Annotated in this window: 45 protein-coding genes (1 of these 45 cut by a window edge); 17 read left to right on the top strand and 28 right to left on the bottom strand. The window is 72.1% G+C overall.

Features of this window, described 5'->3' with window-relative positions; genetic code table 11:
• Positions 1-171 precede the first annotated feature (171 nt).
• Together Psi01_RS27385 and Psi01_RS27390 are read left to right on the top strand one after the other, a co-directional pair.
• The gene (locus Psi01_RS27385; protein WP_204066992.1) at positions 172-1,407 is read left to right on the top strand and encodes an acyl-CoA dehydrogenase family protein; all 1,236 of its coding nucleotides are present in this window, start codon (positions 172-174) and stop codon (positions 1,405-1,407) included.
• Between the two features lie 103 nt (positions 1,408-1,510).
• Positions 1,511-3,031, top strand: a complete 1,521-nt coding sequence (locus Psi01_RS27390; RefSeq protein ID WP_239128055.1) for a 4-hydroxyphenylacetate 3-hydroxylase family protein — start codon at positions 1,511-1,513, stop codon at positions 3,029-3,031.
• A 172-nt stretch (positions 3,032-3,203) separates the two neighbouring features.
• On the opposite strand, the gene cmdF is transcribed toward Psi01_RS27390, so the two are convergent.
• Both cmdF and Psi01_RS27400 read right to left on the bottom strand, forming a co-directional pair.
• Positions 3,204-4,874 (bottom strand): tyrosine 2,3-aminomutase, encoded by a 1,671-nt coding sequence (cmdF, locus tag Psi01_RS27395; RefSeq protein WP_204066994.1) that lies wholly within the window; start codon positions 4,872-4,874, stop codon positions 3,204-3,206.
• A 1-nt stretch (position 4,875) separates the two neighbouring features.
• Positions 4,876-8,136: a non-ribosomal peptide synthetase gene (locus Psi01_RS27400; protein ID WP_239128056.1), complete on the bottom strand. Its 3,261-nt coding sequence runs from the start codon at positions 8,134-8,136 to the stop codon at positions 4,876-4,878.
• A gap of 232 nt (positions 8,137-8,368) precedes the next feature.
• On the opposite strand from Psi01_RS27400, the gene Psi01_RS27405 reads away from it, so the two are divergent.
• From Psi01_RS27405 to asnB, 5 genes are all read left to right on the top strand, one after another.
• Positions 8,369-9,133, top strand: coding sequence for a 2,3-dihydro-2,3-dihydroxybenzoate dehydrogenase (locus Psi01_RS27405; protein WP_204066996.1), 765 nt, complete (start codon positions 8,369-8,371; stop codon positions 9,131-9,133).
• 65 nt (positions 9,134-9,198) lie between these two features.
• Entirely contained in the window at positions 9,199-9,819 is a 621-nt protein-coding gene (locus tag Psi01_RS27410; protein WP_307819275.1) for an isochorismatase family protein, read from the top strand.
• Positions 9,816-11,735, top strand: a complete 1,920-nt coding sequence (locus Psi01_RS27415; protein ID WP_204066998.1) for an anthranilate synthase family protein — start codon at positions 9,816-9,818, stop codon at positions 11,733-11,735. Before Psi01_RS27410 ends, Psi01_RS27415 begins: the two co-directional genes overlap by 4 nt.
• A 56-nt stretch (positions 11,736-11,791) precedes the next feature.
• The gene (locus Psi01_RS27420; RefSeq protein ID WP_239128057.1) at positions 11,792-12,979 is read left to right on the top strand and encodes a 3-hydroxybenzoate 6-monooxygenase; all 1,188 of its coding nucleotides are present in this window, start codon (positions 11,792-11,794) and stop codon (positions 12,977-12,979) included.
• A 64-nt stretch (positions 12,980-13,043) separates the two neighbouring features.
• Positions 13,044-14,891: an asparagine synthase (glutamine-hydrolyzing) gene (asnB, locus tag Psi01_RS27425; protein WP_204066999.1), complete on the top strand. Its 1,848-nt coding sequence runs from the start codon at positions 13,044-13,046 to the stop codon at positions 14,889-14,891.
• 92 nt (positions 14,892-14,983) lie between these two features.
• Here the strand turns inward: asnB and Psi01_RS27430 are convergent, their stop codons facing one another.
• Positions 14,984-16,345: an FAD-binding oxidoreductase gene (locus tag Psi01_RS27430; protein ID WP_204067000.1), complete on the bottom strand. Its 1,362-nt coding sequence runs from the start codon at positions 16,343-16,345 to the stop codon at positions 14,984-14,986.
• 105 nt (positions 16,346-16,450) lie between these two features.
• On the bottom strand, positions 16,451-17,506 hold the full coding sequence (locus tag Psi01_RS27435; protein WP_204067001.1) for an alpha/beta fold hydrolase: 1,056 nt from the start codon (positions 17,504-17,506) through the stop codon (positions 16,451-16,453).
• Positions 17,507-17,788: 282 nt separating this feature from the next.
• On the opposite strand from Psi01_RS27435, the gene Psi01_RS27440 reads away from it, so the two are divergent.
• Both Psi01_RS27440 and Psi01_RS27445 read left to right on the top strand, forming a co-directional pair.
• The gene (locus Psi01_RS27440) at positions 17,789-18,352 is read left to right on the top strand and encodes a hypothetical protein (RefSeq protein ID WP_204067002.1); all 564 of its coding nucleotides are present in this window, start codon (positions 17,789-17,791) and stop codon (positions 18,350-18,352) included.
• A complete protein-coding gene (locus Psi01_RS27445) occupies positions 18,325-18,828 on the top strand; it encodes a hypothetical protein (protein WP_204067003.1) in 504 nt (167 codons plus the stop codon). The genes Psi01_RS27440 and Psi01_RS27445 overlap by 28 nt, the downstream gene beginning before the upstream one ends.
• Before the next feature lie 40 nt (positions 18,829-18,868).
• Here Psi01_RS27445 and Psi01_RS27450 read toward each other — a convergent pair whose 3' ends face one another.
• From Psi01_RS27450 to Psi01_RS27460, 3 genes are all read right to left on the bottom strand, one after another.
• On the bottom strand, positions 18,869-19,594 hold the full coding sequence (locus Psi01_RS27450) for an alpha/beta fold hydrolase (protein WP_204067004.1): 726 nt from the start codon (positions 19,592-19,594) through the stop codon (positions 18,869-18,871).
• A gap of 95 nt (positions 19,595-19,689) precedes the next feature.
• Positions 19,690-20,448: a 4'-phosphopantetheinyl transferase family protein gene (locus Psi01_RS27455; protein WP_204067005.1), complete on the bottom strand. Its 759-nt coding sequence runs from the start codon at positions 20,446-20,448 to the stop codon at positions 19,690-19,692.
• On the bottom strand, positions 20,448-20,753 hold the full coding sequence (locus Psi01_RS27460; RefSeq protein ID WP_204067006.1) for a hypothetical protein: 306 nt from the start codon (positions 20,751-20,753) through the stop codon (positions 20,448-20,450). The genes Psi01_RS27455 and Psi01_RS27460 overlap by 1 nt, the downstream gene beginning before the upstream one ends.
• Positions 20,754-21,049: 296 nt before the next feature.
• Between Psi01_RS27460 and Psi01_RS27465 the strand changes: the two genes are divergently transcribed.
• Complete coding sequence (locus Psi01_RS27465) at positions 21,050-21,397, top strand: hypothetical protein (protein WP_204067007.1); 348 nt, start codon at positions 21,050-21,052, stop codon at positions 21,395-21,397.
• Between the two features lie 128 nt (positions 21,398-21,525).
• Here Psi01_RS27465 and Psi01_RS27470 read toward each other — a convergent pair whose 3' ends face one another.
• Positions 21,526-22,278 carry a TetR/AcrR family transcriptional regulator gene (locus tag Psi01_RS27470; RefSeq protein WP_204067008.1) on the bottom strand — a complete coding sequence of 251 codons (753 nt, stop codon included), beginning with the start codon at positions 22,276-22,278 and terminating at the stop codon, positions 21,526-21,528.
• Positions 22,279-22,400: 122 nt separating this feature from the next.
• Here Psi01_RS27470 and Psi01_RS27475 point away from each other — a divergent pair, with 122 nt between their 5' ends.
• The gene (locus Psi01_RS27475) at positions 22,401-23,075 is read left to right on the top strand and encodes a GNAT family N-acetyltransferase (RefSeq protein WP_239128058.1); all 675 of its coding nucleotides are present in this window, start codon (positions 22,401-22,403) and stop codon (positions 23,073-23,075) included.
• A 69-nt stretch (positions 23,076-23,144) separates the two neighbouring features.
• Positions 23,145-23,657, top strand: a complete 513-nt coding sequence (locus tag Psi01_RS27480; protein WP_204067009.1) for a GNAT family N-acetyltransferase — start codon at positions 23,145-23,147, stop codon at positions 23,655-23,657.
• A 530-nt stretch (positions 23,658-24,187) separates the two neighbouring features.
• On the opposite strand, the gene Psi01_RS27485 is transcribed toward Psi01_RS27480, so the two are convergent.
• Positions 24,188-25,729: an acyl-CoA carboxylase subunit beta gene (locus tag Psi01_RS27485; protein ID WP_239128059.1), complete on the bottom strand. Its 1,542-nt coding sequence runs from the start codon at positions 25,727-25,729 to the stop codon at positions 24,188-24,190.
• A gap of 532 nt (positions 25,730-26,261) precedes the next feature.
• Here Psi01_RS27485 and Psi01_RS27490 point away from each other — a divergent pair.
• Positions 26,262-26,534 (top strand): hypothetical protein, encoded by a 273-nt coding sequence (locus Psi01_RS27490; RefSeq protein ID WP_204067011.1) that lies wholly within the window; start codon positions 26,262-26,264, stop codon positions 26,532-26,534.
• 644 nt (positions 26,535-27,178) lie between these two features.
• On the opposite strand, the gene Psi01_RS27495 is transcribed toward Psi01_RS27490, so the two are convergent.
• From Psi01_RS27495 to Psi01_RS27530, 8 genes are all read right to left on the bottom strand, one after another.
• A complete protein-coding gene (locus Psi01_RS27495) occupies positions 27,179-27,589 on the bottom strand; it encodes a DUF3592 domain-containing protein (RefSeq protein ID WP_204067012.1) in 411 nt (136 codons plus the stop codon).
• A 165-nt stretch (positions 27,590-27,754) separates the two neighbouring features.
• Positions 27,755-28,741 (bottom strand): helix-turn-helix transcriptional regulator, encoded by a 987-nt coding sequence (locus Psi01_RS27500; protein WP_204067013.1) that lies wholly within the window; start codon positions 28,739-28,741, stop codon positions 27,755-27,757.
• Between the two features lie 185 nt (positions 28,742-28,926).
• Positions 28,927-29,949 (bottom strand): hypothetical protein, encoded by a 1,023-nt coding sequence (locus Psi01_RS27505; RefSeq protein WP_204067014.1) that lies wholly within the window; start codon positions 29,947-29,949, stop codon positions 28,927-28,929.
• Between the two features lie 208 nt (positions 29,950-30,157).
• Positions 30,158-30,961: a TIGR03084 family metal-binding protein gene (locus Psi01_RS27510; protein WP_204067015.1), complete on the bottom strand. Its 804-nt coding sequence runs from the start codon at positions 30,959-30,961 to the stop codon at positions 30,158-30,160.
• A gap of 54 nt (positions 30,962-31,015) precedes the next feature.
• Positions 31,016-32,170: a carboxymuconolactone decarboxylase family protein gene (locus Psi01_RS27515; RefSeq protein ID WP_204067016.1), complete on the bottom strand. Its 1,155-nt coding sequence runs from the start codon at positions 32,168-32,170 to the stop codon at positions 31,016-31,018.
• A gap of 79 nt (positions 32,171-32,249) precedes the next feature.
• Positions 32,250-33,902: an FAD-dependent oxidoreductase gene (locus Psi01_RS27520; protein WP_204067017.1), complete on the bottom strand. Its 1,653-nt coding sequence runs from the start codon at positions 33,900-33,902 to the stop codon at positions 32,250-32,252.
• Positions 33,899-34,468, bottom strand: coding sequence for a DUF5987 family protein (locus Psi01_RS27525; RefSeq protein WP_204067018.1), 570 nt, complete (start codon positions 34,466-34,468; stop codon positions 33,899-33,901). Before Psi01_RS27525 ends, Psi01_RS27520 begins: the two co-directional genes overlap by 4 nt.
• Complete coding sequence (locus Psi01_RS27530; RefSeq protein ID WP_204067019.1) at positions 34,374-35,102, bottom strand: SigE family RNA polymerase sigma factor; 729 nt, start codon at positions 35,100-35,102, stop codon at positions 34,374-34,376. The genes Psi01_RS27525 and Psi01_RS27530 overlap by 95 nt, the downstream gene beginning before the upstream one ends.
• A 247-nt stretch (positions 35,103-35,349) precedes the next feature.
• Here Psi01_RS27530 and Psi01_RS27535 point away from each other — a divergent pair, with 247 nt between their 5' ends.
• Positions 35,350-36,204, top strand: a complete 855-nt coding sequence (locus Psi01_RS27535) for a metallophosphoesterase family protein (RefSeq protein WP_239128060.1) — start codon at positions 35,350-35,352, stop codon at positions 36,202-36,204.
• A gap of 274 nt (positions 36,205-36,478) precedes the next feature.
• Positions 36,479-37,249: a helix-turn-helix domain-containing protein gene (locus Psi01_RS27540; protein WP_204067021.1), complete on the top strand. Its 771-nt coding sequence runs from the start codon at positions 36,479-36,481 to the stop codon at positions 37,247-37,249.
• 89 nt (positions 37,250-37,338) lie between these two features.
• Here the strand turns inward: Psi01_RS27540 and Psi01_RS27545 are convergent, their stop codons facing one another.
• The 11 genes from Psi01_RS27545 to Psi01_RS27595 form a co-directional block, all read right to left on the bottom strand.
• Positions 37,339-38,727 carry a cytochrome P450 gene (locus tag Psi01_RS27545; RefSeq protein WP_204067022.1) on the bottom strand — a complete coding sequence of 463 codons (1,389 nt, stop codon included), beginning with the start codon at positions 38,725-38,727 and terminating at the stop codon, positions 37,339-37,341.
• Positions 38,724-39,284 carry a flavin reductase family protein gene (locus Psi01_RS27550; protein ID WP_239128061.1) on the bottom strand — a complete coding sequence of 187 codons (561 nt, stop codon included), beginning with the start codon at positions 39,282-39,284 and terminating at the stop codon, positions 38,724-38,726. Before Psi01_RS27550 ends, Psi01_RS27545 begins: the two co-directional genes overlap by 4 nt.
• A 20-nt stretch (positions 39,285-39,304) precedes the next feature.
• Entirely contained in the window at positions 39,305-39,733 is a 429-nt protein-coding gene (locus tag Psi01_RS27555; protein ID WP_204067023.1) for an acyl-CoA thioesterase, read from the bottom strand.
• Positions 39,734-39,736: 3 nt separating this feature from the next.
• The gene (locus tag Psi01_RS27560) at positions 39,737-45,583 is read right to left on the bottom strand and encodes a type I polyketide synthase (protein ID WP_204067024.1); all 5,847 of its coding nucleotides are present in this window, start codon (positions 45,581-45,583) and stop codon (positions 39,737-39,739) included.
• Positions 45,580-46,551 carry an enediyne biosynthesis protein gene (locus tag Psi01_RS27565; protein ID WP_204067025.1) on the bottom strand — a complete coding sequence of 324 codons (972 nt, stop codon included), beginning with the start codon at positions 46,549-46,551 and terminating at the stop codon, positions 45,580-45,582. The genes Psi01_RS27560 and Psi01_RS27565 overlap by 4 nt, the downstream gene beginning before the upstream one ends.
• Positions 46,552-46,555: 4 nt before the next feature.
• Positions 46,556-48,538 (bottom strand): CRTAC1 family protein, encoded by a 1,983-nt coding sequence (locus Psi01_RS27570; protein WP_204067026.1) that lies wholly within the window; start codon positions 48,536-48,538, stop codon positions 46,556-46,558.
• A complete protein-coding gene (locus Psi01_RS27575) occupies positions 48,535-49,527 on the bottom strand; it encodes a DUF1702 family protein (RefSeq protein ID WP_239128062.1) in 993 nt (330 codons plus the stop codon). The genes Psi01_RS27570 and Psi01_RS27575 overlap by 4 nt, the downstream gene beginning before the upstream one ends.
• A 174-nt stretch (positions 49,528-49,701) precedes the next feature.
• Entirely contained in the window at positions 49,702-50,697 is a 996-nt protein-coding gene (locus tag Psi01_RS27580; RefSeq protein WP_204067027.1) for a DUF1702 family protein, read from the bottom strand.
• 273 nt (positions 50,698-50,970) lie between these two features.
• On the bottom strand, positions 50,971-53,757 hold the full coding sequence (locus Psi01_RS27585; RefSeq protein ID WP_204067028.1) for a helix-turn-helix transcriptional regulator: 2,787 nt from the start codon (positions 53,755-53,757) through the stop codon (positions 50,971-50,973).
• Between the two features lie 88 nt (positions 53,758-53,845).
• Entirely contained in the window at positions 53,846-55,609 is a 1,764-nt protein-coding gene (gene leuA, locus Psi01_RS27590; RefSeq protein ID WP_204067029.1) for a 2-isopropylmalate synthase, read from the bottom strand.
• Positions 55,610-55,641: 32 nt separating this feature from the next.
• Positions 55,642-55,980 (bottom strand): hydroxyisourate hydrolase, encoded by a 339-nt coding sequence (locus Psi01_RS27595; RefSeq protein ID WP_204067030.1) that lies wholly within the window; start codon positions 55,978-55,980, stop codon positions 55,642-55,644.
• A 466-nt stretch (positions 55,981-56,446) separates the two neighbouring features.
• Between Psi01_RS27595 and Psi01_RS27600 the strand changes: the two genes are divergently transcribed.
• Positions 56,447-56,662: a hypothetical protein gene (locus tag Psi01_RS27600; RefSeq protein ID WP_204067031.1), complete on the top strand. Its 216-nt coding sequence runs from the start codon at positions 56,447-56,449 to the stop codon at positions 56,660-56,662.
• A 487-nt stretch (positions 56,663-57,149) separates the two neighbouring features.
• Positions 57,150-57,671 carry the beginning of an AfsR/SARP family transcriptional regulator gene (locus Psi01_RS27605; RefSeq protein ID WP_204067032.1) on the top strand. 2,625 nt of this gene lie beyond the right edge of the window, so 522 of the gene's 3,147 nt are visible here — the first part of the coding sequence; the start codon lies at positions 57,150-57,152; its stop codon lies off the right edge, out of view.

The following is a 57,671-nucleotide window of genomic DNA, read 5'->3' on the forward strand; positions in this document are numbered from 1 at the left end:
TGTGCGGCGGCATAGGCGCAAACCAGGCTTTTGACGGGCAGTAAACTGCAGGCCGTTTTCCGCTTCCTGTCAGCGGGAAAACCGCACACCCGGAGATGCGCCGGAAATCGGTGGATGTGACGCTGGCGGCATGCCCGATTGGTCCACGAAACCGTGAGGACTCGCATAGCGATGGGTGTCGACACCACTGTTTTCGAGCACCGTCTCGCCGGCCCGCCAGAGCCCGGCCTCACCCCCGAGGACGTGGTCGCCAGGGCCGAGGCGATGATTCCCGCGCTGGTCGAGCGTCAGGCCGAGACCGAGCAGCGCACGTACTACGGCGAGGACGTCCACGAACAGTTCTCCGAGGCCGGTTTCTACCGGATCCTGGTGCCCCGCCGGTACGGCGGCTACGAGTTCGGGATCGACACCTTCGTCCGTGTGGCGATCAACCTCACCAGGGGCTGTCCGTCGACGGGGTGGATGTACTGCCTGGGCGCGGCGCACGCGCTGGCGGCCGCCACGATCTTCGGCGAGGCCGCGCAGGAGGAGATCTTCGCCTCCGGCGAGTTCATCTGCCCGGCGACCGTGATGCCCGGCGGGACGGCCGAGCGCACCTCCGACGGGGACTGGCTGATCAACGGCACCTGGGGTTACTGCTCGGGCTCGCCGTACGCCTCGCACTTCATCGGGCACGCGATGGTCACCCCCGACGGGGGCGGCCCGCCCGAGCCCATGATGTTCATCGCCCCGCGCAGCCAGTGGACCCGCCTGGACGACTGGGGCGGGGCGCTGGGGCTGAAGGGCAGCGGGTCGCACAGCGTCCGCGTCGTGAACGGCCGCGTCCCCGACCACTACACCGTCAAGCAGCACATGAGCCAGATCGACGTCACCGGGGGCACCCCGGGACGCGCGCTGCACGGCCCCCAGTACGGCGGCGGGCAGCTCACCTTCATGGTGCTGGAGGACGCGCTGCTCGCGGTCGGCATGGCCAGGGGCGCGCTCGACGCCTACGAGGAGCTGATGCGCACGCGGACGACGCCGTTCCCGCCCATCGTGCCGCGCTTCGAGGACCCGGACTTCCAGCTCAGGTACGGCAAGGCCGCCGGTCTGATCGCCGCGGCCGAGGCCGCGACCCTGGACGTGGCCCGCCAGTGGCACGAGGCGGCCGCCGCCGGCGCCGCCGCCGTCACCCGCGAGCACGAGCTCGGCCTGGCCGGGATCTGCAGCGAGGCGGTCGCCCTGAGCTGGCGCGCGGTCGAGTCCTACCTGTTCCCCACGGCGGGGTCGAGCGCCGTCCGCGGCGGCGAGCGCATCGAGCGCGTCTGGCGGGACATGTCGATGTTCGTCACCCACGCGGGCGTCTCGACGTTCCTCGCCACCATCGCCAAGCGCGACTTGGCCAAGGCCCGGTTCGGGCTCGGGTAGCGGCCCGAGCGGAGGAAGGAAGCGAAGTAGCGCGATGACAGACCTTCATGACGCACCACCCGTCGGGCCCGCCGGACAGGCGGCGGGGCCGGTAACGCGGCCCATGACCGGCGCCGAGTACATCGAGAGCCTGCGGGATGACCGGGCGATCTACCTCTACGGCGACCGGGTCAGGGACGTGACCGCCCACCCGGCCTTCCACAACCCGATCCGGATGACCGCCAGGCTCTACGACGCGCTGCACGACCCCGACCGGCGCGACGCGCTCGTGACGCCCACCGACACCGGGAGCGGGGGCTTCACCCACAGCTTCTTCACCACGCCCCGCAGCGCCGCCGACCTGGTGGCCAACCAGCGCGCGATCGCCGCGTGGGCGCGGATGAGCTACGGCTGGATGGGCCGCAGCCCCGACTACAAGGCCGCCTTCCTCGGCACGCTGGGCGCCAACGCCGAGTTCTACGAGCCGTTCGCCGACAACGCGCGGCGCTGGTACCGGGAGTCGCAGGAGAAGGTCCTGTTCTGGAACCACGCGATCGTGCATCCGCCGGTGGACCGCAACCGGCCGCCGGACGAGGTCGCCGACGTCTTCGTGCACGTGGAGAAGGAGACAGACGCCGGCCTGGTGGTGAGCGGGGCGAAGGTGGTGGCGACGGGCTCGGCGCTGACCCACTACAACTTCATCGCCCACTACGGCCTGCCGATCAAGGACAGGAAGTTCGCCCTGGTGGCCACCGTGCCGATGCACGCCCCGGGGCTGAAGCTGATCTGCCGCCCGTCCTACACCGCCACGGCGACCGTGATGGGCAGCCCGTTCGACTATCCGCTGTCCTCCCGGCTGGACGAGAACGACACGATCCTCGTCCTGGACAAGGTGCTCATCCCCTGGGAGAACGTCTTCATCTACGGCCACCTGGGCAAGGTCCAGCTCTTCACCGGCCGCTCCGGCTTCCCCGAGCGGTTCACCTTCCACGGGTGCACCCGCCTGGCCGTGAAGCTGGAGTTCATCGCGGGCCTGCTGGCCAAGGCGGTGGAGATCACCGGCACCAAGGACTTCCGCGGCGTGCAGAGCCGCATCGGCGAGGTGCTCGCCTGGCGCAACCTGTTCTGGGGGCTGTCGGACGCGGCCGCGCGCAACCCGGTGCCCTGGACGAACGGCGCGGTGCTGCCGAACCCGCAGTACGGCCTGGCCTACCGCTGGTTCATGCAGATCGGCTATCCCCGGGTCAAGGAGATCATCGAGCAGGACATCGCCAGCGGCCTGATCTACGTCAACTCCAGCGCCGAGGACTTCAAGAACCCCGAGGTCCGGCCGTACCTGGACAAGTACCTGCGCGGCTCGGGCGGCATCGACTCGGTCGAGCGGATCAAGGTGATGAAGCTGCTGTGGGACGCGGTGGGCACCGAGTTCGGCGGGCGGCACGAGCTGTATGAGCGCAACTACGCCGGCAACCACGAGAACACGCGCGTGGAGCTGCTGGCGGCGCAGACGGCCAACGGTCAGATGGACGGGTACAAGGCGTTCGTCGAGCAGTGCCTGGGCGAGTACGACCTCGACGGCTGGACGGTGCCGGACCTGTCCTCCTTCGAGGAGCTGCGGCAGACCGGCGGGCTGCGCGACTTCTGACCTGACCCGCCTGTCCGAGAGGGGCGCCGGGAGATTCGTCTCCCGGCGCCCTTCCGTCGTGCTTCCGTCGTGCTTGCGTCGTGCCGGATCCGCCGGGGTGAGAGGCGGCCGCACGGAGCAGGCGCCCCCGGGTCCGGGACCCGGGGGCGCCTGCTCCGTGCTTCGGCGTGGTTCAGCGGAGGGTGACGTCGGCCTGTTCGACGGCGGCCAGGAACTCCCCGCGGGAGATCGCGGCGGCCACCAGCTCGATGTCGTCCGACATGAAGCGGTCCTTGTCCAGGGTCGGCACGAGCGAGCGGATCCGCTCGTAGGTGGCCAGGCCGGCCGGGCTGAGCCGGTCCCTGCGTCCCGACAGGTCCACGGCCTGGGCCGCGGCGAGGAACTCCACCGCGAGGATCCTGCTGTTGTTCTGCAGCACCCGGCGCGCGTTGCGGGCCGCGATCAGTCCCATGCTGACGACGTCCTGGTTGTCGCCGTTGGACGGCACGCTCTGCGTGCTGGCCGGGCCGATCGTCCTGTTCTCCGCCACCAGCGCGGTGGCGGGGTACTGGGCCCCGGCGAAGCCGCTGTTGAGCCCGGGGTCGTCGGCGACGAGGAACTCGGGCAGGCCGTTGCTGAGGTGCCGGTTCAGCAGCCGGTTGGTCCGCCGCTCGGAGAAGACGCCGAGCTGGGTGAGCGCGATCGTCAGGTAGTCCATGACGAACGCGACCGGCTGGCCGTGGAAGTTCGCCCCGTGGAAGACCTCCTTGCCCTCGAAGACGAGCGGGTTGTCGTTGGAGGAGTTGAGCTCGACGCGCAGCGTGGAGGCGGCGTGGTAGACGGTGTCCCTGACGGCGCCGACGACCTGCGGGATGGCCCGCAGCGTGTACGCCTTCTGCAGGTAGACCTCGGTCCGGTGGACGCCGTGCTGCGCGGTCCCGTTGTCGTCCTTGCGCCGGGGGCGCTGCGGCTCCCTGTCGCGCAGCACCGACAGGCGCAGCGGGTCGACGCTGAGCGCCTGGCGCAGCTCGCTGTGGTCCACGGCCAGGCCGCTGCCGTTCAGCAGGGCCCGCATGTTGGCGGCGACGTCGATCTGCCCCTGGTGCGGGCGGGCGATGTCGTGCCCGTCGGCCACGAAGGGGCTGGTGGAGCCCTGCAGGACCTCGCAGATCAGCGCGGTCACGATCTCGGCCTGCCGTACCTGGTCCAGCGCCCGGGTGACGAGCAGGCAGCCGAGCCCGGTCATCGCCGAGGTGCCGTTGATCAGCGCCAGCCCTTCCTTGAAGCGCAGTTGCAGCGGCTCGATGCCGAACTCGCGCAGCACCCGCCCGGTCTCCACGCGCCGGCCGTCGCGCAGCACGTACCCCTCGCCGATCAGCGTCGAGGCCACGTGCGCCAGCGGCGCCAGGTCGCCGCTGGCGCCCAGCGAGCCGATCTCGGGGATGGCCGGCGTGATGCCCAGGTTGAGGTAGAGCGCCAGGCGTTCGAGCAGTTCGGGGCGGACCGCCGAGTACCCCTTGGACAGGGCGTTCAGCCGGGCGGCGAGGACGGCCCTGGCCTCGTCCTCGGCGAAGATCGGGCCGACGCCGGCGCTGTGGCTGCGCACCAGGTTGGTCTGGAGCTGCACCTCGTTCGAGGTGTCCACGAGCATGTAGATCATTTCACCGTAACCGGTGGTCACGCCGTAGACCGGGACGCCGCTCGCGATGATGTCCTCGAACACCCGCCGGTTGGCCGCGACCTTGGCCAGGGCCGCGGGAGCGACGCCACAGGTGACCTCGTTCTCGGCGATCAGCCGTACTGTCGGGACGTCCAGGCTCTCACCATCGAAGTCGACTGACGTTGAGGTCTCAACCAGTGTCACATCACTCACCCGCCGTAGATTGGTTGACTGCATCAGTGGAAAGCGCGTACGCGCGCACCTGGGCGGTCAGGCCGCCCAGGGTGGGGTTGGCGAAGAACTCCCAGAGCGGCACCTCGACGCCGAACCGTTCACGAACGCGTTCGAGCAGACGGGGCACCATCAGCGAGTTCCCGCCGACGGAGAAGAAGGGGTCGCCGTCGCCGTCCGGCTCGGCTCCCAGGACGTCCGACCAGATGGCGGCGACCTCCAGCTCGACCGGCGTGCGCGCGGTGTCGCGCTGCCCGCCGCCGGCCGTCGCCGGCAGAGCGCGCCGGTCGATCTTGCCGCCGACGTTGCGCGGCAGCGTGGCGACCGTCCTGACCGACAGCGGCAGCGTGCTCTTGCCGAACCTGGCGCGTACGGCGGCCCGCAGGTCCGCGGCCCGCACCTGCGCCTCGCCCGCCGGCGTGCGGCGCGGCACGACGTAGGCGACCAGCCGGGTGACCCAGCCGTCCGGGCCGCTCACCGGGACGAGTGCGCACTCGGCCACCGCCTCGTGCCGGCTCAGCGCGGCCTCGATCTCGGCCAGTTCGATGCGGGTGCCATGGAACTTGATCTGGGAGTCGCCGCGGCCGCGGAACTCCAGCAGGCCGTCCCACCGCATGCGGCCGAGGTCGCCCGTGCGGTAGAAGCGGCCGTAGCCGGAGCCGCACGCCTGCAGGTGGTACACCGGCTCGAAGGCCCGGCCGTCCTCGCCGCCGGCGTATCCCAGCGCGACGTACGGGCTCCTGACCACGATGTGGCCGGTGACGCCGGGCGGGCAGGGCCGGTCCCAGGCGTCCAGGACCACGACCTGCCGGCCGGGGATGGAGCCGCCGATCGGCGTCATGCCGTGCACCGGGGCGGTGACGTCGTACCAGGTGGCCAGGATCGTCTCCGTGGCGCCGTACAGATTGGCCAGCCGTACGGCGGGCAGGCTCGCGCGCAGGTCGTTGGCCAGTTCCCCGGGCAGCGGCTCCCCCGCCAGCAGCAGGCAGTCGAGCGTGAGCCGCCCCGCGACGCCCTCGGCTCTGATCACGTCGAGGAGCTTGGCCGCGAAGCTCGGGACGGTCTGCAGCAGGGTGATCCGCTCGTCCGCGAGCCACTGGGCCAGCTTGTCCGGGTTGGCCCTGATGCGTTCGGGCACGGGGCACAACGTCGCACCGCCGACCAGCGCGGCGAACGTCTCGCACAGCGCGGCGTCGTAGCCGGGCGCGGCCCACTGGGCCACCCTGGCGCCCGGCCGCATCCGGAACTCGGTGGCCATCCAGGTGACGAACTGCGCCAGGCTGCCGTGCGACTGGATGATCCCCTTGGGCCTGCCGGTCGAACCCGAGGTGTAGGCGACGTACGCGGGCGCGGTGGTCGTCGGGCTGACGGGAGCGGTGAGAGTGGGCGTATCCAGGGCGGCGGGTGTGTCCAGGGCGGCGGGCGCGTCCGTGGCGGCGGGCGCCTCCAGGGCGCCGACGTCGACCACCGTGCCGCCCAGTTCCTCCTCGTACCACCGGCTGAGATCGTCCCCGGGGCCCTCCACCAGCAGGGCGAGGGGGCGCAGCTCGGCCAGCACGGCCCTGCCCCGCTCCCCCACGTCGCCGGCGCCGAGGCAGGTCAGGCGCGCCCCCGCGCCGAGCACCCCGAGCGCGGCCGTGACCTGGGCCGCTCCCGGCGCCATCCGGACGACCGCGGAGGCTCCCTCGACCTCGCCGAGCGCGCGCAGCGCGGCGCCGACGGCGGCGGCGCGGGCGTCCAGCTCGCGGTAGGTCAGGCGGGCGCCCTGCCAGTCGAGCGCGACCGCCTCCGGCGCCCGCCCGGCCCGGGCGTGCACGAGCTCGGGCGCCGAGGGCAGGAACGGGTCCAGCGCCGCAGTCCGGTCGGCCTCGCGCACCCTGGCGCGCGTCCGCGTGTAGTCCTCCAGCGGAATCTGGTCGGCGGGCAGGTCGGGCGCGCGCAGCGCGATGGCCAGGAACGTGTGCAGCTGGTCGAGCAGGAGCTCAGCCGTCCTCTCCTCGTACAGGCCCTCTCGATAGGTCAGCGAACCGGCCGGCGCGTCGCCCGCCTGCTCGACGGACAGCACGAGATCGGTCCTGGCCGCACAGGTGCGCGGCCGTACGGGGCGCACCTCGGCCGCGCCCAGCACGGGCACGGGTTCGGCCTGCTCCCGGTAGTCGAACATCACGTCGCACAGCGGGATCCTGCGCGGGTCCCGCTCCAGACCCAGCGCCTGCACCAGCCGGTCGAAGGGCAGGCCGCGGCGGTGGTGGACCTCCTTCAGCGTCCGCGCGACCCGGCGCACGGCCTGGCGGAAGGCGATCCCGCCCGAGAGGTCGGCGCTGAGCACCAGATGGTTGCGGTACGGGCCGACGAGCGCGCCGGTCGCGGCGCCGGGGCGCACGTTCACGGCGGTGCCGACCGCCATCCGGTCCTCCCCGGTGTGCCGGCGCAGCAGGCACAGGAACGCGGCCAGCATGACCGTCGCGGGGGTGACGCCCTCCTGGTGCGCCAGCTCCGCCAGCGCGCCTCCCAGGGCGGGCGTCCACTCGAACGGGACGGCCCGGCCGTGGAAGGACGGTCCCGCGGGGCGCGGCCTGTCGGCGGGCGGCGCGGCCGAGGCGGGCGGCGGGGTCAGCGTCCCGGTCCACCAATCGAGCAGGCGGTGCAGCTCGGCGGTGTGCGCCTGGTCGCGCTGCCAGCGGGCGTAGGCGGCGTACTGGATTCCGGCGGGCGGCGGCGCCCCCCGGGCGGCGTAGCGGTCGGAGAGCTCGTCCAGCAGGATCGGAATGGACCACTCGTCCGCGACGGCCTCGTGCAGCCGCAGCACGAGGAGGTGGTCGCCGGGGCCCAGCCGTACCACGAGGAGCCGGGCGAGCGGCCCCTCCCGCGGGTCGAGCGGGGTGCGCGCGAGACCGGCGCAGAGCTCCTCGGCCGATGAGCCGGTGGCGTCGATCTCGGTGAAGGCGTGCGGGTGGCAGCCCGCGGCGATCTCCTGCACGGGCAGCCCGCCGCTCTCCACGAGAGTGGTCCGCAGGATCTCGTGGCGGAGCACGACGCCCTGCCACGCGGCGCGCAGCGCGGCCACATCGAGTTCGCCGGTCGTTCGGTAGGCACGAAACATCGTGTACGCGGGTGAATCCGGGACCAGTTTCTGCAGAAACCACGCCTGGTCCTGCAGCCACGAGGTCGCCGTTCTCTTTACACCGGACTTCCTCACCACGACATCGTCGGCTCGGCCCGTCGCACGCGGCATCTCTTGACGTGCTCCGTTGCCCGCCACTGGCAGGAAACAGCGGCCCGAAGGCAACTTGCTGTCACCGCCCCGCCTTGTTCCGGTCAGCCCGGCGTTCCACTCTGAGCGTGTAAAGGAAAACCTCCGGAATTGAAGGTCCCGGACCCCGGGGAATACGCCGGGGCAAACGGAGAAAGGCAGCGGAATCAATGGACTCAATTGATCGGGCGGAATTCACCGCGGGGAGGCCCTGATGGTGGCCCTGGTCACCGGTGCGGCGGGCGGCATCGGGGCGGCGATCGCACGGAGGCTGGGAGAGGAGGGCACCCCGGTCGCCGCCCTGGACCGCGACGAGGAGCGTCTGCGCGAGGTCGCGGAGAAGCTGACCGCCGACGGGCTGGACGTGACCGCCTTCCCCGTGGACGTCGGCTCCGGCGCCCAGGTGGAGGCGGTGGTGGCGGAGACGGAGCGGCGGCTCGGGCCGATCGGCAAGCTGGTCAACGCCGCCGGCGTGCTGCGCCTGGGCCGGGCCGTGGCGCTGTCGGACGAGGACTGGGCGACGACGTTCTCGGTCAACGTCAACGGCGTCTTCCACCTGTCCAGAGCGGTCGTGGCCAGGATGGTGCCGCGACGCTCTGGGGCGGTCGTCACCGTCGCCTCCAACGCGGCGCTGACCGCCCGCGTGGACATGTCCGCCTACGCCGCCTCCAAGGCCGCGGCGCTGGTCTTCACCAAGACGCTGGGGCTGGAGGTGGCGGGCTACGGGATCCGCTGCAACGTGGTGACCCCGGGTTCGACCGACACCCCGATGCTCTCCTCGCTGTGGAGCGACCACGAACGCGCGCTGCGGGCCTCGATCGAGGGCAGCCCCGGCGTGTACCGCACCGGCATCCCGCTCGGGAAGGTCGCCGAACCGGGCGACATCGCGGAGGCCGTCGCCTTCCTGCTTTCGAGCCGGGCCGATCACATCACCCTTCAGCACCTCACGGTGGACGGCGGCGCCACTCTGGGCGCCTAGCAATTTCCAGCACGAATGAAAGAGGAAACACAATGGCCGGCATTCCCTACATAACGCCATATCCCATGCCGGATGTCGGAGAACTTCCCGAGAACACGGCGCAATGGTCGATCGATCCGGACCGGGCCGTACTCCTGCTCCACGATATGCAGCATTTCTTCCTGCGTGCCTTTCCGCGCGGCGAGGCCCCGGTGACGGACCTCCTCAGGAACGCGCGGGCCCTGCGCGAGCGCTGCGCGGCCCTGGGCGTCCCGGTCGCGTACACCGCGCAGCCGGGCGGGATGACCGAGGAACAGCGGGGGCTGCTCAAGGACTTCTGGGGCCCCGGCATGACCGCCGACGAGGACCAGCGCAGGGTCGTGGAGGAGGTGGCGCCCAGGCCGGGCGACCTGGTGCTCACCAAGTGGCGCTACAGCGCCTTCCACCGCAGTCCGCTGCTGCGGTGGCTGCGCGACAGAGGGCGCGACCAGCTCATCATCGCCGGGGTGTACGCGCACGTGGGCATCCTCATGACGGCCAACGACGCCTTCGCCCAGGACGTCCAGCCGTTCCTGGTGGCCGACGCGATCGCCGACTTCACCGCCGAGGAGCACCGCCTGGCCCTGCGGTACGTGGCCGGCCGGTGCGGCGTGGTCACCACGGCCAAGCAGCTCCTGACCGACCTCCCCGAGGAGGCGGGGAGATGACCGCCGAGCCCCCCTTCAGAAGCGCGGACACGACCGCCGACCGCCTCCTCGACGAGATCCTCTCCCCGCGGCCCCCCGCCTTCGCGCTGCTGCACCGGCCCGGCGCCGGCCGGGAGGGCGTGCTCGACGTCCTGGTGGGCGAGGTCTCCACGGCCGCCACGCTGGCCGAGCTCCCCCTCTCCGACGAGCCGCGCGGCGAGGGGCCCGAGCTGCTGACGCTCATCCCGTTCCGGCAGATCGGCGAGCGGGGCTTCGAGGCGCGCGACGACGGCGCCCCCCTCGTCGCGATGACCGTCACCGGGCACGCCGTCGTGCCGCTCCCCGCCGCACTGGCCCGCATACCCGACCAGCGCATCCAGGCCCGCAACCGGCACGTGGACACCTCCGACGACGACTACGCGCGCATCGTGCGCGCCGTCATCGAGGACGAGATCGGCCGGGGCGAGGGCGCCAACTTCGTCATCAAACGCTCGTTCGTGGCCGACATCACCGACTACACCCCGCGCAGCGCGCTGACGCTCTTCCGCCGGCTCGTCACCCGCGAGTCGGGCACGTACTGGACGTTCATCGTCCACACCGGCGACAGGACGCTCGTCGGCGCCTCACCGGAGCGGCACATCAGCGTCTCGGACGGCGTCGCGGTGATGAACCCGATCAGCGGCACCTATCGCTATCCCCCGTCGGGCCCGACCGTCGGCGCGCTGATGGACTTCCTCGCCGACAAGAAGGAAGCCGACGAGCTGTACATGGTCGTCGACGAAGAGCTCAAGATGATGGCCAGGATCTGCGAGTCGGGAGGCCGCCTGACCGGCCCGTTCCTGCGGGAGATGACCAGGCTCGCGCACACCGAGTACTACATCGAGGGCCGGACCGGCAGGGACGTGCGGGAGATCCTGCACGAGACGCTCTTCGCGCCCACCGTCACCGGCAGCCCGCTGGAGAACGCCTGCCGGGTGATCGGCCGCTACGAGAGGCGGGGCCGGGGCTACTACAGCGGCGTCGCCGCGCTGATCGGCAGGGACGCGGCGGGCGGGCGCACGCTCGACTCCTCGATCCTGATCCGCACCGCCGACATCGACGCCGGCGGCCGGGTGGACATCGGGGTGGGCGCCACCCTGGTCAGGCACTCCGACCCCGAGTCGGAGGTGGCCGAGACCGCGGCCAAGGCGGCCGGGCTGCTCGAAGCGCTGTGCGCCGAGCCGCCCGAGCAGCTCGCCGAGCACCCCGACGTGCGCGGCGCGCTGGAGGGGCGCAACGAGGACATCTCCGGGTTCTGGCGGCGGGAACCGGCCGAGCGGACCTTCTGGACGCCCGACCTGATCGGCCGCCGGGCGCTGGTGGTGGACGCCGAGGACACGTTCACCTCGATGATCGCCCACCAGCTGCGCTCGCTGGGCCTGCAGGTGAGCGTGCGCAGGTTCGACGAGCCGTACGAGCTGGAGCGGCACGACGTGGTGGTGCTCGGCCCCGGCCCCGGCGACCCCGCGGAGCTGACCCATCCCAAGATCGCTCACCTGCGCGGCGCCGTGGACCGGCTGCTGGGATCCGGCGTCCCGTTCCTCGCCGTGTGCCTGAGCCACCAGGTGCTCAGCGGCGCGCTCGGCCTGCCGCTGCGCCGCAGGAAGGTGCCCAACCAGGGCGTGCAGCGGGTGATCGACCTGTTCGGCCGCCGGACCAGGGTGGGCTTCTACAACACCTTCGCCTCGCACGCGGAGTCGGAGGAGTTCGAGCCCGCGGGGCTGCCGGGGCCGGTCTCCGTCAGCCGCGACCCGGAGACGGGCGAGGTGCACGCGCTGCGCGGGCCCGGATTCGCCTCCATGCAGTTCCACCCGGAGTCGGTGCTCACCTCGGACGGGGTCGGCATCCTGCGCGACGCCCTGCTCTCGGTGCTCGACCGGCTGCCGGTCCCCCAGTGAGCCCGGCCCGGAGAACCCGGTCCCGGAAAAACCCAGTGACGGACAGGAAGGAAGAGATGGCGACCATACTCATCGCCGGCGGCGGCATCGGAGGCCTCGCCGCCGCCGTCGCCGCCGCGGGGCGGGGGCACCGGGCGGTGGTCCTGGAGCGCCGCGAGGGGTTCACCGAACTCGGCGCGGGCATCCAGATCGGCCCGAACGGCTTCACCGCCCTGGACCGGCTCGGCGTGGGCCACGAGGTGCGCAGCCTGGCGGTCCACATCGACGAGCTGCGCTTCATGGACGGCACCACCGGCGAGCGGGTGGCGAGCATGCCGCTCACCGGCCGCTACCGGGCCCGCTTCGGCAACCCGTACGCGGTGGTCCAGCGCGTGGACCTGTACGGCCCGCTGCTGGCCGCCTGCCGTACCTCCCCGCTGGTCGAGCTGCGCGACCGCAGCCACGTCGCCGACTACCGCCAGGACGCGGCCGGGGTGACCGCGATCCTCGACGACGGCGGGCGGGTCCGCGGCGACGCGCTGATCGGGGCCGACGGCATCCGCTCGGCGGTGCGCGCCCGGCTCGTCGGCGACGGGGAGCCCCGGGTGTCGGGGCACACCATCTACCGCTCGGTGATCCCGATGGAGCGGGTGCCCGCGGAGCTGCGCTGGAACACCGTGACCCTGTGGGCCGGTCCCGGCTGGCACTTCGTGCACTATCCGATCGGCGGCGGCCGGTACCTCAACCTGGCGGCCACCCGCGACGACGGCGCCACCCGGGTGGTGACCGGCAGGCCCGCGGCGCGCGAGCACGTGCTCGGCGAGTTCCCCGGGCTGGGCGAGACCGCCCGGCGCCTGCTGGAGCTGGGCGAGGACTGGCGGGAGTGGGTGCTGTGCGACCGCGACCCGGTCGGCGACTGGACCGACGGGCGGGTGGTCCTGCTGGGCGACGCCGCCCACCCCATGCTGCAGTACGCGGCGCAGGGCGCCTGCATGGCGCTGGAGGACGCGGTGACGCTCGGCGAGCTGCTGGACTGCGGCGCCGGGGAGTTCCCGCAGCGGTTCGAGAAGTACAACGCGGCCCGGCGCGAACGCACCGGCAGGACGCAGCTGGTCGCCCGCGCGATGGGCGAGCTGCTCTACCACCCGGCCGGGGACGAGGCCCTGGCCAGGAACCGGATGTTGTCGGCCCTGTCCGACGACGACCTGCACGAAAAGGTCTCGTGGCTGCACGGCGCCCGGGACTTCGCCCGGGCCGCGGCCTGAGCCTCGCACCGCCTCGACCCGGGCGCCCGGCCCACCGAACACCTATCGAAAGGAACTGTTGGACATGTGCGGCATCGCTGGATGTGTGAACTACGACGAGGACCTGAGCGGCGCGGGTGACGTGATCTCCGCCATGACCGCCACCCTGGAGTACCGGGGCCCGGACGCCGGCGGGGTGTGGACCTCGCCCCGCGCGGCCCTGGGGCACCGCAGGCTTGCGATCATCGATCTTGAGGGCGGGCGGCAGCCGATGGCCGCCGGGAGTGAGACCCTGCCGGTCATGACCTACAACGGCGAGGTCTACAACTACCGGGAGCTGCGTGAGGAACTGATCGGCCTGGGCCACGAGTTCCGTACGACGAGTGACACCGAGGTCGTGCTGCGCGCCTATCTGGAGTGGGGCGCGGACTTCGCCGAGCGCCTCGACGGCATCTTCGCCCTGGCGATCTGGGACCCGCGCACCGAGGAGCTGCTGCTGGTCCGCGACCGGATGGGCGTCAAGCCGCTGTACTACTATCCGACGCCCGGCGGCCTGCTGTTCGGCTCCGAGCCCAAGACGATCCTCGCCCACCCCCGGGCGGAGGCCGTGATCGACGCGGACGGGCTGCGGGAGATCTTCACCATCGTCAAGACGCCGGGCCACGCGGTCTTCCGCGGCATGTACGAGGTCCGCCCGGCCACCGTCCTGCGCTTCTCCCGCTCGGGGAGCACCGAGACGCGCTACTGGCGGCTGGAGGCGCGCGAGCACCACGACGACCTCGACACGACGGTGGCCACGGTCCGCCGGCTCCTGGAGGAGATCGTGGAGCGGCAGATGGTCGCCGACGTCACCGTCGGCACCCTGCTCTCCGGCGGCCTGGACTCCAGCGCGATCACCGCGCTGGCCGCGCGGGCGATGGCCCGCCGGGGCGCCGACCGGCCGCTGAAGGCCTTCTCGGTGGACTTCAAGGGCCACGAGTCGCGCTTCAAGGCCAACGTGCAGTGGGAGGACCCCGACACCCCCTTCGCCGTCGAGGTCGCCGAGCACGTGGGCGCCGAGCACATCATCGTCGAGCTGGACAACGCCGAGATCCTCGACCCGGAGGTGCGGCGCACGGTGCTGCGGGCCCAGGACCTGCCGGTCTCCACCGGCGACATGGAGTACTCGCTGCTGGTGCTGTGCCGGGCGCTGAAGGAGCGGATGACGGTGGCGCTGTCGGGCGAGGCGGCCGACGAGCTGTTCGGCGGCTACACCTGGTTCCACGACCGGGACGCCGTCGAGTCGGACACCTTCCCCTGGCACTCCCCGTTCAAGAAGGCCGGCGGCATCGGCGCGCTGCAGTCGATCGGCCTGTGGGACCGGCTGGGGCTGGGCGAGTACGTCAAGGACCGCTACGCCGAGGCCCTGGAGGAGGTGCCGCGCCTGCCCGGGGAGAGCGGGCTGGAGGCGCGCATGCGCGAGCTGACCTACCTCAACCTCACCCGCTGGGAGAACTTCCTGCTGGACCGCAAGGACCGCATCAGCATGGCCGCGAGCCTGGAGGTGCGGGTCCCCTTCACCGACCACCGGCTGGTCGAGTACGTCTACAACACGCCCTGGGCGATGAAGACCTTCGACGGCCGCGAGAAGAGCCTGCTGCGCGCCGCCATGCGGGGCGTGCTGCCCGACTCGGTCCTGGACCGCAAGAAGAACCCCTACCCCTCCACCCAGGACGAGAAGTACGAAGCGGCGCTGCGCGAGAAGCTGGAGGCCATCCTGGCCGGCGACAGCCCGGTGCTCAAGCTGGCCTCGGAGCCGGAGATCCGCACGCTGCTCGACGCGCCGGCCGGCTCCTACGCCATGGGCGGCCCGTGGAGCGCCCGCGCCGTCATCGAGCGGCTGATCGAGTTCGACACCTGGGTCACCGCCTACGGCGTGCGCGTGGAGCTGTGAGGGACGGCGGGCCCCGGCCGGACGCGCCGGACGCGGGAAAGGGCGGGAGGACGGTCCCGGTGAGGACCGCTCTCCCGCCCTTTCCCGCGTGCTCAGCGGGCGCCGGGAGGCGCCGGGGGGATGTTGTAGTTGAGGTGGAAGAAGTTGTCCGGGTCGTAGGCCCGCTTCACCTCGCGCAGCCGCGCGTAGTCGCCGGGGGCGTAGGCGCTCTCGGCCCCGGCCGGGTCGTGCAGGAAGTTCAGGAACGCGCGCCCGGCCGCGTACGGCCGCAGCACCCTGTCCACCTGCGGCACCCACGCGTCGAGGATGGCGGTGAAGCGCGCCGTGCGGTGGCCCACGGGACCGGCCTGCGGCCCCGGCCGGCCCATCGCGCCGCCCCAGTGGCGGATCTCCACCGCCGAGACCGGGGAGCCGGGCCGCCCGGCCTCGGTCACCAGGACGTCGATCACCGGGTCGGGCAGCGTGTCGAGCGGGTTAACGTGGGCGGGCCCGGTGCCGCCCATATCGATGCCCCCGAAGGGCGCCACCCTGAACGTCTCCAGCAGCGCCGGGCCGGCCGCCCGCCACAGCGGGTCGAGCAGCTGCCGCGCCCGCTCCGGCTCCCCGGTGAACATGGCCTGGATCGCCAGCACCCGCCTGCCCCGCAGCGAGGCGGGCAGCTGCGGGTCGTAGGGGGCCCTGGTCAGCAGGACGGCGGTGCTCAGCTCGTCGGGCGCGCCGTCGGTCCAGTCGCGATAGCGGGCGAGCACCTCGGCCGCCCGCTCGGCCGCGAAGTAGGCGGCGCCGGCGTAGACCCGGGCCACCGGATAGAGCCGGAACTCCAGCGAGGTCACCACGCCGAAGTTGCCGCCGCCGCCGCGCATCGCCCAGAACAGGTCGGGATGCCGGTCGGCGCCGGCGGTCAGCAGCCGCCCGTCGGCGGTGACGACCTCGGCGTGGAGCACGCTGTCGGCGGCGAAGCCGTACTGCCGCGACAGCCAGCCCACGCCGCCGCCCAGCGTGTAACCCGCCACGCCCACCGTCTGGTGCGAGCCCGCCAGCGGCGCGAGGCCGAACGGCTCCGCGGCGGCGATCACCTGCTCCCAGGTGGCGCCGCACCCGACGTGGGCCACCCTCCGGTCGGGATCGACCAGGACGGTGGCCATCTTCGCGGTCTTCAGCAGCAGGCCCCCGTCGGAGGCGGCGTGCGTGCCGTGGCCGGTGCCCTGGACGGCGAAGGGCAGGCCGTGCTCGCGCGCCGCGGTGACGGCGGCCTGCACGTCCGCGGCCCCCGACGCCATCGCGACGAGCGCCGGGCGCGGGTCGCTGCCGGAATAGGGCGCCTGCCGTTCCCTGTCGTAGGCGGCCTCGCCGGGCAGGTGCACGGGTCCGCCGAACTCGCGGCGCAGACGCTCGGCCGCCTCTGGCCCGGCACCGGGCTCGGGGTACGGTCGTCGCTGGACGTGGCGGCTCATAATCAGGCCCTTTCTCCTGTCAGAGATGTTCCCGCGCCGGGTCTCCTACCCGGCGCGGGATCCTTGGCGTCGTGCGTTTGCGTCGTGCGTGCCGTACGGCCGGCCTCAGGGAGCGCAGCCGGCGAGCTCCGGCGCGGGCGTCGCGGTCCCGGGGCCGAAGAAGAGCTTCGAGCAGGCCACCAGGAAGGCCGGGTTCTCCTCGGGGACGAAGTGCCCGGACTCGGGCGCGACGGCGGTGCGCACGTCGTCGGCGACCTGGCGGAAGGAGTCCGCGACGCCGGGCCCGAAGGAGTACTGCCCGCCGATGCCCAGGACCGGCATGGCCAGCCGCCTGGCGGCGTTGGCCTTGTTGTCGGCCGCGTCCGCGGTCAGGGCCCGGTAGTACTCGTAACCAGCCGTACGGCGGGCCGGGTCGGCGTAGGCCCGGTAGAAGGCCTCACGGTCGACGGCGTCCTTGCGGTAACTGAAGTCGAAGATCATCCCGAGGTAGGTCGGGACCTCGTCGTTGTCCATGATCTTCTCGGGGATCGGCGCGGGCGAGGAGTTGAAGCGGAAGTGCCAGCTCAGGCCGTACAGGTCCTCCAGGCCGAAGCCGGGCAGCGGCGACTCGATCATGGCCAGCCGGGTCACCTCGGACGGGAAGTCGCGGGCGTAGGGGTAGGCGACCAGGACGCCGAGGTCATGGCCGATGATCTTCACCTGCCGGAAGCCCAGCTTGTTGGCGGCCTGGCGGATCCGCTGGGCCGTGGTGACCTTGTCGTAGCCCCCGGCGGGGATGCCGGAGGTGCCCAGGCCGGGCAGGTCCATCGCGATGACGGTGTGGTCGCGGGCCAGCTCCGGCATCACCGGGCGCCACATCTCCCAGGTCTGCGGCCAGCCGTGCAACAGCAGCAGGGCCGGGCCCGAGCCGCCGCGGACGTAGTGGACGGTGCCGCCGTCGACGGCGACCCTGCCGTGGCTGAACCCGGGCGGCGGAGCCGTCGTCCCGTCCGCGACGGCCGTACCGTCGGGGCCCGCCGTACCGGAACCTCGCGAGTCGGCGCTGGCGGTGGTGGTGAGCGAGGCCGTCAGGATGAGGGCCAGCGCGCCGGCGGCCAGGCGCGCGAGTTTCGCGGCCCTCGTCATCCTGGGTGCCCGCTCGGGTGTTGCGTCCAGCGGCATGTGCGGCTTCCTTCCGATCGCCGGGAAATTCACGGTGGTGCGATCGTCAGACTGCTTCCGCTGGATTGCGATCCACATCTTCCTCATTGCGCAATCACACGACGAGGGCCCGCTGACCGGGACGCGCCGCGCAGGTCAGCACGATGGAAGAAAACGCTGCCGGGTCCGTCATGAAAATGGGCCGTGGCCAGAGATTCTGCCGCCGGGCTCCGGGGGGCGGGGCGATCGGATTCCGCGACCGGGGACGGCTTCGCCGACGACCCCGAGGAATGAGGTTCCCCCATGGCGACCGGAGCGGTTTCCCTAGGACAGTCCCCCGGCCGGTTGACCGGGCTCAACACCCGGCACCACCGGCTGGCGCTCAACGTCTATCTTCTGATCGTCGTGGCCCACTGGGCCGAACACCTCGCCCAGGCCGTCCAGGTCTACGTCCTGGGCTGGCCGCTGCCCCAGGCGCGGGGCGTCCTGGGCGTGCCCTTCCCGTGGCTCGTCACCTCCGAGTGGATGCACTACGGCTACGCGCTCCTGATGCTGGTCGGCCTGATCATGCTGCGGCCCGGTTTCACCGGCCGGGCCCGCACCTGGTGGAACATCTCACTCGGCATCCAGATCTGGCACCACCTCGAGCACCTGCTGCTGCTCGTCCAGGCGCTGGCCGGCGCCAACCTGCTGGGGCGCCCGGCCCCGACGAGCCTCATCCAGCTCCTCGTGCCGCGCATGGAGCTGCACCTGTTCTACAACGCGCTCGTCTTCGCGCCCATGGTGGTCGCGATGATCCTGCACCGACGGCCCCGTCCCGCCGAGCGCGCCCTCATGCGGTGCAACTGCGCGGCCGCCCCCGCATGACGGCGGCCGACCACGGGCCCGCCGCACGGCGGTCCCCCGCCTTCGGCGCGGCCCTGACCCTCCTGGCCGCCTTCCTGCTCCTGCTGGCCGTGCCGAACGTCGGCACGGCCGTGCGCGCCGCGCGCGCCGACGGGATCGGGGGCTGGTTCACCCCGGAGCGGCTGGACTGCGTGCAGCACCCCGGGCACGAGTCCTGCGTCTGGACGGGGGACTTCCTGTCCGGCGACGGCACGGTCCGCAGGACGGGCATCGAGATGTACGGCAGCGACCGGTACTCCCACCGGGCCGGAGAGCGGGCCAGGGCCGTGGACATCGACCACCCCAGCCGGGTCTACGGCCCCGGCGGCTCGAACGAGTGGGTGTTCACCGCCCTGATGCTCCTGGCCGGCGTGGGGATCCCGGTGTTCGTGTACGGCCGGCCGCTGCGCCGGTTCCTGGGCTCCGGCACCCGGCAGGAGGCCCGGTCCCGGTCGTGAGACGACGTGTCCGGTCATGAGGCCGGGTCATGAGACCGGGTCATGAGGCCGGGTCGGCGACGTCGGCCAGGAGCGCCGACAGCCTGCCCGGGGCCGAGACCATCGGCCAGTGCCCCGTGTCCAGCGTTCGGAAGTCCCAGCCCGGCACGGCCCGCATGGCCGAGACGTCGGCGGAGACGCTGCCGTCGAAGTGCTCCTTCGAGCAGACGACGTACGTGGCCCGCTGCCGGGCCAGCGGACGGGTCAGCACGGCGGGCTCGGCGATCGTACGCCCGGGGTGGTCCACGAACCGCTCGGTGAGCCACAGGGCCTGCCGGCGGGTCAGGCCCTGTCCGTCGGCGACCACGGTCGCGTCGGGGGCCGGCCAGCGGCCCCGGTTGCCGGCGATGAGCCGCAGTTCCGCGGCGCGCTGGCGCTCGGGGAAGGCGTGCAGCATGGACTTGCCGTCGTGCGGCAGGAACGCCTCGACGAACACCGTGTGCGCCACCCGGTCACGGGCCCGGTCGGCCACCTGGCCGGCCACCAGCCCCGAGTAGCTGTGCCCCACGACGACGACGTCGCGCAGGTCCTCCTTCTCCAGGATCTCCAGGACCTCGGCGACGTGGGTCTCCAGACCGACCTCGGAGACGTCGGCGTCGTCGGCGCCCAGGCCCCGGAGGGTGACGGCGCGCACGAGGTGCCCGCGCCGGCGCAGACGCCGGGCGACCGGCTCCCAGACCCAGGCTCCCATCCAGGGGCCCGGGATCAGAACGAATGTCTTCTTCATCGAAGGTCAACCTCCTCTCCCTGTTCCGGGAGAGGCCCGGCGGGCGCGATCGCTACAGTCAATTCACCAGCGCGCGCCGGGCCTCGTCAACGTCATCAAGCGGCGACCAGCAGCGGCTCGGCGCCGACCAGCCGCATCCCGGCCACGTGGGACTCGGTCACCCTCAGGTTCCGGTTCCCGGTCAGCACGGCGAGCACCCCGACATACCCGTCACCGGGGTCCAGCGCCCGATAGCTCACCTCGGCGGGGGGGACGTCGAGCGGCCAGCTCAGCAGCTCGGGCCGCTCCTCGGGTCCGCTGACCTCCACCCGGTCCGGCGAGATGCGCAACCCGTGGCCGGTGGCCTTCAACGCCGCCTCCTTGCGCACCCACACCCGCGCGAAGGCCTCATATCTCTCCGCCTGCGGCAGGGCCTCAAGGGCGCGGCGCTCGCGTACGGTCAGAGCGCACCGCGCCAGGTCGTCAATGGGGGTCGAGGGGACCAGCTCGACGTCCACGCCCAGCGGTCCCTCGGTGGTCAGCGCCACGGCGACCCGGTCCCCCGAGTGGGAGACCGAGACGTGCAGCCGGGAGCCGGCCGTGCGGATGTGCGGCTTGCCGTGGTGCCTGGTGCAGTCGGAGCACTTGCGCTCGACGACCACGTCCTCGGGACGGATGCCGAGCTGGATCGCGGTCACCGTACGCAGCAGCCACGAGCCGGTCAGGAACCTGCGCCGGTCGGGGTCGCGGCGGAAGCGCGCGGCCCGCTCCAGCTCCGGCTCGCTGAGCACCTCCGACATGTCCTCGACGGTCTGGTGCCGCGGGTCCGCCCACCACACGTGGCATTCACCGGCGCCCAAGATGGGAGCGATCATCACTTCTCCTCCTTCGCTGAGTCCTGTTCGTCGTGCCTTTCGTCGTGCCTGGCGTGCAGGGGGCGGCAGGTCACCAGTTCCCAGTGGCCGACCTCCGGGTTGGCGAGGATCTCGGTCACCTCGGCGCGGACGTCCGCACTCGTCGTGTCACCGTCCGTACGGACCCGGATCACGATGTCCCCGGTGGCCTGGGTGAGGTCCTTGTGCCATCTGCTAGGCAGGAGCGCCATGATCCGGATCCCGTCGATCGGGGAGCTCGGCACCGGCACTCCGCCGGTACGGCGCATCGTCAGCTGGATCAGCATGGTTCAGCGGCCCTGCCCCTCCTGCGCGCCGACGCCCGCGGCGCGCCGCAGACGGGCCGGCCGCCGGTCGTCGGGTCCACCGGGCTGTTCATGTGCCACCTCCTGGAGTGGTCTGCTGCGGTCTTTTCGCACTTCCCACTCTGGGACCCGGCCCGGCCGCGGACCAGCGCCGCGCGAGGCAGGAAACTGCACGTGGACCGCCACATGCTGTCAACCGGAGATCCCGATCACCCGTTCTCCGTGGTCAACGCGTTAGCCTGATACCGGGACGACCCCGGACGGAGGCGTGGACGCACATGAGTGAGACCGACCCGCACATCCACGTCGAGCAGAAGGTGATGCAGGCCGGCGCCACCTACCGCAATGTGATCACCTCGATGGTGGGCCGCGCGCCCGATGCCCCGAGCGTCGTCACCACCGGCTGCGGACTCGAGGTCCCCTACGCGATGACCTCCACCCGCCCGGAGAGCGTCACCTGCCTCGCCTGCCGGGAGCACGCCTGCCAGGAGTACCTGCGCTTCGCCGAACAGGTTCAGCGCCTGAGCCGGATGCCCGGCGCCCCCTTCACCGGCGCCCAGGGGGCCGAGGCCGCGCAGTGGGCCCGGGACGTCGCCGAGAGGTTCTCCACCCGGCACGACGACTGAACCGGCCCCGAGCCGGCCCCTGAACCGGCCCCCCCTGAACCGGCCTCCCTGAACCGGCCCCCTGAACCGGCCCTGAACCAGCCCCCCTGAACCGGCCACCGTGCGGGGCCCTCACCCCACGCCGGTGATCATTTCCGGTCGTGACGCCGGCGGGTGCGGCGCCGGATCAGCGCCTCGACGCCGTCGAGCAGGAGGTCGAGGCCGAAGGTGAAGTCGGCGTCCTCGACCCAGTCCTCGGAGCGGCCGAGCAGTCCGGAGCTCATCATGGCGGACAGGGTCGGATACGCCTGAGGGTCGAGCACCTCGGCGAGGATCTCGCCGTACTCGGCGGCCCCGGCGATCCCGGCCTCGCCCTCCCGGCCGCCGGCACCCGTCGCGTGCACCAGCGTGGCGCTGGTCAGCGCGTAGCCGGTGAGCGCGGTGACGGTGTTGAACTTCTCGCCGTCGTCGAGCGGCGTCTCGCCGAGCGCCTGCAGGGCCCGGTCCAGCCACCTCAGGCGCTGCGGGCCCGCGGGCGGTGTGTCGCCCTGGATCGACAGCAGCCACGGGCGTGCGAGCAGTATGTCGCGGTTGGCCCGGGTCCAGGCGGCGAGATAGTCCCGCCAGGTCAGGCCGCCGGGGTCCGGGGGCGGCGGCACGGCGCTGTCGGCCATCACGATCAGCAGGTCGTCCTTGTTGCCGACGTAGCGGTACAGCGCCATCGGCGCGACGCCCAGCCGCGTGGCGACGGCGCTCATGGAGACGCCCGCCAGCCCCTCGGCGTCGGCGATCTCGATGGCGGCCGCCGTGATCGCGGCGAGGTCCAGGCGCGGCCGCGGCCCCCGGCGCGGTACGGGTTCACGTCCCCACATGCGGGCCACGACGGGCGGGAGTTGCGCCATGGGCCTCCTCTCGATGTCGGAGATGTTATGGCCCAATAACTGTGTACGTCATACACTATAAGTGGTACATAGTTTATGACGTCCGTGATCCCCCGGCACGCCGCCACCCAAGGGAGGCATTGATGGAGATCCGCAGCATGGAGATCCACAGCATGGAGATCCGCAGCTTTGTCGAGACCGACCGCACCGAGCTGCGCGAACTGTTCGCCCGGGCCGGCGAAGGAGCCCCGACCGAATCCCTGTGGGGCCACCGGGATTCCGAGGCGGCCGTCTACCTGGATCCGTACATGGACCTGGAGCCGCACTCGTTGCTGCTGGCCGTGGCCGACGGAGCCCCGGTCGGCTATCTGACGGGATGCCCGGACAGCTCGGAGTTCCCCAGCGAGGCCGACCGAATAGACCGGGCCGTCAAGAAGCACTGGCCGGCCTTCCGGCTGCGGGCCGCGGCCTTCTTCGGCCGCGCCGTGCTCGACATGGCGAGGGCGGGAATCCGGCGGGAGCCCACCGCCGGAGACTTCACCGACACCCGGTGGCCGGCGCACCTGCACATCGCCGTGGTGCCTGCGGCACGCGGAACCGGCGCCGCGGACGCGCTGATGAACCACTGGCTCGACCGGCTCAGGCAGGCCGGCTCTCCCGGATGCCACCTGCAGACCCTGGTTGAGAACACCCGCGCGGTGCGCTTCTTCGAACGCGCGGGCTTCCTCCGCCACGGCCCGACGCCGGTGGTGCCCGGCCTCAGGTACGACGGCCGGCGGCTCCACCAGCAGACGATGGTCTGGAGCCCGCAAGGGTGAACGGACGGGAACGACGAGGGGTCCACTTCCTGTTTTTTCACGCGGGGGTCCGGTGACAGACTGCCGATCATGAGCGCTGAACAGTCCTCTGTCACGATCCGGCCCTACCGAGACGAGGACCGGGACGCCGTCCTCGCGCTGGCCCCGCGCCTGACCGAGGGGGTCGCGACCTGGCGGGACGCCGCTGCCGTCGCCGAGGCCGTGCGCGGCTGGGTCGCCGGGTCCCTGGAGCAGGGCGACGACGACGGTAACGGCGTGCTGGTGGCGGTCCGCGACGGCCGCGTCGCGGGATTCGTCACCATGGCCGCCCGGCGGCACTTCACCGGCCAGATGGACGCCTACATCGGCGAGCTCGTCGTCAGCGCCGGGGCGGAGCGCACGGGCGTCGGACGCGCCCTGGTGGAGGCCGCCGAGTCCTGGGCGCGCGACCGCGGCCTGCGGCGCATCACGCTGGAGACCGGCGCGGCCAACGCCCGCGCCCGGAGCTTCTACCGGGCGCTGGGGTACGCCGAGGAGGAGGTACGGCTGAGCAAGCCGGTGCCGGCCGGCGACGACGCGGCGTCCCGGGCCCAGGAGGAGTGAGTCCTGAGTTCGGTCTGTGGCGGTTGCCCGGCGGGGCTTGGGCGATGGCCGGGGTGAGCGGCTCGGCGTCGGTCTGTCTGCCCAGGCGGGCGCCCTGGTGGAGGCAGGCGGCCGGGCCGGTCGGCGATCCTGACCTATCGTGCGGTCGCAAAGGGTGGCGAGGTCGTCGGTCACCTCGGCCCCAGCCACCCGTCGCCGCGTGCGCCCTGACGTTGCGGGGGCAGGCTCGTCGGTCACATCTCGATCCCAGCCGCCCGTCGCCGCGCGTGCCCTGACGTTGCGGGGGCAGACCCATCTGCTGTGAGGCGCAACCCGGGTGGGCGACAGGCGGCCGGCCGCGGACGTGCCCTGACCTGGCGGGGGCAGACCCATCTGCTGTGAGGCGCAGCCCGGGCGGGCGACAGGCGGCCGGCCGCGGACGTGCACCACGGGTGGGTTCACCCGTCCGGCACGCACCGCCGTACGGCTCTCCGCTTCAGGACTCACCCGTCCGGGTCACGGGGTGTCCCCGGCGGAGCGCGGCAGAGGGGTCAGAGGGGGACGTTGCCGTGCTTGCGCGGCGTCGCCTGCTTGCGCTTGTCGCGGAGCATGGCCAGGCCGCGGGCGACGGCCGAGCGGGTGTCGGCTGGGTCGATCACGTCGTCGACCAGTCCCCGTTCCGCGGCGTAGTTCGGGTGCACGAGCTCCTCGCTGTACTCCTCCACGAGTCGCGCGCGCAGCGCGGCGGGGTCGGCGGCGGCGGCCAGCTCGCGGCGGTGGATGACGTTGACCGCCCCCTCGGCTCCCATGACGGCGATCTCGTTGGTCGGCCACGCCAGTGACAGGTCGGTGCCGATGGAACGGGAGTCCATCACGATGTAGGCGCCGCCGTACGCCTTGCGCACGATGACCTGGATGCGGGGGACGCTCGCCTCGCAGTAGGCGTACAGCAGCTTGGCGCCGTGCCTGATGATCCCGTCGTACTCCTGGTCGGTGCCCGGCAGGAAACCGGGGACGTCGACGAGGGTCACCAGCGGGATGCCGAACGCGTCGCAGAAGCGTACGAATCGTGCGGCCTTCTGCGAGGCGGCCACGTCGAGCACCCCCGCCAGCACCATGGGCTGGTTGCCGACGATGCCGACCACCTCGCCGTCGATCCTGGCCAGCGCGCAGATCACGTTCTGCGCCCAGCCCTCGTGCAGCTCCAGGAAGTCCCCCTCGTCCACCAGTTCGGTGATCACCAGGCGCATGTCGTAGGGCTTGTTCGGCTCGACGGGGACGATCTCGGCCAGCCGGGGGCGCGTGTCCGCCGCCGCGCCGCAGGAGGGCAGCGCGGGCGGGAGCGCGAGGTTGTTGCTCGGCAGCATGGAGACGAGATAGCGGACGTCCTCCAGGCAGCTCTCCTCGTCGTCGTGCACGAACGTGGCCAGACCCGACCGGGTGCCGTGCACCTGCGCGCCGCCGAGCTGGGCGTGGGTCACGCTCTCCCCCGTCACCGCCTCCACGACGTCCGGCCCCGTCAGGTAGAGCTGGGCGGTGTCGTGGACCATGAAGGTGAAGTCCGCCAGGGCCGTGGAGTAGGCCGCCCCTCCGGCGCACGGCCCGAGCACGACGCTGATCTGCGGGATCACCCCGGACGCCTGGACGTTGCGCTGGAAAATCCCGCCGTACCCGTTGAGCGACATCACCCCCTCCTGGATCCGGGCGCCCCCGCTGTCGTTCAGCCCGATGAAGGGGGAGCCGGTGGACAGGGCCAGGTCCATCACCTTCTGGATCTTCAACGCGTGCGCCTCGCCGAGCGAGCCGCCAAAGATGGTGAAGTCCTGGGCGTAGACGAAGACGCGGCGGCCGTCGATCGTGCCCGAACCGGCCACCACCCCGTCGGTGTGCGGGCGCTGTCTCTCCATGCCGAGGCCGTGCGCCTGGTGCCGCCGGAACATGTCGATCTCGACGAAGGAGTCCTCGTCGAGCAGCAGGTCGAGCCGCTCGCGCGCCGTACGTTTGCCCAGGGAGTGCTGGCGGTCGACCGCCTGGCTGCGACCGGCGACGATCCTGTCACGAAGACGGTCCCGCTCCTCGCGAAGCCTGCGCATGGAACGGGACCGCGGCCGATCCGGCACCGGCGCCGGAGGCGGGACCGGCAGGCTGCGGATGTGTTCTCCGGCCGGTGCCGGCACCGGCGCGCGATCGAGTTCCGAGATGCTCATTGACGCTCCTCCCTCGGGGTCGCACCCGCCGGCGTGGCGGCCGGATCCGGGTGCTCACGACGACGGGGCCGATGCGACTCCAATCCTCACCAGTCAATGATCGCGAGCCGTTCCATGTCACCTTGTCGCGTGCTGACCAGGCGACATACCAGGTGACAGGGCCGGCGCCGATCCCCCGGCGCCGGCCGCCGCACTTTCCTGCCACCGTCTCCCGGCACCGGCCGCTGCAGTTTCCTGTCACCGCCCCCCACGCGCGACGCGCATACGCGCCCCCATCCGGGGCAGGCGTGGCAGGAAGCGGAAACCCCCGTGCAGCTTGCTGCCCTCGATATCTCTGGTTCACGCCTCGCCAAAGTCGCAGAGTTGTACTTGCAAGGCGAACACGCCAAGCAAAAACACTCTAGAAAGAGGCATTGAAATGACGAACAACATTGTTTCCAAGAAGATTTCCAAGAACATCGCCGCCTGGGCCCTCGCTCTTGCCGCCAGCGGCGTGGTGTGGAGCTTCGGGAGCGACGCCCTGAACGTGGCCACCGGCACCTCGCCGCAGGCCGTGGTGGTGGCGGACGGCAACACCTGGCCGGGCGTGGCGGACACCGACGGCAACACCTGGCCCGGCGCGCAGGGCACGGACGGCAACACCTGGCCGGGTGTCGCCGGCACCGACGGAAACACCTGGCCCGGCGCCTGAAAATTGATTCCCCCTTGACCGGAATTCATTGGAGAATAAGAAGGGAAAAGCCTCTGGAATAACACCGAACCGACCGGACGACCACCGGTCCGATTAACCGGAAGCACCAGAGCACCATCCGACCACCGGCCGTCAGACCCCCACAGCGCTCGACGTCACATTCCGAGCGGGGTCCGCAGGGAAGAGCCCGGCACCGACGGGACACGGCCACCGAGGCGACAGGCAGCCGGCAGCGCGCCCGCCTCTCCCCCGAGAAGACATCGCGCACCACGCGGCGATATCACGCTGCCCCGAACCGGCCCGGCGACTCGACCGGCCCGGAGCACACGACCACGACACCGGAGGTGACAGGCACGCCTGGAAGAACGCGGACGACCGGAGAGACCGAGAAGACCAGGAGGACTGAAGGACCTGGAAGGACTGCACCGACCGAGAGGACCGGAGAGAAGGAGAGAACCGAGAGCACTGGGACCCCCTGGCAGCCGGCAAGACGGAGAACGGAGAGAGGAGCCGACGACACGACGAGAACCCGTGGTCCCCACGACCGGCAAGGTCGCGGGGACCACGGGTTCTCGTACGTCCATGCCTTCAAGCCCGCAACGGCATGCTCACCGATGCCCTGTCCGTACAGTCGGGAGCCCGCCTCACAACCAGGAGCCGGCCACGGCGACCAGGGAGGCAACCAGGACGACCGCCCCGACGATCATGAACAGCACGCTGCGGAGCACACCCCTGCCGCCCACCCCGTCCAGACGGGCGTGCCGGGGTCGCTCGGGGTCGTAGACCACCATGACCTGCTGGCCCGGACGGACCGGCGACGGGTTGGAGCCCAGATCCGACTCGGTCTCCATCACAAAGCCCTGCACCGTCTGGAACTGCAGGGTGGGGTAGTACACACCGTTGTCGCCGCCGGACCAGCGCAGTCCCACGACGAGGCCCGGCACCCGCACCCCGTGCCGCCGTAACCGCTGCCCGACGACCATCACGCGGACGCCGATCCCGGCGAAGATCGCTCCGAACACGATTCCAAACAATGGCACGGTGTTCACGTCCACCGCTGCCTCCTTCTCAGCCCGCTCGAGGGCAGCCGTCGCAATCCCGTCCGAGGGCCCGCACCGCGCTTCTGCACGGCAGTGCGGTGCGGGCCACGGCATTAGGGTGCCGAGCCGCGATTGCAAACGACTTGGATCTTGCTGGTGGAAGGAGGTCACCGGCGAGGGTCAGATCCAGTTCTCCTCTTTGGCGCGCAGGGCGGCCTGGAAGCGGTTGACGGCGCCGAGTCTGGCCATCAGGTCGGCGACGTAGCGCCGGTAGGTCCGTACTGAGATGTCCAGCTCTCGGGCGGCGATCTCGTCCTTGTCGGCGGTGGCCATCACGTCCAGCACGCGCTGTTCCATCTCCGACAGCGGGGAGGACTCGGCGGGGGGATCGATGAACTCCCGGAAGTCGACGGCGGTCTTCCACACGCCCTCGAAATAGATCACCAGCTGGGAGACCAGGCCCGCCTCCCGGACGAACAGCGCGCCCTTGGAGTTCTCCTTGGGGTCGATCGGCACGACGGCGGCGCTGCGGTCGTAGACCAGCATCCGGTCCATGGGCTGCTCGCTGATGCGCACCTCCGCGCCGAGGCTGACCAGCTCGCGCAGGTAGGACATCATGTGCGGGGCCTCCAGCGCCTGGGGGTGGTACACGCTCTTGAGCGAGATCCCCCGGCGCAGCGAGCGGGTGTCCAGCGGGAGCGCCGACTCGATCATCACCTGGGTGAACGGGCCGCCGGGGTGCAGGCAGAGCGTCTCCTTGTAGGTGAAGAAGGCCAGGTCGTCTAGGCGCTGGCGGACCCGCGCGCCGTTCTCCACCCGCTCGATGTCGAGCACGCTGCCCGCGCGGTCGCCCTCCCGCATGTCCTCCATGTAGCCGGAGATGGCGTCGCGCGCCGTGAAGACCCGGCGGATCTCGGCGTTGAGCTCGTCGAGGCGCTTCTCCACGAGGCGCTCGATGCCGACCCTCGGCTCGGTGGCCACGACCCTGTGCCGGTCGGTTAGGTCGAGCATGGACAATCTGCCCAGGGTCTCGACGGCGGCCTCAACCGTGTCGGGATCCATGCTCAGCGCCTCCGGCACGGAGCCGATCCCCTCGCCCCGATGCCGGAGGAAGTAGCGGTAGACCTCCGAGGCTTCCGGCGATATACCGATGACTGAAAGGTCCATGGCTCACCTCCCGGCCCCGCGCTCGCTCTCATGGGGCCTGCGGGCCGCCACCCGACGCAGGCCCGCCCACTACAAATTATCTAGATCAAGATGATCAGGGCTCACTTCCATCGTGCGCTGTCGGTCAGGGGCCGCAGGCCGGGCAAGCACGCGACTGCCGTACCCCCGCCTGATCGCGATCGCCGTCAGGGGACGGGACACGGCAGGGTCGTGCCCGCCGGGACGGCCCGGTAGCAGGCGGCGCCGGGGCACACGACCTTGACGATCTCCCCGGACCCGGCCGCCTCGACCGCGATCGGCTCGTGCCCGAACCTGCGGGCGGCGATCTCCGACCAGTTGGACGGCCGCAGCCCGCCGGGCTCCTCGATGAGCCGCGGGTCCGCCTCGACCGCCGAGCGCTCCAGATGGGCCGCGTAGTCGGCCTCCCGGTGCCAGACCGCGAAGCGGCGCAGGGACTCGCCCGCCGTGAGCGTGTCCCACGGCTGCGCCTTGACCGCCATCGCCTGGAGGAACGCCGCGCCCACCGCCGCCTTGACCGTACGGCCGGCCGCGACGGCCAGCATGGCCCCGTCCCCGCCGACCATCACCATGGCCACCCGGATGTCCGAGGCGACCAGCACGAACGCCGACACGCGCAGCCCGAGGCCGGAGGCGGCCGCCATGACGCTCACGGGCAGCAGGCGGTCGAGATGGGCGGAGACCCGCAGCAGCGGATGGCGGGGATCGGCCCACCAGCGGGCGACCACGTCATGGGCGAGAAGCTCGGCGACCCCGGCGGAGGCCCCCTGGTCCACGATCCCGCTCACGGTCGGCTCCACCAGGGACTCACGCTCCCCCAGCCACACGACCTCGGCGGGCAGCCGGTACGGCGCCCCGCTCAGCAGGCCGGTACCGGGGACGCCGAGAGGGCCCTCCTGCGGCGGTTCCGGAACGAAGTCGGCCAGGCGCAGCCGCCTGCCGCCCGCGCCGGGGCCTCCGCCGTCCTCCCCGGACAGCCGGTGCAGGTAGTCCAGCGCCACAGCCCGCGCCTGCGCCCTGGTCTGCGCCTCGTAGGCGGAGAACCCGGCGGTGATCGCGGCAGGGCCGGAGGCCGAGGCCTGCGCGTAGGCGAGGTGTACGGCGCCGCCGAGGCAGTCGGCCACTTCCCCCGCCGCTCCCGGCCCGTCCATCACCGACCAGGAACCCGTAAAACGCACAGATGCTGACACATCATCAGTACAGCCGCGCGCCACAAGGCGGGTCAACGCGCCGGAGACCATGCAGCAATCCTCGATAAAGCCCGTTTTCCAGAGCCCGGCGCACGCTCCCCGGACGGCCTCGCGGAGAGCGGCGCGCGCCCGCCGGACAGCGGGCAGCACGAAGCCGCCCGTGGCCCCGGCCTCGTCGGCGGGTGCACGGACGGCTCGCTTCAGGACGCTAGACCGTGGCGCGGGCGAACTGGCCGGGGGCACGGCCCGCTCCGGCCGGGCCGCGGTAGGCCTGGGCGATGTCCAGCCAGCGGTCGGCCTCCTCGCCCACGGCCGTGACCGCGAGGTCGTCCCGGTGCCTGCGCCGGGTCACCAGCAGGCAGAAGTCGACCGCGGGACCGCTGACCCGCTGCTCGGCGTCCTCGGGACCGTAGGCCCACACCTCCCCGGAGGGAGCCGTGATCTCGAAGCGGAACTCCGCCGACGGCGGGGTCAGGCCCCGGGACAGGTAGCCGAAGTCACGGGTGAGGACGGCGAACACCACCAGGTGGCGCAGGCGGTCGGTGCGCTCCAGCTCCACCCCGAGCGCGTCGGCGATGTCCTGCCCGTGGGCGAACTGCTCCATGATCCCGGCGCAGGCCAGCACGATGGGCGGCAGCGGGTTGACCAGCCACGGCACCACCTGGCCCGGCGGGACGGCGGCCAGCCCCCTGACCACGGTCTCGCGCTCGGCCCTCCAGCGGGCGAGCAGCACCTCGGGCGTGTCGTTCTCGTAGTCCTTGAGCGCGGCGTTCACCGCGCCGTCGAAGTCGTGCTGGGCCTCGGCCGTCACGGCCGCGAACCCCTCGGGGTCGATCGCCGCGGTGGCCGCCAGCCGGAAGACGAAGGCGAGGTGGGCGATCTGGTTGGCGATCGTCCACCCGGGCGCGGGCGTGGGCAGGTTCCACTGCTCCGCGTCGAGCCCGGCCACCAGGGCGTCGATCTGGTCACCGTCGGCGGTCAGGTCGTTGAGTACGACCTCCAGCTCGGTCATGTCTGTGTCCTCTCACTCGGAGATCGGGTTCTCATCGGGGCACGGATGGGGTTCTCATCGAGGCACGGAGGAAGTGGGTTCCCGGTCCTGCGGGGCGGCCGACAGCCAGGCGCCCACCCGGCGCGCCGCGGCCAGGCTCGCCCAGGCGGTGAGCTCGACCAGCGCCCGCTGGCCGGGCTCCGCCCGCGACGCCCGCTCACCGGACCCCGGCCGAAGCACCCGCTCCCGGGACTCCGCCCGCAGGAACTCGCCCACCACCTCCCCGTCGACCTGGTAGGAGGCCAGCGCCGTGAGCAGGGCCAGGCGGCCGGCCGGGCGCTGGGCCGGGGGCAGCGCGGAGGCCGCCTCGGCGGCCCAGCCTCGGCCGAGCCCGACCGGCCGGCCGTCCCAGTCCGCCAGCGTGGCGGCGACCAGTTCACGGACCGGGCCGGGCACCGAACGGCGGCCGCCCTCCTCGACGGCGGCGGCGGCCCGGGCGAAGGCGCCCTCCAGGTACGGCGTGCCGCGCGCCCACGACAGGTCGGCGGGAAGCGGCGCGACGGGCAGCAGGGTCCGCGACTCCCCCGTGGCCACGGGCCTGCGCGCCGCCGGCCGCATGAGCAGGCCGAGCAGCCGCATGGCCGGGCCCCGCGCGCCGGGCGGCACATTCGACGGCAGCGGCGAGTCGCCGAGGAAGACGTTGACCATCCGGTTGAGGTAGTGGAAGGTGACCGCGACCGCCGTGAGCTCCCGGACGTGCCCATCGTGCAGCGGCGGCCGTACGGCCGTGTCCCGCGTCCCGGCGGCCCGCGCCCAGGCGGCCGCCCGCGCCGAACCGGACCAGGCCGCGTCCCGGTCGTCCCCCGCAAGCCCGGCCCCGATCACGCCCCGGCCGTCTCCCGCCAGGCCGCGCAGTGTCTCCCGGTGGACGTCCACGCAGTAGGGACAGGCGTTGCCCGCCGAGACCTCGGTGGCCACCGCCTCCTTGACCGCCCGGGGCACCGCGCCGTCGGCCAGCAGTGACTCGCGCAGGAGCGTCCAGCAGGCGGCCAGGACCTCCGGCGCGGGCGAGTGCAGGATCACCGGCGGGGCGAGCATGCCGAAGTCCCGTTCGGCCTGGGCGTAGACGCTCGCGACGAGGCCGCGGGCCGCGCGCGGCCGTACCGGGGACAGGTGGCGGACCTGGGACAGCGAACCTCGCAGCGCCACCCGGCTGAGCATCCGGCCCATGGCCGGCTCCTCTCTCTCGGCGTCTCTCGGCGTCTCTCGGCCTGTCTCGGCCTCTCCCGCGACCACCCGCGCGGCGGCACTACCTGCTCAGCAGGGCCTCCGCCAGGCGGGCCGCTCCCCGGCGCCCGCCGGTCGAGCCGTCGGGCGCGGGCGCGCCGTACACGACCTCGACGCCGCGTTCGCGTGCGGCGCGGACGATGCCGGGGACGGCGCGCTCGGCGAGCGCGGAGATGGTCATCGCGGGGTTGACGGTCAGCGCCCCCGGTACGGCGGAGCCGTCGGTGACGAAGATCCCGGGGTGGCCGCGCAGCTCGTGCCGGTCGTCCAGGGCGGAGGTGTGCGGGTCGTCGCCGATGCGGCAGGAGGCCAGCGGGTGGACGGTGTAGGCGCCGACCAGGTCGTTGGTCCACGGCGTGACCGTGGCCAGGCCGTCGCGTTCGAGGATGTCCTTCACTTCGGCGTCGGCCATCGCCCAGGCGGCCTGGGTGTTGGCGGTCGGCTTGTAGCTGAGCCTGCCGATGCCGAGCATCTGCTGCGAGAGCCGGTCGGCGTTGCCGCGCGCTGGGGGCGGCCCGAAGACGCCCTCGTTGTCGTCCTCGATCATCTGGAAGATGATCAGCCAGGAGCGCCAGCGCCGGAGCATCTCCTTCTTGTCCAGGCCGAACCACATCGGATCGGACCCGGCCGTCATGGCCAGGATGGTGCCCAGGCCCGGCGGGAAGTACAGCTGCTCCAGCGAGTAGCGGGAGTACTCCGGCAGCGAGCCGTCCAGCCGGTCCCAGTTGGCCACGGTCGGGCCCTTGCCGATCTGGTTGGCCGCGTAGGCCAGGCCGTCGCCGCGATCCAGCCCCAGCACCTCGCGCACCCGGTCCTCGTTGAGCACGGCGGTGTTGAGCCGCTCGCCGTTGCCGGAGAAGTAACGGCCCACGGCGTACGGCATCGGCCCGAGCGTCGCCTCGCTGCGCTGCAGGATGACGGGCGTGGCCGCGGCTCCGGCCGCGAGCACGACGATCTTGGCGTCGATCGTCCCGCTCCCGGTCGTCACGCGGTAGTCCTCGCCGTCGACGAGCTGGTAGTGCACGCGGTAGCCGCCGTCGCCGGTCCGCTCGATGTTCTGCACCTCGTGCAGCGGCCTGATCTCGGCCCCGTGCGCGAGGGCCGCCGGGAGATAGTTGAACAGCAGCGACTGCTTGGCCTCGAACCGGCAGCCGGCCATCATCCAGTTGCAGTTGACGCACTTGGCGGTGTCGACGGCGGCGGGCACCGGGTTGGCGGTACGGCCGGCGTGCTTGCACGCCGCGGCCCACAGGCCCCCGGAGTACGACACGTCCTGCCAGCCCTGCTGGGTGATCGGGATCGACTCGGCGACCCGGTCGTACCAGGGGTCCAGGGTGTCGCGGCTGATGGCCGCCGGCCACATGCGCCGGGCGATGCTCCCGCGGCGCTCGAACACGAAGCGCGGTGCGCGCGGCATCGCGGCGAAGTAGACCACGCTGCCGCCGCCCACGCAGTTCCCGCCCAGCACGCTCATGCCGTCGCCCACGACGAAGTCGAAGATGCGCGTGTAGGACGAGCCGAGCTTGAAGTCGTGCTCGAACTCGCCGGTCTCCAGCCACGGCCCGCGTTCGAGCATCACGACCCGGGCGCCGCCCGCCGCCAGGTGGTAGGCGACGATCGCCCCGCCGAAGCCGCTGCCCACCACCAGGACGTCGGTGCTCTCTACGCTGTTCATGCGGGGCTCCCTGTGGGGGTCGTGTCCGGGTGCAGGTCGGCCAGGGGGCGGCCGTAGGAGTAGGCGGGGAACCTCCACAGGCCGTCGGCGTCCGGCATGGCGATGCCCATCGCCGTCAGCCCCGGGTGGCCCGCGGCGAGCGCCTCCGCGGTGTGGGTGTGCGCGGCCGAGTCGTAAGCCATGTTGCAGAACAGGGCGAGGCTGACCCACAGCGCCTTCTCCGGGTGGCCGGGCGCGGTCAGCCACCGCACCAGGGCGGTGCGGTCCTCGAAGGACAGCGCCACGAACGGCGGCACGCTCTCGTCGAGCGCCAGTCCCCGCTCGGCCGCGTGGGCCAGGGCGTGCCGGTTCAGCCCGCCGGCGTAGCCGTCCAGCCCGTCGGTGACCCCGGTGGCGTCCCACTCCAGCAGCTCGATGGCCCCGGCCGCGACGGCGCCGCCGTCCGGGGAGACGCCGGCCACGGCCCTGTCGTCAGGCGACCTCTTCGCCCCCGGGATGATCGTGTCCGCGAACGCCTCGAGCGTCGTCGTCCTGCTCTGCCGGTCGTCTGGGATGTCTGGGCGCATCGGCGTTTCCCACCTCGTTGAGCTCGGGTCCCTCACATGGTCCGGACAGCGGCCCGTCCGGTGCATCTTCTGCGTTGCGACCGTTGCGACCGTTGCGACCGCCGCCACCGCCGCCACCGCTGTCGGCGCCACCGCCACCGCCACCGCCGCCGAGCGCGGAGCGCAGGGCGTTCAGCGCGCGCACGGTCTGGCTGCGCACCGTCGAGGACCCGCTGCCCATGGCCCTGGCGGTCTCCTCGACGCTGCGGTCCTCCCAGTAGCGCAGGACGACCGCGGCCCGCTGCCGGGGTCCCAGGCCGGCCAGCGCCTCCATCAGGACCAGGCGCTCGCCCACCTGGACGTAGGGGTCCCAGGCCGGGACGGAGTCGGGCAGCGGCTCGGTGAGCACCTCGCGCGACCAGCGCAGCGACCTGCGGTCGCTGATGAGCAGCCGCCGCATGACCCGGTGGGCGTAGGCGCCCATCCCGTCGTGCCGGTCGAGCGCGTCCCACCGCCGGTGGATGGCCATGAGCGTGCGCTGGACGAGGTCGTCGGCCTCGTACCAGTCCTCGGAAAGCTGGAATGCGGCACGCCGTAGCGTCGGTCTAATCGTCCGGACGAAATACGCGAACTCCTCGTCGCGCATCTCCTCCATTGCTCACTCCCCACGCACACTGCCTGGATCATCCGTTTTTCATAAACGATGACCCAGAAGTGGATTTTCATGACATATGCCGGTTACCGGCCTCATCAGAATTGGCTTCCGGTCTCTACGGTCACAACCCCTAGCCCCGTCCGGCCTCCCCTTATTCGGGGTGACCTCCCCTTATTCGAGGTGCGCAGACCCCAGATCCGGCCGCCGGCGACGGTTCGGGACCCGGTACCGCGCATACGCTCGCGTGGTGAAGAGTTCCAGGAGCGCGAAAGGGAATCTGCTGGCCATCAGCGACCTCCATGTCGGCTTTCCGGAGAACCGGGCGGCGGTGGAGGGACTGCGTCCCGAGACGGACGAGGACTGGCTGCTGGTGGCCGGGGACGTGGGCGAGCGGATCGCCGACATCGAGTGGGCACTGGCCCTGCTCAGGGAACGCTTCGCCACGGTGGTCTGGACGCCCGGCAACCACGAGCTGTGGACCAGGCCCGACGACCCCGGGCGGCTGCGCGGAGAGGACCGCTATCACCGGCTGATCGGCCTGTGCCGCGGTCTCGGCGTGCTCACGCCCGAGGACCCCTACCCCGTGTGGACGGGGCCGGGCGGCCCGGCGACCGTGGCCCCGCTGTTCGTGCTGTACGACGGCAGCTTCCGGCCGCCGGGCACCACGCGGGCCGAGGCCCTGGCCATGGCCTACGACCAGGGGGTGGTGTTCAAGGACGAGTTCCTGCTGCATCCCCACCCCTACCCGAGCCACGACGCCTGGTGCCACGCCCGGGTGCGGGAGACCGAGCGGCGCCTGGACGCCTGCGACCCGCGGCTGCCGACGGTCCTGGTCAACCACTTTCCGCTGCTGCGCGCGCCCACGCTGGTCCTGCGTCACCAGCTGCTGGCCCTGTGGTGCGGCACCGAGCACACCGCGGACTGGCACCTGCGCTACCGCGCCGCCGCGGTGGTCTACGGCCACCTGCACATCCCGCGGACCACCTGGCACGACGGAGTGCGCTTCGAGGAGGTCTCGCTCGGCTATCCCCGCGAGCGGCGCCCCCACCACCGGCAGGGGCGGCTCCTGCGGCGGGTGCTCCCCGCCCCCGAGGCGGTGTGACCGCGCCGCGCGAGCCGGCCGGACGCCCCCGACACGGGACGTGACCACATAATCACCCAGAAATATTCCCAGACAAATTCGGAACCGCCGTGCAGCACCCGGCACGACTCGCCGCGTGTAGAAGGAGGAAGCCGAAAGGCACCGACAAATGCCAGAGGAATACGCCGGACCAGGGTGGGCGAGGAAGAACAGCAATCCGGAAGAATTCCCGTCGACATACGGATGAATTTATTCGGGATTGCTCGTTTGCCCTCCTCAATGACCCGGAGGACTGATGGACGAAGTAATCGAGCGAGCCGTCCTGCGAGTGATCGAGAGCATGCACGAGAACTTCGGCGAGCAGATCACCGTCGATGACATGGCCCGTACCGCGATGTTCAGCAAGTTCCACTTCTCCCGCGTCTTCCAACGGGTCACCGGGCTGTCCCCGGGGCGTTTCCTGTCGGCGGTACGGCTGCGCGAGGCCAAGCGGCTGCTCGCCTCCACCTCGCTGAGCATCACGAACATCAGCCACCAGGTGGGCTACTCCAGCGTCGGCACCTTCAGCTCCCGCTTCACCTACAGCGTGGGCCTGCCGCCGAGCAAGTACCGCCGGCACATGAGCGTCACGGCCCAGCTCCTGACCGCCGGAGGGCAGCACCCGCCGGGCACGGTGACCACCACCCTGCACGGCGAGATCGTCTCCCCGCTGCCGGACCGGCCGGTCTTCGCCGGGCTGTTCCCCGACCAGATCCTGGAGGGCCGCCCCGTCAGCTACACGCTGCTCGACCGGCCCGGCCCCTACGTGCTGGAGAACGTGCCCGAGGGCCGCTGGCACCTGATCGCCCAGTCCGTGGCCGCGGGCCGGGACAACGCCATCCACTACCCGCCCGGCGGCGACGAGGCGCTGTGCATCGCCCGCCACGGGCCGGTCACCGTCGAGGCGGGCGGCGCGCCGCAGCGCGCCGACGTCCGGCTCAAGCCGATGCGCCCGCTCGACCCGCCGGTGCTGCTGGCGCTGCGCGACCTGCTGGCCGCCCGGGTCCCCCCGGGCACCCCCGTCTGAACATCCCCGTCCGGCCGGACGGCCCGGAACGACGAGCCGCGAGCGGTGACCACGCCACCGCCCGCGGCTCTTCTCTTCCCTCGTCCTGCTCAGGCGAGGCTGACGGTCATCGGCAGCCCTCCCCTGACCCGCAGCGACAGCATCGCCTCGGGGACCGCGGGACGGCCGGGCAGCCCGGTCAGCCGCAGCTCGCGCACGACCATGGCCAGCACGAACGTCGCCTCCATCATCCCCAGGTGGTTGCCGACGCAGAAGCGCGGGCCCGCGCCGAACGGGATGTAGGCGTACCGGGGCCGGCCCGAGGGACGGCCGGGGTCGAACCGCTCCGGGTCGAACCGCTCCGGGTCGTTCCAGAAGGCCGGATGCCGGTGCAGCGTGTACGGGCTGATCATCACATCGGCGCCCGCCGGCACGTGGTAGCCACCCACCTCGTCGTCCCGCTGCGCCACCCGGGTCAGCGCCCACACCGGCGGGTACAGGCGCATGACCTCCTCCACCACCATCGCCGTGTACCTGAGCCGGTGGAGGTCCTCGTAGACCGGCAGCCGGTCGCCCAGCACGCTCACCGCCTCCTCGCGCAGCCGCTCGCGCACCTGCGGGTGCCGGTCGAGCAGGTGGAAGGCCCACGAGAGCGTGCTGGCCGTCGTCTCGTGCCCGGCCAGCAGTACGGTCACCAGCTCCTCGCGCAATCGCCGCCGGGCGGCGCGGGCGCCGCCGGGTAGCCGCCGCGCCGAATCGATCATGCGGGACAGCAGGTCGTCGCCGGGGCGCCCGGCCCGGTCGAGCACGAGGCGGTCGGCGACCCGGTACAGCTCCCGGCGCGCCCGGCGGAAGCGCAGGTGCAGCGGGAGCGGGAGCCACAGCGGCACCATGCTCAGGGACACCATCTCGAACATCGCCTGGTCCTGCACGCCCTCGAAGGAGTGCCCGATCGAGGTGAAGGCCCCGAGGTCGGCGTCGAGCAGGGTACGGCCGAGCACGCCGAGGGTGAGCCCGGTCATCTCCTCGGCCATGTCGACCGGCGCCCCGCCCGCGTGCGCGCGCAGCCGCTCCACCAGCCGGGCCGCCTCCGCGGCGACGGCGGCGTCCTGGTGGGCGAGGCGCTTGTTCTGGAACATCGGCTGGACCGCCCTGCGCTGGCGGCGCCACACCTCGCCCTCGCTGGTCAGCAGCCCGTCGCCGATGACGCGCCGCGCCTCGGCCAGGCCGATGCCCTTGTGGTAGCCGGAGCTGTTGTCGGCCAGCACGTGCTTGGCGTGGTCGGGGTGGTTGAACAGGTAGATGGTCTTGGGCCCGATGGAGATGCGGACCGCGTCGCCGTACCGCGCCGCGGCCGACGACAGCAGCCCGATCCGGTCGGTCACCAGTTGCCTGAACAGGCTCGGCGCCGCCGTACGGGGCGGGCCGGGCGGCACCGCGCGGGTGCCGCCCGGGAGCACCGGCGTGGCCGCCGTGACCCGTGTGCCCGTGATACTCATGCCGTGACCGCGCTCAGCTCCGAGGAGATCCCCTGGAACCGTCCCCGGTAGACCACCAGACCGCCGGCCTCCCGCTGGTAGACCGAGAGCACCCTGCCGATGAAGATCGTGTGGTCGCCCCCGTCGTAGGAGCGCCACACCTGGCATTCGAACCCGGTGACGGCGTCGGCGATGAGCGGCACCGCGGTGAGGTCGCCGGGCAGCCAGTCGACCTCCTCGAACTGCGCCGCGCCGAGCGGCCGGTAGCGGTTGGCGAAGTGCCGGGCCGTCTTCTCCTGGTGCGCCGCCAGCACCGAGACACCGAAGAAGTCCTTGGTGCCCAGGTGCTGGTGCATCACCGCGCCCTTGCCGATGCACACCAGCAGCAGCGGCGGGTCGAGCGAGACCGAGGTGAAGGAGTTGGCGGTCATGGCGTGCGGCACGGAGCCGCCCGTCGTCACCACGGTGACACCGGTGGCGAAGGTCCCGAACGCGTCGCGCAGGGTCCTGGCGTCCGTCGTCTCCAGGCTCCTGACGTCCGTCGTCTCCAGGGATGCGGTTGATGGATGGAGTTGCACGCTGTCCTCCTGATCCGCGCCTACGACGCGTACGGTTCGAGCGCCCTGACCAGCGGTTCGGGAACCCTGGCGGGTGAGGTGCGGGTGTTCGGCCCGCGCATGCAGGCCACCCGCTGCTTGCCGCGGGCGATGAGCGTCTCGCTCCCGTCCGCGTCCAGCCGGACGTAGTCGAAGCTGAACTCGAGCTGGGTCTGCGCGAGCTCGCCCAGGCGCATCCGGATGGACAGTTCGTCGAAGGCCGTGATCTCGGCGAAGAACTCGCACTCGACCTTGAGGGTGAAGAGCTTCAGGTCGTCCTGGAGGTCGGCGAGCACCTCGGGGGCCCGCTCCTTCAGGAACATCTCCCTGCAGCGTCCCTGCCACCGCAGATAGTTGACGTAGTAGACGTTGCCGACGATGTTCGTCTCTTCGAAGCCCACCGTGTGGAGATACTCGAAGTACTTGCTCATGGTCTATGACCGCCCTTCGGTGAGAACCGCCACGACGACGGGGTGCTCGACGCCCCGCACGGACGTGGCCAGCGTCGCGATCCGCAGGTCCTGCGCGCCGAAGACCGTCCACGCGCCGCCTGCGCCCGGGAGCGGGGCGAGCGGGGTGTCCGGCGGCAGGCCGGCCGCCTTCAGGCACTCGGCTGCGGCCAGGACCCGCGCGCCCGCGGTGTCGGGACTCTCGCCCGTCTGCGCGGCGACCCGCCCGGCCAGCGGCGCGTGCGCGCCCAGCAGGTCCCGGTGCTCCTGCTCCGGCCGGATGACGACCGGCGCGACGGCGCATCCCACGGGGCCCGGGGCCGCGACGCACAATGTCATCCCGGGCACGTGGGCGGCCGAGACCTCCGGCCCGCCCTCGATCCGCGGCACGCCGCCGGAACCGGAACCTGCCCCGGCCCCGCCGGAACCGGACCCGGCCCCGACGGGGCCGTACCCGACCTCGACCGCGCGGCCGAGCGCCCGGCCGAGGCCCGCGGCGGTGTGCGCCCGCTCGTCCTGCGGGTCGTCCGGCTGGTGCGGCTCGACGGCGACCGCGATCCGCTGCCCGGTCAGGTCCTCCAGCGTCCGCTCCAGGTAGGGGCCCAGCAGCGGCGCCGTCCAGGGGCCGCGGCCGTCCTTCTTGCGTACGGCCTGCAGGCGCAGGCCCTCCCAGCGTTCGACGACCTCGCCGTCCGGCGTGCGCACGGCGATGTCGTAGACGTAGGTGTCCCCGTCGCGCTCACGCTCGGCGGCGCAGTAGCGCAGCCCGCCGATCGCGGCGAGACCGGGACCGCCGGGATGGATCCGGTCGACCCCGGTGGGCAGCAGCGTGGCGTCCGGCACGCAGACCTGGTTGCCGTGCATCAGCGCGTCGCGCATGCCCGGATCGCCCAGGAGCAGGTCACCGGGGAGGAACGCGGCGAACCAGTCGCCGGTCTCCAGCGCCGCCACCTCGGCGTCGACGTGGCGCGCCGCCGCCCGGTGGTAGCGGCCCAGCCGCTGGAACCGCTTGCCCTGGAAGAGCACCTCGCCGTACATCTCGGTGGCCGGGTCTAGCGGGACCGGGGGCAGTCCCTCGGCCTGCTCGGGCGGCCCGGCGGGCGCCGTCTCGCCGGTCAGGCGCAGCCGGGCCCGGAAGTGGTCCACGTCGAAGCCGGTCTCCGCGCTGCGGATCGTCACCGCCAGCGTGTCGTCGTCGGTGACGGTGGCGGCGACGCGCAGCGTGGTGCTGCCGGCCGGCGGCACGATGATCGGGCGCAGGAACCGCGCCTCCTCGATGACCGGCACGGTGTCCCGCCCGGTGGTCGCCAGGGCGACCTGGGCCATGGCCTCCATGCCGAACACCGCGGGGAACAGCAGGTTGCCGTCCAGGAAGTGGTCGGGGAGATAGAGGTCGGTGCCGGCGTTGACCTCGACCTCCGAGACGAGCTCCACGCCGTGATAGCGCACCAGCGGCTTGCCGACGAAGCGCAGCAGCGGCAGCTCCGGCAGGTCGCGGGCGACGGTGCCGATGCCCTCGGTGCGCCCGCTGATCACCACGACGCCGGGCGTCCCGGGGTCGGCGACCAGGCGTCGCATGATCTCCACGCCCCGCTCCGCGGGGATCGGCGTGATGCCCTGCTCGACCAGCCGGTCCACGACCGACAGCCGCTCGCCCATGCCGACGTCGGACCAGACCGACCACTCCATGCAGATCGCGCGGCAGTCCGGATGCCGCCGGGCCGCCTCGGCCGTGAGGTCGGCCAGCCACTCGTTGGCCGTGGCGTAGTGGGCCTCGCCGTGCAGGCCCGCCCGGCCGATGATGCTGCCGAAGGTCACCAGCAGGCGCAGCCCGCCGGGTCGTACCGCCTCCAGCACGTGGCGCAGGCCGTCGACCTTGGGGGCGAAGGTGCGCCGGAAGGCGTCCATGTCCAGGCTCGCCAGGCCCGCGGGCTCGTTGCGCCCGGCGCCGTGCAGCACCGCGGTCACCGGCCCGAGCTCGCGCTCGACCTCGGCGACGGCGCGGCGCACCTGATCGGCGTCGGTGACGTCGGCCCGCGCGTAGTGCACCCTCAGCCCGGAGTCGGCCATGCGCCGCAGGTTCCCGGCGAGCTCCTGGTCACCGGCCGGATCGGAACGGCCCAGTACGGCCAGCCGCGCGCCGCTGTCGGCGGCCATCGCGATGGCGCACTCGGCGGTGATGCCCTTGCCGCCGCCGGTGACCAGCAGGACGTCCTCGGCGCCCAGCGGCTGCTCGGTGCGCGCGGGCCGTACCGGCATCGCGCGCATCACCGGGACCCGCCGTACGCCGCCGGCGTCGTAGTGGGCCTCGGCGAAGCCGGTGGTGGCCGCGACCTCGGCCGTCACCCAGGCGACCGCCTCGGGTAGCGGCGGTACGTGCACGACGGTGGTGCGCACGCGGGGGTCCTCCAGGTGGAGGGTCTTGGCCAGGCCCGCCGCGCCCCGGCCGTGCTGGACCAGGACGAACCGGGTGCCCGGCCCGCCCGCCATGGCCGCCTTGGCGCCGAGCAGCGCCTGCTCGAGGTGCTCCTGCGCACACTCGGGGGGTAGGCACACCAGAACACCGGAACCGACCTTCCCTGCTTCGAGGGCCTCGCGCAGCGGCTCGGCGATCGGGGACCCGGGCGCCGCGAAGACCTGCCAGCTCCCGCTCTCCTGCGCCGCCGTCCGGGCTGGCAGCGGCCTGACGTCGAGGTCGACGGTGAAGGCCCTGACCCAGTCGGCGGCCGGGGCCACGCCCGCGGCCGCCGGCTCCCGCGGCTCGGTGGCCAGCCGGTCCAGCGCCTCGCCCAGTTCCCGCAGGCTCGCGGTGGCGAGGTTGGTGGGCGCCTGTCCCGCGGGCACGCCCAGCCGCTGGGTCGCCTGGTCGATGATGTGCATCACCGTGACCGAGCTCAGGTGCAGCTCGTCCAGCGGCCGGCTGTCCTCGGTCACCATCTCCAGGGGCAGCTCCGCGCGCTCGGCCGCCAGGTGGCGCAGCAGGTCGATGGTCGACTCCACCTGTGCCTCCTGCGGCCGCGTCCCCTCGGGCTTCGCCGCGGAGACCGGCCCGGCGGCCGGCGCGGGGGAACCGGCCGCCGGGCCGCCGGGCGTGCGGGCCGCCTGCGCGACCTTCACGTCCGGGGCCTGCTCGGCGGGGCTGGCGAAGAAGGCGAACTCCTGGCCGACCTCCAGCGGCCGGACCAGCCGGCCGTGGAACAGTTCGTCGTGCGCGACGGGGACGCCGACGACGTAGGCGGCGCCGGCCACCCGCAGCAGCCCGGCCAGCGACTCGCCGTCGGTGTCCAGGGCGACCGCGGGGACCTGTGTCGCCTCGGCCGCCAGCCCGCTGAGCACCCGCCCGGGGCCGACCTCGACGAGCAGGTCCATGCCCTCGGCCGCCAGCTCCACCGCCTGGGTGAAGAGCACGGGGGCGGTGATCTGCCGGTGCAGCAGCTGCGGGATGTCGGTGCCGGGCGGCAGCGCCGTCCCGGTGACCGTGGAGACCACCCGCCCCGCGATCGGGCCGAACCGCTCCTCGGCCAGCGCCTCGGCCAGCGCCTCGGCGGCCGGGGCCACCAGCGGCGAGTGGAAGGCGTGGGAGACCGGCAGCCTGGTCCAGGTCAGCCCCGCCCGCGCCGCCGCGCGCCCGACCTCCTCCACGGCCTCGACGGGCCCGGCGACGACGGTCTGGGTGGGGCCGTTGTAGCCGGCGATCACCACCGGCAGGTCGCCGATCAGGCCGGTCACGGTCTCGGGCGCCGCGCGGACGCCGGCCATCGTGCCCGACTCGCTGTGCTCGGTCATGGCCCGGCCGCGCTTGGTCGCCACCCGCAGGAGGTCCTCCTCCTCCATGGCGCCGGCCCAGTGCAGCGCCGACAGCTCGCCCAGGCTGTGGCCGACCGCCACGTCGGCGTCGATGCCGAGCAGGGACAGCGCCCGCAGCCCGGCCATGGAGTCGGTGACGATGCGGGGCTGGGCGACCGCGGTGGCCACCATGTCGCCGCCGGTGGGCAGCGCCGCCCTGGCGTAGACCTCCTCGACGTCGGCGAAGCGCCGGCGCAGCGCGCCGCCGCCGGTGCCGCGCCCCGACCCCTGGCCGGGGAACAGGAAGCCGACCCTGGCCCGCCCGGCCGCGTGACCGGCGAAGGCCTTGCCGTCGGGGGTGAACAGGCTCTCCTCCCCCGACTCCAGGGCCGACAGCACCCGCCGCAGCTGCCGCTCGGCGTCCTCGGGGGAGGACACCACGACGGCGGCGCGGTAGGGCAGGTCGCGCAGCTCGCGCTGGAGCGTGGCGGCCAGGTCCGCGAGCTGGGAGTAGGAGATCGCGGGCACGAAGTCGGCCAGCCTGGCCAGCCGTTCGCGCAGCGCCCGCGGCGAGGCCCCGTCGACCAGCAGCAGCTCCGCGTCCTGCAGCGAGGCGGCCAGCGCCCGGGTGCGGGTGGACGGGGGCCGCCGCCGGGAGGCGGTGCTCTCCAGCACGACGTGGGTGTTGATGCCGCCGAAGCCCATGGCGGTGACGCCGGCGCGCAGCGGCGCGTCGGCCGGCCAGGGCTCGGCCTTGCGCAGCACGCGCAGGGCCGCCGGTTCCTCGGTCAGCACCTGGTGCGGCTCGACGCAGCCGATGGTCGGCGGCAGCACCTGCTCGTGCACGGCCATCGCCGCCTTGATCAGCCCGGCCACCCCGGCCGCCGCCTTGGTGTGCCCGATCATCCCCTTGATCGAGCCGACCGCCGCGGGCGCCGCCCCGGGGTCCGCCTCGGCCCGGGCGCCGGACAGCGCCTTGAGCTCGGTGGCGTCGCCCAGGGCCGTGCCGGTGCCGTGGCCCTCGAACAGGGCGACGGTGCCGATGCCGAAGCCCGCCTTGTCGTAGGCCCGCTTCAGCGCGAGCTGGTAGCCGCTGACCTCGGGGCGGGTGATGCCGCCCTTGCCGTCGGAGGAGATGCCCCATCCGGCCACGGTGGCGTAGATCCGGTGCCCGGCCGCCACCGCGTCCTCCTCCCGCATCAGCACGACCATGCCGCAGCCCTCGCCCGGCCAGAAGCCGTTGGAGTGCCGGTCGTAGAGCCGGAAGTCGCTCTTGGCCAGCGCCCCGGTCTTGGCGAAACCGACGATCTCGAAGGGGTCGATGGACAGGTCCACCCCGCCGGCGACGGCGACGTCGAGGTCGCCGTCGCTCAGCGCCTTGCCCGCCGTCACCACCGACAGCAGCGACGAGGAGCAGGCGCCGTCGACGGTGTAGCCGCCCCCGTTGAGGTCGAAGTGGTTGCAGATCCGTCCGGCGATGGTGTTGGACAGGCCGCCGGCGAGGGTGTCCTCGTCGATGGCCGGGAACGGGCTCTTGTAGGCGGCCTCGTAGTCGGACAGGAAGCTCGCCAGCCTGTCGTCGTCCCAGCCCTGTTCCCTGAGCGCGGCGGCGAGCGTGCGCCGGACGTACGGCCAGCGCAGCCGGAGCACGTTCGCCCTGGTGAACTCACCGGTGAGGGTGTTGCCCACGACCACGCCGGTGCGGTCCCTCGGCAGGCCCTCGGCCCCCGGGAAGCCCGCGTCCTCCAGCGCCCGGCCCGCCATGTCGAGCGCGAGCCAGTGGGTCAGGTCGGTCGAGCGGTAGGTGCTCCCGGCGATCCGGTAGGCGATCCGGTCGAACTCGTAGCCCTCGATGACCGCGGCGGTGCGCGCGTAGAAGCGGTCGGGGGTGGCCGGGTCGGGGTCCCAGTAGTCCTCCAGCCTCATGCGGACGTCTGGCAGGCGGCGGAAGGCGCGGCGGCCGGCGACCGCGTTCTCCCACAGCTCCCGGGGCGAGGCCGCGTCCGGGTAGCGGCAGGCCATGCCGACGATGGCGATCCTGGTCATACCTTCGCGACCGCTTTCTCCACGGGGGCCAGCGCCTCGGTGGCCGCGGCGGTGACCCGCGCCGCCTCCTGCTCGCGGGCCTTGGCCACGATGTGCAGGGACCACAGGAACCCGCCGCGGATCAGGCAGACGATCGCGGTGGCGAAGAAGATCCCGTAGGGGATGTTCATGCCGAGCAGGACGCCGTACACCAGCGCCACCCCGCCGCCGAAGGCGACCTGCGACAGCGGCTTGGACGGGGTCGTCCCCGGGTCGGTGATCATGTAGTTGGTGAAGAGGATGAACGCGATGCCGGTCATCATCGACAGGCCGCCGAGGATGGAGATGTCGTCGATGATCAGGCCGCGGACCACCGCCTGCAGGGCGAAGCCGCCCACCCAGGCGCCGATCAGCCACATCCGGTTGGTGAGCTTGGCGTTGAGCATGGTGCCGAAGAAGATGATCACCGCGGGGATGAGCCAGTCGATCGGGTTGGTGACGTTCTCACTGAAGTGGTACGGCGGGGCGATGCTGGCCCAGGGGAACAGCACCAGGATGACCGCGATGCCGAAGTTGGACGGGTTCATGAAGTGGCGCAGCCGGCCGCGGACCGGTGCCCGCAGCACCCACTTGGTGCCGACCGCGACGATGACGCCGAACATCATCACCAGGATCTGGTCGTTGACGTAGATCAGCATGTTCATCGCGATGCTGGTGATGTGCGCCGGGTAGAGGAACTCCACCAGCCCCCGGAAGCCGTTGCCGCGATAGCGGGCCGTACGACCCTCCGAGCGCGCCCCGACGGTCTCCAGCAGGATCTCCGTGGTGTAGCCGGTGGCCAGGGCGACGAACGGCCAGGCCCACCCCTGCTCGAATCCCAGAACCGTGTAGCCGAGGATGTTGAAGATCGTGATCGAGATGGCGAACCGGCGCAGGGCCGTGATGACCTTCTGGTCGTGGCGCGGCGGACTGATCGTTTTCTCTGCCATGTCGTCACTTCTCCTTCGCTTGTGAGCCGAGCTGCAGCCGGTGCCAGCCCGGGGTGAGCTGAAGATCCTGCTCGCGGGGCTGTCCGGTCAGGTCCCGCCAGGTCAGGTGGACCCGCAGCGGCCCGGTGACGTTCTCGCCGAGGCCGATGTGGATCTCCTTGGAGCGCTTGCCCGAGTGGCCGCTGCCGCCGTCGACGCGCCCGACGAAGGTGCGCCCGTCGGCGGTGGTCACCGTCGCCTGCGCGCCGATGACCGGGATCCCGGCCGCCGGGAGCCCCTCGGTGGAGGTGGAAGAGGTCGCCGGGCCCGCGGACTCGTGGGTCAGCCGCAGTCCCAGGAAGGCGCCCTTGGACGGGCTGGTGTTGCGGTAGAAGACCGGGACGTCGAACTGCCGGGCGACGGCGAAGTCGAGCAGCCCGTCGCCGTCGGCGTCGCCGGTGGCGATGCCCCGCGTGGGCACCGGCACGGCCAGGCCGAGCTCCTCGGAGACGTTGGCGTAGCGCCCGTCGGCGGTCTTGGCGAAGAAGGCGAGGGTCTGGCCGCCGGCGATGTCGCTGCCGGCGTTGACGACCGGCCACGACAGCGGGCTGTGCACGACGCCGTCGTTGGCGGTGGCCAGCTCCTGCAGCTGCGCCCACCGGTTGACGCTGCCCTTGACGAACCCGGTGGCCTGGGCGATCGCCGGGTCGCCGCTGTTGTCGAAGTCGGCGATCTTGACGTCCCAGCCCCAGCCCGACCAGGCGGTGCCCAGCTGGGCGCTGCGGTCCTCCCAGGGCGCCCTGCCCTGGCTGAGCTGCGTGCGCAGGTCGGTCTTGTCCTTGGCGGTGGAGACGAAGTGGAAGTTGCTCTCCTGGATGCCGTAGGGCGTGGTGATGTTGCTGACGAAGAAGTCGTAGATGCCGTCGCCGTTGAAGTCGCCCGCGTCGGAGCCCATGCCCTTGAACGAGTCGTGCATGATCGCCTTGGACTTCGGGGTGAGCGGGGTACGGCCGCCCTCCACCTGGGCGAACTTCAGCTTGCCCGGGGTGGAGCGGTTGTGCAGCAGGCGGTCGGGGCCGAAGTCGTTGTTCAGGAACAGCTCGGGCAGCCGGTCGCCGTCCAGGTCGACGGAGGTGGCGCCCAGCTCCCAGCCGGTGGAGACCTCCTCCTCCAGCACGTCGTCGACCCGCTGGAAGCTCGCCGTGGGCTGCGCGCCCCCGGTCCCGCCGGTCCAGCGGAAGAAGTAGTTGCGCCCGCCGTTGAAGCCCCGGGACATGGAGTCGTTCATCTCCACGCCGCCGCTGACGGTGTCGTCCAGGACGCGCGAGTCGTCGGGGAAGTAGTTGCCGATGAAGATGTCGGAGTGCCCGTCGCCGTCGAAGTCGGCGACGGTGGCCACGTTGGTGTTCCAGATCGGGCCGGTGTAGGAGGGGCCCGCGGAGGCCGGCACCAGCTCGGTGGCCTGGAAGGCGTCGGCCGACAGCGCGCTCACCCCGGCCTTCTGCAGGTGGAGGATGGGCGAGCGGCCCCACAGATAGACCAGCAGGTCGGTCCGGCCGTCCTCGTTGAAGTCACCCGGCACGCAGCCCATGGGGGCCATGGCCCTGCCCATGGGCAGGTTCCCCGAGGTGAGCGCGAAGGGCTGGTAGCGGCCGGCGCGCTCGCCGGGGGTGGGGGTCACCACGGTCTGGTCGGTCCGGGTGTCGACGGTGCACAGGTCGTTGGCCAGGCCGTCGCCGTCCAGGTCGTCCATCGCGATCGCGGCGCCGACCGAGGAGATCCAGGCGTCGATCTTCTTGTAGTCCTTGTTGACCTTGCGGATCGTCTGCAGGGGGAACCCGCCGGGCAGCGCGACGCTGTGCGAGGTGAAGGCGTAGCGCCCGGCCACGTCCTCCTTCTCGGCGGCCGATGCGAAATAGGGGCGGCCCACCAGGAACGCGGTCACCATCAGCGCCAGGGCGAGGATTCCCGCCAGTTGCCGGCGCAACCAGCCAGCTGTCGTGGTCACGGCCTAACACCTCCAAGAGATACGAACTGATCTGCGATGCGCTGCCGCCACATCTCGTAGGCGGGCATCCCACCGCGCACCGGCCCCGAGGGCCTGGTGTCGAGGCAGATCCGCGCCGCCTGCTCGGGACCGGTCCCGCACAGGATCCGGGTGGCCACCTCGTTGTGCGGCACCAGCAGGCCGGCGCGGATACGGGCCTCGGCCGCGAACGCGCTGCCCTGCGCGAGCTGGGGGCGGTACGGCCCGGCGCGCTCGCGCAGTTCCACCAGCTCGTCCTCGGCGCCGCCGCCCGCGTAGGTGGCGGCCAGCCCGATGCCGCTGAACAGGTCGGCGTGGCGCGAGCGGGGGAACCTGCCGACCATCGAGGTCACCCGCTCGACGTCGGTGCCGCCGACGAACCACAGGGCCCGCCCGATGCCCTGGTCGATCGCCCGGTTGGCGTAGTGCCGGTCCTCACCCGCGGGCCACGGGAAGTCCGGGTCGCGGTACTGCCGGTTCACGTACCGCTCGGTGTGGAAATAGGCCTGGTGGAATCCGTAGCCGTCGTGCGCCAGCCACAGCAGCAGCGGGTCGAGCGCGGCGCTCCTGGGCCAGCGGAAACGCGGCAGCCGGGCCATCGCCCAGCCGATCCCTACGTAGACCATGTAGATGTGGGCGTCGCCGCGCCCGGCGAGGAAGTCCCCGACCTTGCGGCCGCCGCCGAACGGCAGCCCGTCGAGCACCGCGAAGCCCATCCCGGCGCCCTCGTAGGCGAACCCGCGGAAGCGCGCGGGCACCCGCTCAAGGAGCTCCTCCGCCTCCGCCGGCGTCCTCGCCTCCGCCGCGAAGGCGTATCCGCGCAGGAACGTCGCGCCGATCTCCTCCAGCAGCGCCCGGGACTCCTCGTTCTTCACATGGAAACCGCGGTTCTCAAGTTTCGTTTCAGAGACGTCAGGTGTGAGAATCCGTCTTCTCAATGCACGCAGAGAATTAGTCAATTGCCTCTCCACCCATCCGGGAACCCCTGGTGCAGGGGGAAATCCAGTACGAATGTATCCATATGGAACTGCGTTCGGTCCACTCCGTGAATGCTCACCGGAGAATTCCTCAATTCATTTCGAAGCGTTTCCGGCAATGCTCGGCGGCCGTCGCGCCTTAAACGCGGCGGCGATTTCGGGAAATGGTTATCTCAGAAGCCGGTCAGGGGTCGCGGCAAAGCGCTCGCGCACGCGCCGGCGCCACAGCTCGTACGGCGGGACCCGGCCCGGGGTGCGCGGGTCGACGGCGGTGTCGTCGGCCAGGGCCACGGCGTCGGCGACCGACAGCCCGGCGAGCACGGCCCCGGCCGCCTCGGTGTGCGGCGGCACGAACCCGGCGTGGTCGCGCGCCTTGACCGCGAACACCGCGCCCTGGGCCACCTCGGCCCCGTGCTCGCCTGCCTGCCCGCGCAGCGCGGCCAGGGCCTCGGCGTCGCAGCCGCCGGCGAACGCCGCGGCCAGGCCCACGCCGCTCCACAGGTCCGCCTGGCGGTGGGCGGCGAAGCGGCGCACCGCCGTCGCGACGTCCTGCACCTGCGCGCCGTGGATGAACCACAGGGCGCGGCCCACGCCCTGGTCCACCGCGCGCGGGAAGTAGTCGGGGGCCCCGTCCCACGGGTAGGGCCGGGGCACCTTCTGCCCGTCGACCCAGGCGCGGGTGTCGAAGTAGGCGCGGTCGAAGCCGTAGCCGTCGACCGCCAGCCAGCTCATCGTGGGGTGGTAGGGCACCCCGTCCATCTCGGGGACGACCTTCTTCCACAGCACCCGGGGCAGGCGCGCCATGGCGAAGCCGATGCCGATGTAGGTCAGGAAGATGTGCGGCCGGCCCGGTCCCGCCATCAGGTCGCGGGTACGGTGCCCGCGCCCGCCTCCCATGGCGTCCAGGACGGTGAAGGCCATGGTCGCGCCCTCGTAGGCGAAGCCGCGCAACTCGACGTCGACCATGCCGAGCCTGCGCTCGACCTCCCACAGGCCCCGCCCGTCGATGCCCCACTCGAAGCCGCACACGACCGCCTGCGGGATCGCCTCCAGCCGCCGCACCGCCGCCGAGGGGGCCGCCGGGAAACCACGCGCCCCGAACGTCACGTCCTTCAGGGACGGCGCCAGCACGAGCCTGCGGATCGCTCCGGGAAGCGTTGACATTGTGCCCTCCTCATCATCCGGCAGCCATGCGCGCGGGCGCCCGTCCCGCCGGGCGCGGAGGGACCGGCCGGGACGGCCGGTGGTCACGGGAGAAATCGCCCGGCCGTTCGCCTTCATCAGGATGCGTCGGAGAGAAGGAATGGACTTTTCGCAAAATGCGGGGATATCCGGAATCGCAGCTGGGCCGGTGCGGTACGGCACGCGAAGAGAAACCCGGCGCGGCCCCGGTTCACGAGGCGGCGATCCCGGATATCGGACCCGCCCGCCGTACGGTCAGATGGAGGCCTGGTCGCCGAACTCCAGCACCAGCGGCAGGTCGGCCCGCTGGCTGATGTTGAGCTTGCGGTAGGTGCGGGTCAGGTGCTGCTCGACGGTGCTGATCGTGATGTACAGCTTGGACGCGATCTCGCGGTTGGTGTAACCGGCCGCGGCCAGGATCGCGACCCGGCGCTCGGCGTCGCTCAGCACGCCGATCAGCTCGCCGGACAGCTCGCCTGACAGCGGGGAGGAGGCCGTCCCCGCGCCGTCCCCCCGGGCCAGCGCGCCGATCATCGGCTCGGCCCGGCACTCCTTGGCCACCGCCTGGGCCCGGCCGGCGATCGTCCGGGCGCGGCGGTACTCGCCGAGGGAGTCGTAGGCCTCGACGAGGTCGAGCAGCGCCCGGGCCAGCTCGTACTTGTCCCCGGCCATCTGCAGGTACTCGGTGGCCTGGCGCAGCAGCGCCGGGCGGCGCGCCGGTTCGGAGGTGGCGGCCAGCAGGCGCAGGGCGATGCCCCTGCCCCGGCGGGCGTCGGAACCGCACAGCTCCAGGTGCGCCTGGACCAGCTGCCGGGCCTCCTCCGTCTCCCCCATCCGCAGGCACGCCTCGCCCGCGTCGGCCCGCCAGGGGATCAGCCCCGGCGTGTCGAGGTTCCATGCGACCATCAGCTCGCCGCAGCGCTGGAAGTCGCGCAGCGCCAGCGCCGCGTACTCGGTCGCCAGGCTGTAGCGGCCCCGCGCGTGCAGGTAGTGCAGGCCGTACCGGGTCTGGAACATGGCCTCGGGGACCGGCCGGTCGAGGTGCTCGCGCACCGCGTCGTACTTGCCCATCGCCGTCAGCGCGAGGATCAGGCTGCTCAGCGGCCCGCCGATGGCCACTCCCCAGCTGCTCATCGGGATGCTGTCGAGCGCCAGGCGCGCGTGGTGCTCGGCGACGGGCATGTCGCCCTGGCGGATCGCGATCTCGGCGCGGATGGCCGCCAGCCGGGCCTGCCGGCTCGGCGCCTGCCGGGAGGAGGCCTCGACGGCGAACAGGTCGCACCAGGGGGCGGCCCGGTCGCAGCGCCCGGCATAGGTGAGCGCCAGCAGCGCGTTCTCCACGGTGTCCAGCGTCATCTCGTCGAGGCGGGAGTCCTCCAGGATCCGCTCGACGGTGTTCATGCTCCCCTCGCGCGGCCCGCGCGTCAGCACCTCGGCCAGGGCCAGCGTCGACTCCAGGCGCTGGCTGACGGCCACCGAGACCATGTTCGCCAGCCCCCACTCCCCCGTCGTGCGCCGCAGGTGGTTGAGGAAGGGCGGGTAGGTGGCCCGCAGCCACAGCCGGGCCACGACGAGCTCGGCGGTCGTCTCCTGGTCGACGGCCTCGGCCGCCCCGTCGAGCTGCTCCAGCACGTCGCGCGCGTCGTCGAAGCGGCCGTGCCACAGCAGGGCCCGCGCCAGCACGACGGCGTCGCCGCCGCGCAGGCTCCCCCGGTTCATCGCCTCGGCGAGCTCGGACAGGTGCCCCTCGGGAGCGGCCGGGTTGATGCGCCACTCGGCCCGCACCAGCATCGTCATGATCTTCGAGCGGTGGGCCTCGTCCGCGCACTCGGTCCAGGCGCGGCGCAGGTAGGCCACCGCCGACTCCACGTGCCCGTCGCGCAGGGCGTTCCTGGCGGCCTCCTCCAGGACCGGGACGACCCAGGGCGCCTCGATCGTGTCGGCGTTGAGGAGGTGCTCGGCGATCACCGAGGGCGTCAGGCCCCTGGCGTAGACCAGCTCGGCCGCGCGGCGGTGCAGTTCCCTGCGCTCCTGGACGTCCATCCCGGCCAGCACGATCTCCCTGACCGCCTCGTGGCGGTAGCGGCCTCCCGCCAGCAGCCCGGCGGCGCCGAGGGAGAGCAGCTCCCCGCTGATGTCGATCATGGGCAGGTCCAGCAGCCGGTCCAGGCCCTCCGACTCCCCGAGGATCGCCAGGCCGCGCGCCACCAGCGTGGTCCTGGAGCGGCCGCGCTGCAGGCACGACAGCACGGCCTGGCCGAACTGCTCGCCGACGACGACGTCGGCGGGCTGCTCGCTCGCGGCGCGGACGAAGTCCTCGTGGTCGTCGGCCAGGGCGCCGGCCAGCAGGGGGTTGCCGCCGCTGAGCGCGTACCACCTGTCGGCGAGGCGCTCGGTGACCTTGACGCCCGCCTTGGCGGCCACCAGCGCCGCCACGCCGGTGCGCGACAGCGGCGTCAGCCGGATGCGGCGGCAGTGGGGCTGGCGCAGCAGGTCGGTCTGGAAGTAGGCGTCGGTGTAGCGTCCCCGGTCGGCGTGGCCGAACACGAGCATGATCCGCGCGTTCCTGACCCGCCGGGCCAGGTACACCAGGCACAGCAGCGAGGCGCGGTCGGCGTGGTGCACGTCGTCGACGACGATCACCAGGGGATAGCGCTCCGCCAGGTCCAGCAGCACGCTGCACAGCGCGTGCACGACCTGGGCGTCGATCTGGTGCTCGGTCTCCCCGTCCGTCGCCGACACGGTGCGCGCGCCCTCCTCCAGCAGTGCCAGCGCCCGCTCGCGCACCGTGGTCACCAGCGGCGCGTCCTGGATCAGCTGGCGCATCACGCCCAGCGGCAGGTCGCGCTCCACGCGCGATCCCGTCGCCGTGACGGCCAGGGCGCCCAGCTCGATGGCCTGCTCGGCGATCGAGCGCAGCAGGGTGCTCTTGCCGACGGCGACCGCACCACCGACCAGGGCGATCCTTCCCCGCCCCATGACCGCGTTGGCCAGGAGCTCCTCCAGGGAGGTCAGTTCCTCTTTGCGCTCGATCAGACCCATGGCCATCTCCCGTCAGGTGACCGCCTGTCTCTCGGGGCCGCTGCGGCCTCGTTCACCGGCAACGCTAGGGGTGGCGGGCATCGCTTCCCTATCGCCCGGCTATTACCCGGCGCGGCCGGCCGGCCGGGTGGCCGGAGCGGCCCGCGTGGCGCCGTTCCCTCTCGGGCAGCGGCGGCAGAGCGGCGGGCGCGGCCGGGCGCCGCAGTCCCGCCCTGGCGACGGCGGCGTCGACGGCCGCCAGGGCCGCGCTCACCACGTCGCGCTCGATCCCGGCCCCCCAGAACGTCCGGCCGTCCAGGCCGCACTGGGCGTAGACGGCCACTTCCTCGCGCTCCCGGCCGGCCGGGCCCAGGTGGTGGACCACGCGGACGCGGAAGCCCCGTTCGGCCAGGGCCGAGCGCACGGCTCTGACGGTGTCCGTCCGGCGGGGGCCGAGGCCGAAGCCCTCTCCGTCGATGTGCAGGGCCGTGACCGTCCCGGCGGTCTCGGGGAGCGGCCCGGCCGGGGTGACGGCTGGGGTGACGGCGTACTCGCGCAGGAAGGCGTCCCTGATCCGGTCGGGTGCGATCTCCCCGCCCTCGGCGTCGGCCAGCGCCTGCACGTGGCGGGCGAACTCGATCTGCAGCGCCCGGGGCAGGTTGAGGCCGTACCGCGCGCTCATCAGATAGGCGAGGCCGCCCTTGCCCGACTGGCTGCTGATCCGCACGATGGCCTCGTAGGTGCGCCCCACGTCCTGGGGGTCCAGCGGCAGGTACGGCATGCGCCACGGCATCCGGGACGGGTCGGCCCCGGTCCGCGCGGCCTCCCGCTCCACGGCGTCGAACCCCTTCTTGATCGCGTCCTGGTGCGAGCCGGAGAAGGCGGTGTAGACGAGGTCGCCGCCGTAGGGATGGCGGGGATGGACCGGGATGCCGTTGCAGTGCTCGACCGTGCGGCGGACGTGGTCGAGGTCGGAGAAGTCGATGCCGGGGTCGATGCCCTGGGTGTACAGGTTCAGCCCCAGGGTCACCAGGCAGACGTTGCCCGCCCGCTCGCCGTTGCCGAACAGGCAGCCCTCGATCCGCTCGGCCCCCGCCAGCAGCGCCAGCTCCGCCGTGGCGACCCCGGTGCCCCGGTCGTTGTGCGGGTGCACCGACAGGCAGACGTGCTCGCGGCGTGACAGGTTGCGGTTCAGCCACTCGATCCGGTCGGCGAAGACGTTGGGGGTGGAGCGCTCGACCGTCGTGGGGAAGTTCAGGATGATCGGGCGGTCCGGGCCGGGCCGCCAGACGTCCATGACCGCCTCGCAGACCTCCAGCGCGAAGTCCGGCTCGGTGTCGGCGAAGTGCTCGGGAGAGTACTGGAAGCCGAGGTCGCACGTGCCGAGCAGGCGCTCGGCGTACTTCATCATCACCTGGGTGCCGTGGACGGCCATGTCCTTGCACTCGTCGCGGGTCATCCCGAACACCATCCGCCGGAACTGCGGGGAGGTGGCGTTGTAGAGGTGGACGGTGGCGCGCGGCGCGCCGCGCAGGCTCTCCACGGTCCGCTCGATCAGCTCGTCGCGGGCCTGGACCAGCACCGAGACTCGCACGTCGTCGGGGATGCGGTCCTGCTCGATGATCATCCGGACGAAGTCGTGGTCGTCGCGGCTGGCCGCGGGGAACCCGACCTCGATCTCCTTGTAGCCCATGGCCACCAGGAGGTCGAACATCACCAGCTTGCGCTCCGGGCTCATCGGCGCGGCCAGGGCCTGGTTGCCGTCGCGCAGGTCGGTCGAGAGCCAGCGCGGGGCGGCCGTGACAGTGGCGGCCGGCCACGTGCGGTCATCTAGCGGGACCTGGGGGAACGCGGCGTAACGGCTGGTGTTCATGGTCGGGTCCTTTACTGCTCACGCGAAGACGCTCAACCGAGCGAACCGAAATAGACTGAGTACGAGTACGTCGAAAGCAGCACCTGAATCTGGTAGGCCTCGGCGCCGTCCTGGATGCGGAACATGACGACTATCTCGGGATAGGCGGCGATGAGCCCGAGACCGGCGAAGTAACGGTCGCTCTCGAACGTCATCCTGTACAGGCCGCGGTCGAACGCGTGCCCGCGCCATTCCCGTACCCGCCCCTCGGGGTCGGTCTCCGCCTTGGCCTCGGTAAGCCACTGGCCGCTGCCGGCATGCTCGATGCGCACATGGACGCCTGCGGCCGGGCGACCGTACACACCGTCCAACGCCTGTACAGCAATACCCATCTCACCGTCACCTGTCCAAAGGAGCCTGTCTGAGGGAGTCGTCTCCACCGAGTCCGCCCGCCGCACCCCGCGACGTGCCCGCGTTCCCCCGGATGCGCCGGCTCCATGCCTTGACCGTCCGGGCGGCCTCACCAAGATGCCTGGCCGCCCGGACTCCCCGCCAGGGTCGCGCGCGCCGCTATCGCCGCGCCTTCCGTCCGCTATCGCCGGGTCCTGTCCGCGCGATAGCGAGGGATGGCGGGTGACGGCGGCGGCCTCCCGCCGCCGCCGCCGGAGCCTGCCCACGTTACGGAAAAATGCCCATTTATGCCTTGGGAAGCCTCGTTATCGATCGCCTGACCTGCACCGATGCCTGCCCGGAAGCAAGCCGATATGGAGCGGATGGCGGCCGTTGCCAGCGTGATTGCCGATCGCCCCCAGCGGCCGGCGTACCGATGCGCCGCCGCGACGAACACGGAGGTAGGCAATGAGCGCCAGCGCCAACAAGAACGTCGCGCGCCTCGTCATCTCGATCGTCTCGGCCGTGATCCTCAGCGGTCTCGCCGGCGCGGGCGTCGCCGTCGCGCAGGTCGCGGACCCCCACACGTCCCTTCGGCACGGCGGCGAGACGGAGCTCCACAACGTGCCCACCCCCACGCCGTCCCCGACCCAGAAGAACGGCGACCCCACTCCCTGGGGCTGACGGACCGGCCCTTCCGGACCGCCCCTCCCGGACCGGCCGTCCAGGCGCCACGGCGCTCATGCTCCACCGGCCTCCGTGTGAACCCGCCCGCCGGGATCACACGGGGGCCGTCCCATGGCCGCTTAACGGTCGGGAAACACCGGGCGAAGGGTTCGGATAGACCCCATCCCAGATCGCCCAATAGTGACTGATCGTGACGACTAAAGCAAAAGTGAACCCGGTGTAGAAAACACCATCGCCTAGCCACAGGTCGGTCGGGACTGTACCATCCAAGGCAAAAGTGACGGACCTGTAAGAGCGACTATCATGTCAAGCGTGCAGATCTTGGGGTGGACCGCATTCGGCGTGTTGTGACCAGGTAGTGGCATCGCCAATCGCGGAAGATCAGCAAAGTGGTCTCGCGCCGGAATTCGCATCGTGCACCTCTTGGCAGCATAAATAGCGAGGATTCTCGCCGTAGGAGTGAGGCCTCTTCGAGGAGATGCGTGTGGAGTTTCGTATCCTGGGACCTCTTGAAGTCGCGGCCGACGGGCGCCTTCTCGACCTGGGAGGCTCCCGGCAGCGAACCGTCCTGGCCGTCCTGCTCCTGAGCGCCGACCGGCCCGTCACCATCGGGCGTCTCATGGAGGCGCTCTACGGCGACGACCCGCCCGCCACCTCGCGGGCGCAGGTGCAGATCTGCATCTCCACGTTGCGACGCCTGTTCAGCGCGAACGGCGATCCCGACATGATCGTGACCAGGTCGCAGGGCTACGCGCTGCGCACCGGCGAGAGCCGGATCGACGCCCGCCGCTTCGACGAGCTCGTGCTCAAGGCGCGCAGGAGCCGCGACGAGCGCAGCCTCGACGAGGCCGTCAAGTACTACCGCGAGGCGCTCGCGCTGTGGCGCGGCCCGGCGCTGGAGGGCATCGAGAGCCGGCTGGTCCAATCGGCCGCCAGCCAGCTCGACGAGCAGCGCATCACCGCCAACGAGGACTGCATCCAGCTGGAGCTGGACCTGGGCCGCCAC

Source organism: Paraplanobispora siamensis, from assembly GCF_016863175.1.
Taxonomy (GTDB): domain Bacteria; phylum Actinomycetota; class Actinomycetes; order Streptosporangiales; family Streptosporangiaceae; genus Planobispora; species Planobispora siamensis.

Coding starts and splice junctions, on each gene's coding strand:
- Psi01_RS27385 (WP_204066992.1), top strand. CDS start 172: ATGGGTGTCGACACCACTGTTTTCGAGCACCGTCTCGCCGGCCCGCCA.
- Psi01_RS27390 (WP_239128055.1), top strand. CDS start 1,511: ATGACCGGCGCCGAGTACATCGAGAGCCTGCGGGATGACCGGGCGATC.
- Psi01_RS27400 (WP_239128056.1), bottom strand. CDS start 8,136: ATGCCGCGTGCGACGGGCCGAGCCGACGATGTCGTGGTGAGGAAGTCC.
- Psi01_RS27405 (WP_204066996.1), top strand. CDS start 8,369: ATGGTGGCCCTGGTCACCGGTGCGGCGGGCGGCATCGGGGCGGCGATC.
- Psi01_RS27410 (WP_307819275.1), top strand. CDS start 9,199: ATGCCGGATGTCGGAGAACTTCCCGAGAACACGGCGCAATGGTCGATC.
- Psi01_RS27415 (WP_204066998.1), top strand. CDS start 9,816: ATGACCGCCGAGCCCCCCTTCAGAAGCGCGGACACGACCGCCGACCGC.
- Psi01_RS27420 (WP_239128057.1), top strand. CDS start 11,792: ATGGCGACCATACTCATCGCCGGCGGCGGCATCGGAGGCCTCGCCGCC.
- asnB (WP_204066999.1), top strand. CDS start 13,044: ATGTGCGGCATCGCTGGATGTGTGAACTACGACGAGGACCTGAGCGGC.
- Psi01_RS27430 (WP_204067000.1), bottom strand. CDS start 16,345: ATGAGCCGCCACGTCCAGCGACGACCGTACCCCGAGCCCGGTGCCGGG.
- Psi01_RS27435 (WP_204067001.1), bottom strand. CDS start 17,506: ATGCCGCTGGACGCAACACCCGAGCGGGCACCCAGGATGACGAGGGCC.
- Psi01_RS27440 (WP_204067002.1), top strand. CDS start 17,789: ATGGCGACCGGAGCGGTTTCCCTAGGACAGTCCCCCGGCCGGTTGACC.
- Psi01_RS27450 (WP_204067004.1), bottom strand. CDS start 19,594: ATGAAGAAGACATTCGTTCTGATCCCGGGCCCCTGGATGGGAGCCTGG.
- Psi01_RS27455 (WP_204067005.1), bottom strand. CDS start 20,448: ATGATCGCTCCCATCTTGGGCGCCGGTGAATGCCACGTGTGGTGGGCG.
- Psi01_RS27460 (WP_204067006.1), bottom strand. CDS start 20,753: ATGCTGATCCAGCTGACGATGCGCCGTACCGGCGGAGTGCCGGTGCCG.
- Psi01_RS27465 (WP_204067007.1), top strand. CDS start 21,050: ATGAGTGAGACCGACCCGCACATCCACGTCGAGCAGAAGGTGATGCAG.
- Psi01_RS27470 (WP_204067008.1), bottom strand. CDS start 22,278: ATGGCGCAACTCCCGCCCGTCGTGGCCCGCATGTGGGGACGTGAACCC.
- Psi01_RS27475 (WP_239128058.1), top strand. CDS start 22,401: ATGGAGATCCGCAGCATGGAGATCCACAGCATGGAGATCCGCAGCTTT.
- Psi01_RS27480 (WP_204067009.1), top strand. CDS start 23,145: ATGAGCGCTGAACAGTCCTCTGTCACGATCCGGCCCTACCGAGACGAG.
- Psi01_RS27485 (WP_239128059.1), bottom strand. CDS start 25,729: ATGCGCAGGCTTCGCGAGGAGCGGGACCGTCTTCGTGACAGGATCGTC.
- Psi01_RS27490 (WP_204067011.1), top strand. CDS start 26,262: ATGACGAACAACATTGTTTCCAAGAAGATTTCCAAGAACATCGCCGCC.
- Psi01_RS27500 (WP_204067013.1), bottom strand. CDS start 28,741: ATGGACCTTTCAGTCATCGGTATATCGCCGGAAGCCTCGGAGGTCTAC.
- Psi01_RS27510 (WP_204067015.1), bottom strand. CDS start 30,961: ATGACCGAGCTGGAGGTCGTACTCAACGACCTGACCGCCGACGGTGAC.
- Psi01_RS27515 (WP_204067016.1), bottom strand. CDS start 32,170: ATGGGCCGGATGCTCAGCCGGGTGGCGCTGCGAGGTTCGCTGTCCCAG.
- Psi01_RS27520 (WP_204067017.1), bottom strand. CDS start 33,902: ATGAACAGCGTAGAGAGCACCGACGTCCTGGTGGTGGGCAGCGGCTTC.
- Psi01_RS27525 (WP_204067018.1), bottom strand. CDS start 34,468: ATGCGCCCAGACATCCCAGACGACCGGCAGAGCAGGACGACGACGCTC.
- Psi01_RS27530 (WP_204067019.1), bottom strand. CDS start 35,102: ATGGAGGAGATGCGCGACGAGGAGTTCGCGTATTTCGTCCGGACGATT.
- Psi01_RS27540 (WP_204067021.1), top strand. CDS start 36,479: ATGGACGAAGTAATCGAGCGAGCCGTCCTGCGAGTGATCGAGAGCATG.
- Psi01_RS27545 (WP_204067022.1), bottom strand. CDS start 38,727: ATGAGTATCACGGGCACACGGGTCACGGCGGCCACGCCGGTGCTCCCG.
- Psi01_RS27555 (WP_204067023.1), bottom strand. CDS start 39,733: ATGAGCAAGTACTTCGAGTATCTCCACACGGTGGGCTTCGAAGAGACG.
- Psi01_RS27560 (WP_204067024.1), bottom strand. CDS start 45,583: ATGACCAGGATCGCCATCGTCGGCATGGCCTGCCGCTACCCGGACGCG.
- Psi01_RS27565 (WP_204067025.1), bottom strand. CDS start 46,551: ATGGCAGAGAAAACGATCAGTCCGCCGCGCCACGACCAGAAGGTCATC.
- Psi01_RS27580 (WP_204067027.1), bottom strand. CDS start 50,697: ATGTCAACGCTTCCCGGAGCGATCCGCAGGCTCGTGCTGGCGCCGTCC.
- Psi01_RS27585 (WP_204067028.1), bottom strand. CDS start 53,757: ATGGGTCTGATCGAGCGCAAAGAGGAACTGACCTCCCTGGAGGAGCTC.
- leuA (WP_204067029.1), bottom strand. CDS start 55,609: ATGAACACCAGCCGTTACGCCGCGTTCCCCCAGGTCCCGCTAGATGAC.
- Psi01_RS27595 (WP_204067030.1), bottom strand. CDS start 55,980: ATGGGTATTGCTGTACAGGCGTTGGACGGTGTGTACGGTCGCCCGGCC.
- Psi01_RS27600 (WP_204067031.1), top strand. CDS start 56,447: ATGAGCGCCAGCGCCAACAAGAACGTCGCGCGCCTCGTCATCTCGATC.